Here is a 57,671-nt window from a genome sequence, read left to right as displayed (position 1 = left end):
CACCCTTCGGACTGAGCATCGCAGTGGTTCGGCGCGTAGCGCCGACGCGTAACCCGGGTGTCTTTTCCTTTGCCTACTTTTGTTTGGAGAAGCAAACGAAAGTGGGTCGCGCTGCAGCGCGAAACCGAAGGGACGCCGAACTCGTGAGTGCCGAAAGCCCGGCAACTCGAACCTTTTCGGGTTCTGAATCAATGGTCGAGTTGATCCGAAGCGAGTAAGTCTCGACCGAGAAGGCTCAGCCGCAAACCGACGCCGCGCCTGCTCTGCACTGATCGCCGTTTGCACGGCCCCAACAAAAAACGCCCCGGCAAAGCCGAGGCGTTTTCTCTTTCAGTTCCGGCGACGCGGACCTAGAACTTCACATTCACCCCGGCAATCACGCTACGCCCTGGCTGGGCGACACGCAGAAACGAGGTGCTGCGGATGATCTCGTCGTCGAGCAGGTTGTCGCCCCGCAGATAGACCATGGTTTCGGTGTCGTCGTAGCCGGCCAGGCGATAGCCCACGAAGGCGGTGAGGTCGGTATAGCCGGCGGTTTCATCTTCGAGTGGACCGGGGTGGTCCTGATGCGATGCACGCAGGGCTTCGATCGTGCCCAGCCAGGTCTTGCTGTCGTAGTCCAGGCCCACGCCGTAACGCCCGGGCGTGATCCGCGGCAGGTTGGTGTCGTCGTCGAGCTCGGCGCGGACGTAGTCGCCAAGTACGCGGGCGGTCAGGCGGTGCGCGCCTTCGATCAGGTCGTAGCCGATCTCGGCTTCGCCGCCATAGAAGGTGGCATCGGCGGCGGCGTAGTCGATGAGCAGGAATTCGCCATCGGGTTCGAACTCGCCTTCTTCGTTGACGCGGTCGGCAATGCCGTCGGAGGCAGGCGTGCCGGTGCCGTCGGCGTTGAGGCCGGCGTCGACCGAGCGCTGGTAGATGTAGTCGTCGTACTTGGTATAGAACAGGCTGGTATCGAAACGCAGTCGGCCGTTGATACGACGCAGGCCCAGATCGAAGCTGTTGGCGGCTTCTTCGCCGAAGCTGCCGTTACCGCGTTCGTAGGTGAGCGTGGCTTCGTGCGGGCCGAAGCTGTACAGCTCTTCGGTGGCGGGCGCGCGTTCGTAGCGGCCGGCGGTGGCGGTGAACACGTAGTGATCGCCAATGGTGCGCTTGGCACCCAGCGATACGCTGATCGGGGTGTGGTCGACATCCGAGCGACCTTCGCTGGTGTCCTGTTCCTGGTATTCGACACGCAGGCCGCCCTGAACCGTCCAGTTGTCGTCGAGCGGGCGCTGTTCCACCCAGAACGCCGCGATCGAGCGGGTCTCGGTGGCCGGCACGAACGACTCTTCCTCGCCGTAGGCCTTGAAGTCGCGGTCGAAGCCTTGCACGCCGAAGATGCCGGTAAAGCCGGCGACCGGCGCGTGTTCGGCAGCAATACGCAGTTCGGTTTCTTTGTTGTCGAAGAAGGCTTCCGGGGTTTCTTCGCCCTCGGTATGCAGATAGTCGGTATAGGCGCCGGAGAATTCGAGCCGCTTGAGGCCGGGGGCGACATCGTAGACCTCGCCCTTGAGATCGTAGCGATCCTGGGTCAGCCGAATCTGGGCCTCTTCACCGGGAATGCCGTACTGGCGCCCGAAGTGGCTGACCGCGCCGCCGACATAGCCCCAGTCGCCGGAATAGGAGGTACCCGCGCTGTAGGTGTCGGTATCGGTTTCACTGTTGTCGATGAGGCGGCTGTCGTCGGCCTTGTAGTCGTCGGTGAGGCGTTTCATGCCCTGCACGTTCAGGGCGAAATCGCCGATACCGCCGGTGACGTCCAGGCGCTGCAGGCGCTGGCCCAGGGTGCTGTCGCCACGCTCGAGGGTGGCCTCGCCAGTCACGCCGTCGGGCGCGGTCATGGGAATGCGATCGGTGACCACATTGACCACGCCGCCGATCGCGCCGGAGCCGTAGAGCAGAGTCGACGGGCCCTTGAGCACTTCCACCTGGCGTGCCGAGTAGGGGTCGATGCTCACAGCATGATCCTGGCTGAGCGTGGAGACATCGGCCGAGGACAACCCGTTTTCCTGTACGCGTACGCGCGCGCCGGATTGGCCACGGATGACCGGGCGGCCCACGCCCTGGCCGAAGTCGGCCGAACTGATGCCGGGCGTATCGGCGAGCGTCGCGCCCAGGCTCTGGCCGCGTTTGCGAACCAGTTCCGGGCCGGCGACCACGGTGGCGGCTTCGATGGCCTGGCTCGGGTCCTGATCGTCGAAAGCCAGGGCTTCCACCGAAATCGGCCCGAGCATCAGGCTGTCGCCGGGCGCGGTATCGGACTGGGCAAATAGGGGCTGGCCTGCGCCGAGCAGGCACACACCGGCCGCCGGCACGAGCAGGCGTGCAAAGTTTGAATAAGCCATGTAGAGGGTTTCCGTCTGATAAGCGAATACGGACTACGAATTCGCGAAAAATGCCGCCTTGGGCAGCGAAAAAAGCGCGTGTGATCAGACGAAAGACAAAGGCGGCGCGCGCGCCGTACGCCCGTTGGCGACGGGTGGCGTAGGGCCGGTGTTGATAGGCGGGGTGGCGAGATCGGTCGGCGCGTTGCCGAGCGTGATCGCAGCGGCGGCGCCCAGCGGCGCGCTGCCGGTGTGATCGTGCGCACACAGCACGCAGACATGATCGCCGTGACCGAGCGCGATGGGGTGTTCGAAGGCATGGGCGAACGCCAGCGCCTGGGCGCACAGTAGTACGACCAGCACGAGCGCGCAGCGTAGCTTGTGATTCCCCATGGCCTGTTCGAATCCAGGTATGCGCCGACCCCCGGCGCGCTAGCTATATTACGTTATAAAGTAACTTGTAGACAGTATTTTTTTGAACACCGATACGGCTTGCGAACACGCGCCGCGCGGGTGCATAACCCATCGCCCGGCACCCATCTAAAAAAAGCCCCGCCTGCGATACAGACGGGGCCATGCTGCGGGTCAGGCTGTTGCGCCGAGGATGTTCACTCGTCGGCTGCGACGACCCGGAAGATCGTGCCGCCGGCATCGTCGCTGATATACAGCGCGCCGTCGGGGCCCTGGGCGAGGCCGGCCGGGCGATGGTCGGCGCTGCCGGGCGAGGCCACGGTTTCGCCGCTGCCGGTAAAGCCGGGCGCGCCGGCGAAGTCTTCGTAGTCGGCGGTGGCCTGGTCGTTCTCGAACGGCTGATAGATCACCCGATAACCGGCCTGCGGACTGGGCGCGCGGTTCCAGGAGCCATGAAAGGCGATGAAGGCGCCGCCGTTGTAGTGCGTGCCCAGTTCGTCGCCGTCGTAGAACAGGATGTCCATGGGTGCCCAGTGTGCCGGATAGGCCGCCAGCGGCTGTTCGTAGTCGGCGCACTGGCCCAGCTTGTCGCCGTCGCCGCCGTATTCCGGGCCGAGGACTTTCTTGTCCTGTTTCGGATCGTAGTAGCAGAACGGCCAGCCGAAGTGATCGCCTTCATCAATGGCGAACAGTTCCTCGGCGGGCAGATGCGCGCTCTGCTGCTGCGTGAACGTCTGCGGCCAGTTCGAATGCAGCTGATCGCGTCCGTGCTGAACGCCGTAGAGCTGGCCGTCGTACCAGTCCAGCGCGAACATGTTGCGCAGGCCGGTGGCGTATTCGGTTTTCGGCTCAAAGGTCTGGCCGGTTTCGGTGGCCGAGAATTTCCAGATGCCGCCGTGGTTGTCGAGCAGCGGGCAGGGATCCTGGCCTTTGGAGCCGGGCTGGCGATCGTTTTCCTGACAGGCGTTCGAGGGCGCGCCGTTATTGACGAACAACTGCCCGTCGTCGCTGATGGCCAACCCGCGCGCGGCATGCGAGGACTGCTGCGGCAGGCCGGTGACGATATGTTCGGGCTCGCCCTGGGGCACCAGATTATCGTCGAGCTTGTAGCGGTAGATATCGGTGACGGTCGCGGCGTAGAGCCAGCCGTCATGAATCGCCAGGCCCGTACCGCCGCCTTCGCCGAAGGTTTCGCGCTCGTCGGCCACGCCGTCGTCATCGGTATCGCGGAGCGCCATCAGGCCGTGGCCGTCGACATTGTTGGCCAGATTCACATACACCGTGCCGTTATCGGCGACGGCCAGATGCCGCGGCTTGCCGGCGTCCTCGGCGAACCGGGTGGCACAGAAGCCGTCGGGCAGGTCGAGGCCGGCGGTGTCGCAGCCGGCGGCGGCGCTGGCGTTGCCGGCGGTCAAAAGACCCGTCGCGGCCAGTGCTGTCGCACAGAGCGTGGGTAACGTAAGCGTTCGCATCGTTTATCCGTTGGGCATTGTTATCGATGGGTCGGTTATATCAGTTACCGGTCGGCCCCGGCAAAATGCCAAAAAAACGATCAAATAACTATTGAAACGTTACCCGCTGCCCCTATCGTTGCTGATGTAACGACGCAGCCCCTTGATTCGGGGCGAAAAAACAGGAGGGTAGATTATGGCTATTCAGCGTTATCAGAACCGTTTCGAACCGAGCAGCCTGCTCGCGCAGTTCAACGACGAAATTAATCGCATGTTCGTACAGGACAGCAACGCCTTCCCGGCACTGGCCGGCGGGGCCTGGACGCCGAACGTGGATATCCGCGAAACCGACAACGCGTATCACATCGAGGCCGAAGTGCCCGGCGTGAACCCGGAGGATATCGAGGTCACCCTCGATAAGGGCGTGCTCACGCTGAAGGGCGAACGCAGCGAAGAAAAGACCGACGACAACGGTCAGGCCCGCTATCGTGAACGTCGCTTCGGTTCGTTCGTGCGACGCTTCTCGTTGCCCGAAACCGCGGACGAGGAAAACATCGAAGCACGGGCGGAACACGGGGTGCTGCGGCTGACCATCAACAAGAAAGCCACCAGCGAACCGCGGCGTATCACCGTGCGCAGCGGCGACACCGGCACCGCGACGGTGGACACGCAGGATCAGGCCAAAAGCGCCTGATCGCCCGCCGGCACAGCCGAAAACGGGGCCGTCTGGCCCCGTTTTTTTATGTGGCCGACTGGGAAAGTCGGCCGGCCAGTGCGCGCGTTTGGCTGATGGCCTGCGCTTTCGACGCCGCGAAACGATCATCGCCGAATTCCTGATATTCGATCCCGACATGATGGATTTCGTCGGCCCCGAGATAGCCCGATAGCGAACGCAGATGCGGCAACAGATGGCCGGCGTGTTCGTTGAATTCGCCTGGGCCGAAGCCGAACTCACCCGAGGCGGTCAGCGCCACCAGTTGCTTGCCGTCGAGGATCGGTTCCAGTGGGCGATCGCCGCGGGCGAGATCGAAGCTGAAGGTCCGCCCGATCCGCACAACCTGATCGACCCAGGCCTTGAGCGCAGCAGGTAGGCCGTAGTTGTACATGGGCGTCGCGATTACCAGTACATCGGCTTGTTCCAGTTCGTCGATCAGGGTATCGGACAGGGCTAGTACCGCGTTTTGTTTGGCGACGCGCTCGGCGGCCGGCGCGAAAGCCGCGGCGATCCAGTCTTCCGAGATGGCCGGCGGCGGCTGGGTGCCGACATCGCGGCGAATGATCGCGGCCTGTGGCTCGGCCTGCTGCCAGCGTTCGATAAACAGGTCGCCGAGCAGGCGCGAGAGCGAACGATTGACGCGGGCACTGGCGTCGATACGCAAGATGGTGGTCATGGCGGATTCTTCTGCAACGGTGCATGGATAAGTTCAGCGCAACTATCCGTCGCAACGAACGCCGTGACAAAGGCAAAGAAAGCACTTATACATGAGCAAAACTCATCTGCTATAGAGCCGCCGTGTCGTTTCCTTCTCTTTGCGCACTGCGGGCCTTCGAGGCGGCGGCCCGCCTGGGCAGCTTCAAGACCGCGGCCGAGGCGCTGCATTTGTCGCCCACCGCCGTGTCCCACCATATTCGCGGGCTCGAGGCACAGCTGGGCGTGTCGTTGTTCGTGCGTCGTACGCGCGCCATCACGCCCACCGAGGCCGGGTTGCAGCTGTCGCAGGCTGCCACGCACGCGTTTTCGGAACTCGAGGCGGCCGTGGCCGCGCTGCGCGATGACGAAAACCGCCTGACGATCTCCACCACGCCGGCGTTTGCCACGCTATGGCTGGCCCCGCGTATCGATGACTTCGAGCAGCGCCATCCCGATCTGCGCATACGACTGGTTTCGTCGACCGAGCCCGTCGATCTCGAGCGCGATCGCGAGGTGGATATCGCGATCCGCTATTCGGCTGCCGAATCCGATACCGACGACAGCCGGATTGTCGTGCGCGAGTCGATCGGGGCGTTTGCAAGCCCCGCGTATCTGGCGATTGGCGTGTCGATCGAGACGGCCGACCGACTGGCCACGCGCTGGCCGGATACGCGGCTGGCTCCGATCGACTGGTCGACCTGGCAGGCACAGGCCGGCGTCGGTCCGCTCGACGATGCGAAGCTACGTACCTTTGCGCACGAGCAGGAAGTGGTGCAGGCGGCATTGGCCGGTAAGGGCGTGGCGCTTGTGAGCGAACTGCTGGTGCGGGATATGGTGGCCCGCGGCTGGCTGGTGGCCTGGCGGCCGGAGATTCGCATGCCCGGGCATGCCTACCGGTTGATCAGCGGGCCGTTGAATCGCCACACGCGTCGCGTGCAGCGCTTTACGGACTGGCTGGAGGCCGCGCTCGCGCGCGATTGATACGGGTGCTTAGCGAAACAGCGTATCGATATGGTCGGCGCCGATGCCCACCCGGTCGTAGTGCTCACGGCACAGGGCGATATAGTCGTGCACATCGAAATAGCCCTTGGCCTCGCCCTGTTCGTCGAGCCATATCAGCGGGCCTTTCACCACGCATTTGAGGACTCGAACGCGAGCCGCGAGAGGTTATGCAGAGATTCCTAGACAAAGTCACCAGCGGTAGCCACCCAGTCGTGTTCCAGATAGCCCCATTTGCCGGAGATGGTGTAGGCGAACACTTCGTTGGGGTGGTAGTGGCGATTGACCAGGCCCGCGCCCTTGGCCATGAGCACATCGCACCAGCGGTTCGACGAGGGCGAAATCCATAGCGGCCGGGAGGACACGGTATCGCTGAGGGGCACGTAATAGCGCTCGTCTTCGGTGGGTGCGTTGGCGATATGCACTTCGGGCAGCGTATCCGGCTTGAAGCTGTTGGGGATCGGCGGGATATCGCGCCAGAATTCGGCGGCCGGGCTCTTGGTGGCCATGCTGTCTCCTCGATATTCTTGTTTGCAGGCTCCGAGTGTCCGGGTGCGGGCGATCGCGTGCAACGTCGCCCGCCGTTCTTAGTCGCTCGCACGCAGGCTGGCCCAGGCGGGCTGGCGCAACACCTCGCGCAGCGAGGCCAGCCCGGAGAGGGCGATCACGGCGGTGGCGATGCTGATCGCCATCAGCCACAGCGGCCAGCGCCAGGCGTAGCCGAGATCGAAGACCCACACCGCGAGCACGATGGCGGTGACCTGGGCGATCGCCGCTGCCAGCAGCGACGCACAAAGCCCAATGAGCAGGCACTCGCCGAAGGTAGCCTGACGCAGCCAGCTCGAGCGCGCGCCGAGCGCCCGCAGCAGTGCGGCTTCGCGCAGCCGTTCGGCGCGGCTGGCCTGCATGGCGGCCAGCAGTACCACCAGACCGGCGGCCAGGGTGAAGCCGAACACCAGCTCGATGGCCAGGCTCAGCCGGTCGATCAGCGTGGTCAGCTGTTCGAGGATGGCGGCGATATCGATCACGCTGATATTGGAGAACTCGCGCACCAGCGCGCCGATCACGCCGTGGGCGTCGTCGGGTACGTACAGACTGGTGATATAGGTCGCCGAGAACTCGTCCAGCACGCCCGGCGCGAACAGCACATAGAAGTTCGCCTGCAGGCTGGACCAGTCGATTTCACGAATGCTTTCGATGGTGGCGGTGACTGGCGTGCCGGTGATATCGAAGGTCAGGCTGTCGCCCACGCCCACATCCAGGCGTTCGGCCACCGAGGTATCGATGGACATGCGTGGCTTGCCGATATCGTCGGCATCGAACCACTGGCCGGCCACGATGCGGTTATCGTTTTTCAGATTGTCGATCCACGACAGGTTCAGCTCGCGCCGGGTGAGTTCGCCGGCCTGTTCGGCCAGTTCTGCATCGTCTTCGATCGCGGCGCCGTCGACCTTGGTCAGCCGCCCGCGCACCAGCGGGTAGAAGTCGGCGTCGAGCCCGGCTTGTTGCAGGCGTTCGGCGACCGCCGGCTGTTGTTCGCGGGTGATGTTGATCAGAAACCGGTTGGGCGCATCGGCGGCGATATCGGCCTGCCAGCCGGCGAGCAGGTCGCCGCGGACAATCACCAGCATGAACAGCATGGTCAGGCCGATACCAAAGGCCACGATCTGCAGTGCGCTGGCCTGACGCCGGCGGGCCAGCGCGGACAGCGCCAGTCGCAGGCCCGGCCCGCCCCGGTTGCCGATACGCGGGCGCAGCCAGTCGATACCGGCCAGCAGCCCTAGCGCCACGAGCCAGAGCACGGCGGTGCCGCCCAGGGTGGCGCCGACCACCCAGGCGGTGAGCGTGATATCGCGGGTGGCGGCCGCCGCCAGCAGGGCAACGCTCGCCAATGCCGCTGCATAAATCAGCCACATGCGCCCGCGCTGTTCGGACAGCGAGCGGGCCAGCACCCGGGCCGGCGGCGTGGCCCGCGCCTGGGCCAGTGCCGGCCAGGCGAAGCCGGCCAACAGCACCGCGCCGGTGGCCGCAGCCGGCCACAGGGCCAGCCATGAGGCAGCGGGCAGCTGAATTTCGAAGGCGCGGGCGATCAGCTGTGAAATACCCAGCTGGGCCAGCCAGGCAACCAGCAGCCCGAGGCCGATACCGATCGCGCCCACGAATACCAGCTGCCAGGCCATCAGCCGGGCGATCAAGCCACGCGCGGCCCCCAGGGTCTTGAGCAGGGCGATTTCATCCAGCCGCGACGATGCATGCTGGCGTGCAGTCAGTGCGATGGCGACGCCCGCGAGTACCACGGCCACGAGCGCGGCCAGGTCCAGAAACACATCGGCGCGATCCAGCGCACGCGCCAGGGCGCGATTGGATTCGGCTGGGGTGCGCAGTTTTTCGCCGGGCTGCAGGGTCGGTTCCAGACGTTCGCGCACCTGTTCGAGCGCGGCCGGTTCGCCGGCGATGCGTTCGTCGTAGTTCGCGCGGCTGCCCGGCCCGAGCAGGCCGGTGGCGGCCACGTCGGCATCGCGTATGAGCACCCGCGGCGCGATATTGGCAAAGCCCTGGCCGCGATCGGGTTCGATTACCAGCACGGCCGCAATCTTGAGTTTGGCATCGCCCAGCTGGAGCGTGTCGCCGACAGCCAGCTGCTGGGCATCGAGAATACGCTGGGCCACCCAGGCGGTGCCGGGCTCGGGGGCATGGGTGAGCGTTTCGGTCGGGCTGCCCGGGTCGCCGCGCCGCAGCGTGACTTCGCCGCGCAGCGGATAGCCCGCTTCTACCGCCTTGACCGAAACCAGCGTGATCTCATCGTCGTGGCTAACCACGCTGGGGAACACGGTCACGCCGTGATGGGCCACGCCGATATCGTCGAGAATGGCCGCCCGCTTTTCATCCAGCGGCGCCCGCAGTTCCAGTTCCAGGTCGCCGGCGAGCGTGGCCGCGCCCTGGCGCTCCATGCCGGCGCGTACGCGATCGGTCATCTGGCTGACCGCGCCCACGGCGGCCACGGCCACCACGAGCGCGATCAGCAGAATCCAGGCCGAGCCGTCGCGCCGGCTGCGCCCGATCTGGCGCCAGGCCAGTCGTACGGCCGAGGGGCGATCAGTGCTCATGCAGCTTTCCGTCGGCCAGCCGGGTCCGTCGGGCACAGCGGGCGGCCAGGTCCTCGTCGTGGGTGACCAGCACGAGCGTGGTGCCCTGTTCGGCGTTGAGTTCGAACAGCTGGTCGATCACTTCGGCCCCGGTTGCGCCGTCCAGGTTGCCGGTGGGTTCGTCAGCAAACAGGATCTTGGGCCGGCAGGCAAAGGCGCGGGCTAGGGCCACGCGCTGCTGTTCGCCGCCGGAGAGCTGGCGCGGCGTGTGCTTGATGCGATGCGCCAGGCCCACCTGTTCGAGCAACCGCTGCGCGGTTTCGCGTGCCTCGCCCAGATCGGCGCCGGTCAGTTCCAGCGGCAGGGTGACGTTATCCAGCGCCGACAGGCCGGAGAGCAGCTGGAACGATTGAAACACGAAGCCCACCTGGCCACTGCGCCAGGCCGCGCGTGCATCCTCGTCGAGATCCGACATTTCGCGTCCGAGCAGGGAGAGTTTGCCGCGGCTGGGCGTATCCAGCCCCGCGAGCAGGGCCAGAAGCGTCGATTTGCCCGAGCCGGACGTACCCACGATCGAGAGCGTATCGCCCGTGTTCAGCGATAGTTCGATACCGTCGAGGATGGTGAGCGCACGCTCACCGCTTTCGATCGTCTTGGACAGATCGACCGCTTCTAATGCAGGAGATGACATTGAGCCGAGTTTCTTGGTCCGAAAAAGAATGGGTGCGCCGCGTACTGGTTACGATGACCGCGGCGCTGCTGTTCGCGACATGCAGCTTCGCATACGCACAGCCGAGCGTGCTGGTTTTCGGCGACAGCCTGAGCGCCGGTTACGGCCTCGATCGCGGCGAAGGCTGGGTGGCGCTGCTGCGCGATCGACTTGCGGAAAACGATCGCGACGTCGAAGTGGTCAACGCCAGCGTTTCCGGCGAAACCACCGCCGGCGGACGTGGGCGGCTGGATGCCGCGCTGAAACGCCACGAGCCGGCGGTGGTCATTCTGGAGCTCGGCGGTAACGACGGCTTGCGCGCGCTGCCGGTTAAAACCATGAAGGACAACCTCGCCGCCATGATCGAGGCCAGCCGCGATTCGGGTGCGAAAGTGCTGCTGTTGGGCATGCGTATTCCCTCCAACTACGGTAAGCGCTATGCCGACCAGTTTCACCAGGCGTTCGTCGATCTGGCCGAGGCAACCGACGTGGCCTTTGTGCCGTTCTTTCTGAAAGACATCGCCACCGATCGCGGCAATTTCCAGAACGACGGCGTGCACCCCAACGCCAAGGCCCAGCCGGCCATGCTCGATGCCGTCTGGCCGGAGCTTGCGCCCCTGATCGATACGCAGACAAAGGCCGCCGCACAACCCTGAATTCTGCCGGTCGGTCGAGGTTGCTGGCCATTCGATTGCCGCCTCAGCACAGCCTGGCAACCCGGCAGTCAAACCGCGCGCACATGCTAATATGACCACATTGGTGGCTAAAGATATGGCATGCCCATGAATATCAACGACACCGACGACCGCTTCTTTCATCTCGCCGGCAACGAGGCGATCGAATCCCGGGCGATCGCACAGCGCCTGCATGTCAACAAAACCCAGCTTGCCGACGTGTTGGGGATTGGCGTTGACTCCCTGCGACGCAGCCATCGCGAGCGCGCCGCACGTGTGCAAACGCGCATGCGCGCCATGATCGAGATCATCAACCGGGCCCAGCCCTGGGCCGGTTCGGTCAACCAGGCGTTTGCCTGGTATCGCTCGCAGCCCCTGCCGTCGTTCGGCGATCAGACCGCCGAAGAACTGGTGAAGGAAGGGCGGGCGGATGCCGTGAAAGCCTATCTGTCGCGCATCAACGAAGGCGGCTATGCCTAAGGCCGGGCATGGCGGGCGACTATTTCAGCGGCACGGTCTATCGCGCGCATAACCCGCGCTGGTCGTTCGCGCCCGACTCCGGCGCCGGTGCGGCCAAGCACGGCGGGCGGTTCAACCGGCCCGGCGTGCCGGCGCTGTATACCAGCCGCAGCTACGAACTTGCCATCGCCGAAGCCCACCAGGGCCTGGCCTACAAGCTCCAACCGCTCACCATCGTGAGCTACGACAGCGTGCTCGACCTTTCCACCCCAGCGGCCTGCGACGTGGCCAACGTGGCATTCGAAGATCTGGGCTGCGCCTGGGAACTGATTGCCTACGAAGGCGCAATGCCGCCGAGTTGGGCACTGGCCGATCGCCTGATCGAGGCCGGCGTCGGTGCCATCATCGTGCCCTCGTTTGCGGTGGGCGCCAATCGCGGCGACCGCAATATCGTGTTCTGGCGCTGGCAGTCCACACCGCCGTGCCAGGTGGCCGTGAACGACGACCGGCATCGCCTGCCGCGCGATGATCGGTCCTGGCGCTGATGAATCAGGCGCTTTAGCTTTTCGCGTTTCAAAGCGCTTCTGGATTATCTATGAAACGCAATGGGCTGCGCTCAAGCAAGCCGGTTGTCCGCGAATGAACGCGAAGGCACGCGAATAAGGCGAAAGACAGAGCGCTCGAAGGCCGGGTGGGCTGGTGTTCATGCCGCATGCTGAAAGTGGACATAATCAAGCGCCCCGGCATGGCGGCTTAACCAAGCCTTGGCGCGAAGCGTTTCGATGGACTCTGCCGCCTTTTCTTATTCCGTATCTGCTACGCCGCGAAAGTACGCAACCGCATCTGCGGGCATCTGCGTTGATCTGCGGACTTTCTTATTTGCCAGAACAATGTCCGCAGACCGCAGACCGCAGACCGCAGACGTATGCCTTACGCCCGCGGTCCGGGACGCGACCAGATGTTGTTCGCTGCGATCGAGCGACCGATGCAGTCGCCTGATTAGCCGCTTTCCTTGGTCGCGTACGGACAGGCCGGTGCCTCGACGCCCGCGGCGGCCAGATGCTGGGCGAAGGCGATGGTGGTGCGGTCGTGGCCATAGTCGCCGACGATCTGCAGGCCCACGGGCAGGCCGTCGTCGGTGAGGCCCACGGGGGCGCTCGTGGCGGGCAGGCCGGCGACGGTGGCCGGGGCGATCCAACGGAACAGGTTGGTATAGCCGTGGCTTTTGCCGTCCACGTCGATCTTGCGCGAAAGTACGTTGCCGCCGTGATCGTGCGGGATGGCCGGCACGCAGACGCTGGGTAGCAGCAGCACGTCGTAGTCGGCGAACAGGCTGTGCCATTTCTCGCGCAACTTGTGGCGGGCTTCGTCGGCCTTGGCCCAGTCGCGATGGCTGGTGGTGGCGCGTTCGGCAAAGCCGCCGACGGTGCCCATGTCGTTTTTGCCCACCAAGCCCATGAATTTGGCACCGCGTTTGGCCTTGTTGTAGAGCTTGTCGGGAATGGAGGCGCCGACCAGGCCGTTGAGCAGGCGGTCGTAGGTTTCGTAGCTGGCTTCGAAACCGCCCGGCAGGTCGTCGAGCTTCGTGACCGTAGCCCCCGCGCGGCGGGCGGCTTCGAGTGCGTCTTCCAGGCGTGCTTTGACCGCCGTCGAGATCGGGCAGAAGTCGTGTTCGAACAGATAGCCGATCTTGAAATCGGCCAGCGTGGTCGGTTTCGGCGCCGGCAGATGGATTTGCCAGGCGCTGGCCTCGATGGTATCCGCGCCGGCCAGTACGTCGAGCGCGAGCGCCAGATCGGCCGGATGGCGGGCGAGCGGACCGGCCACGCACAGGTCGGGTTCGCTGCGGGTGCCGGGCGGGCCGGGAATATGTCCGCGCAGCGGAATCACCCCGTAGGAGACCTTGTGCCCGTACACGCCGCACCAGCTCGACGGCGTACGAATCGAGCCAGCCAGATCGGAGCCCAGCTCCAGAGGCGTGAAGCCGGCGGCGAGCCCCGCGGCCGCGCCGCCGGAGGAGCCGCCCGAGGTGCGCTCGGTGTTCCAGGGGTTGTTGGTGGTGCCGTAGATCGGGTTGAAGGTCTGTACGTCCTGGGCCAGGCGTGGCGTGTTGGACTTGCCGAAGATTACCGCGCCGGCGGCGCGTAGCCGGGCCACGGCCACGGCATCGTCGCTGCTGCGATAGTCCTTGAGCTTGGGCTCGCCCACTACGGTGGGCAGGCCGGCGACTTCATAGGTGTCCTTGATCGTCATCGGCACGCCGTGCAGCGGACCCCAGTTCTGGCCGGCCGCGATCGCGGCGTCGGCCTCATCGGCGCGCTGGCGGGCGGCTTCGATATCCATGGCCACGACGGCGTTGATCGGTTCGCCCAGCGTTTCGATACGTTCCAGATAGTGGTCGAGCGCTACGCGGCTGGAGATGTCGCCACGGGCGATGGCGCCGGCCAGTTCGCCGGCGCTGAGTTGATGGATATCGGTCATCGGGTCGTTGTCCTTGTCGTTCTCGAACTTGATATGCGTTATTCGCTGTCGCTTTCACTGCGCGGCGTTTTCAGCGCGTCGAACAGCGCCTGCTTGAACAGCTCGGGCGATTCGATCGGCGGCAGGTGGCCGATGCCTTCGAACGTCACCAGCTCGGCGTTGGGCATGCGGGCGACGGCTTCACGCCCCAGGGCGGGGTAATCGCCGAGCTCGGCGGCAAGTTCGTCGGAGACGAGATCGCTGCCGAGTGCTGTGCGATCGCGGGTGCCGATCATGAGGGTGGTGGGCACGTCGATCTGCTCGAATTCGTAGAACACGGGCTGGGTATAGACCATGTCGTAGGTCGCGGCCTGGGCCCAGGCGACCTTGGACTTGTCTGCCTCGCTGCCGGTGTACATGCCGGCGAGCATTTTCGCCCATTCGGCGTAGTCGTCGTTCCATTCGCCGTCGTAATAGCTTTTCACCTGATAGGACTTGATGGCGGCATAGTCCTTTTTCATCTCGCGGGCATACCAGGCGTTCATGCCGCGATAGGGCACGCCCTTGGCCTTCCAGTCTTCCAGGCCGATCGGGTCGACCAGCACGAGCTGTTCGATGGTGTCGGGGTACATCAGCGCATAGCGCATGGCCAGCATGCCGCCCATGGAATGGCCGATGATGGTGGCGTTGTCGATATCCAGCGATGCCAGCAGTGCCTGCGTGTTCGCAGCCAGGTGATGGAAGCTGTAGCTGTAGGCGGCCGGCTTGTCGGACTTACAGAAGCCGATCTGGTCCGGCACGATCACGCGATAGCCGTTGTCGGCCAGGGCCTGGGCCGTATCCTGCCAGTAGGCGCCGCAGAAGTTCTTGCCGTGCAGCAGGACCGCCACCGGCGCATTGCGGATGTCATCGGTGGGGGCGATATCCATATAGGCCATGGATACCTTGCCCTGGGGTTCATCGATCTCGAAGTGCGAAACCGGCCAGGGGTAGTCGTAATTTTCCAGATTGGGGCCGAGATCGGCAGCCTGGGCGTTGTTGCTGGCATCTTGCGCGTGGGCGGCGGCGAAGGCCGTGCTGCAGACGGCGAAGGTCAGCGCACAGGCAATGGCGCGTGGATTCATGGCGGTCGAGCGTTGAAGAGTCGATGGCGGCCAGCATACCCACAGTCGTCGATCGACCACCAGCGTGTGGAACCGAATGCGTCCAGGGGTGTTCCATAGGAGTAGCGGGTGGTTGAGACGCATTTTTTGGGCGGGCAGTCGCCAACAACAGGCCCGACAGCCGAAGGGGGCAGGGTGAGCGATCGCATACAGGCGCCGCGCAGCGCAGCGCAGAATCAATTCCTGCGCTGGCTGCTGGCAGCGTTCATGGGTTTGACCAGCGCGGTGCTGGCCGCGGCCGAGCCGGCGGTGGTGGATACGGTGCGCGTGGACGAGCGCCGCTGGTAGCAGACGGTGCCGCTCTACGGCACGCTGACCTCGCCCCGGGATGCCGACGTAACGCCGCGTATCGCCGGTCTGGTCGAAACGGTGGCCGTGGATGCCGGCGACCGGGTCAAGGCCGGCGATACCCTCATCGAACTCGACCGGGCGCTTTCCAGGCTGGAACTGGACACGCTCCAGGCCTCGGCCGACGAAGCGGCCGCCCAGCTTGAAGAAGCACGACGACTGCTACGCGAAGCCGATCGGCTGGCCGGGCGCGGCGCGGTGTCGCAAAGCGAACTGGAAGCCCGGCGTTCGCAGGTGGCGGTACGCGCGGCGGCGGTGCAACGCCTGCGCGCCGAAGTGGCCGCCCAGCGCGAACGCCTGGCACGACATACGCTGATCGCGCCCTTCGATGGCGTGGTACGCGCACGCCGCGTCGACCCCGGCGAATACGTGGCCCAGACCACGCCGGCGGTATCGCTGGTGGCCACGGATACGTTGCGCCTGGACGTATCCGCGCCGCAGCGGTATTTCGGGCTCATCGAGCCGGGCATGGGCGTGCGGGTGGAGCCGGAAACGCCGATCGACGCGCCGATTAATGCCAAGGTGGACGTGATCGTGGGTGCCAGCGATGCCACGGCCCGCAGTTTTCTGGTGCGCATGTTCGTGGACAACCGTGACGGCGCACTCACCCCCGGCATGTCGGCCAAGGCAATGCTGGAACTTGCAAGCGCCGAGGCCGTGGTGATCGCGCCCCGGGATGCGCTCGTGCGTGTGCCCGGCGGGGGCACACGCATGTGGCTGGTGCGCGAAGACGACGACGGCACCCTGCGCGCGGTCAAGCGCCAGGTTTCGCTCGGGCGCAGCGCGAACAACGAGGTGGAAGTGCTCGACGGTCTCGAGGCCGGCGATCGCGTGGTGGTACGCGGCAACGAAAGCCTGGAAGCCGGGCAGCCGGTGCACATACGCGACGAGCGCTCCGCCTCGGCTGGGCCATCGGCCGACCCGCCGGGCAACGATGGCCGAAGCCTGCGGCTTTCGCAGCCCGGGGGCTGATCGATGTTCGAAGCGCTGATCAAGCGCGGCACGCTGATGACCATCGTCGTGCTGCTGATCTGTCTGTTCGGCGTGCTCGCGGCGATGCGCATTCCCGTCCAGATGATTCCCGATCTGGCGGTGCGCACGATCACCGTGACCACCAGCTGGCCCGGGGCCACGCCGCAGGACGTGGAAAACGAAATCCTCATCGAGCAGGAGGAATATCTCGCCAATATCATCGGCTTGCAGCGCATGAGCGCCGAGGCCAAGACCGGCGAGGCCGAGATCGAGCTGGAGTTTCCCTTCTCCACCGACGTCAACGAAGCGCTCATTCGTGTGACCAACGCGCTCATGCAGGTGCCCAGCTACCCCGAGGACGTGAACGAGCCGGAGGTGGTCGCGGCCTCGTTCTCCCAGAATTCCTTCATGTATCTGAGCGTGGCGGCCGAGGCCGGCAATCCGGCGGGGCTGGACATGGCGTTCATGCGCGATTTCGTCGACGACGAGGTGCGCCGACGCATGGAGCGCGTCGAGGGCGTGGCGGACGTACAGGTCGGCGGCGGCGCCGAACGCCAGGTACAGATCCATATCGACCCGTCGAAACTGGCCGCCCGCAACATCTCGATGACCGACGTGCGCGATGCGATTCGTGCCCGCAACCAGGATATTTCCGGCGGCGATATGGATGCCGGCAAGCGTCGTTATCTGGTACGTACGGTCGGTCGTTTCGACGACGTGTCGGGCCTGGCCGGGGTGGTGCTTTCACGGCGCGGCGACTCGGTGACCACGCTCGGCGACGTGGCAGAAATTCAGCTCGACCATGCCGAAGTCCGCGAGCTGGGGTTCTACAACGACCAGCCGGTGGTCAACCTGCAGGTGCGCCGTCAGCCCGGCTCCAACGTGATCGATATCAAGCGCGACATGCTCGCGCTGCTGCCCGAGCTCAATGCCAGCGTGCTCGAGCCGGCGGGCATGCGCATGCGCCTGACCTCGGACGACGTGCGCTATGTGAGCGCCTCCATTGCCAGCGTCTATCGCAATCTGGCGATCGGCGCCGTGCTCGCCGCGATCGTGATGTTCGTGTTCCTGCGCTCGGTCTACGCCACGCTGATTGCGATTCTGGGTATTCCCATCTGCGCGATCGCAGCGTTCATTGGCCTGGCGGCGTTCGGTCGCACCATCAACGTGATCTCGCTGGCCGGCATCGCCTTTGCCATCGGCATGACGCTGGACAACAGCATCGTCGTGCTCGAAAACATCGCCCGCAAGCGCAGCGAAGGCGCACGCCGCTGGCAGGCAGCCATCGACGGCGTACGCGAAGTCTGGCCGGCGGTGCTGGCCTCCACGCTGACCACGGTGATGGTGTTCGCGCCGGTGTTGTTCATCACCCAGAAGGCCGGCCAGCTGTTCTCGGATATCTCGATCGCCATTTCGGCGGCGATTCTGGTATCGATGCTGGTGGCGATCATGGTGGTGCCGACCGCGGCGGCCCGTATTCTGCCGCGCAATTCCGGCGCGGCCGATACCGCGAGCGGGCCGGTCTCGCGTGGCGTGCTTGCCCTGTGTGCGTGGATTATCGCCGTGCGCTCCAGGCGTTATCTGACCATGGCATCCATTGCCGTCTCGCTGGGTGTGGGCGTTTTCGTGCTGACGCCGCCGGCAGAATATCTGCCCGACGGCGAAGAGGCGAAGACGTTTTCTTCCATGCTGCCGCCGGCCGGCTACAACCTCACCGAACTGGGCGATATTGCCGAGGAACTGCGCGAGCGCTTCATGCGCTATGTGCCGGATGAAAACGGCGATATCGAAGCCGACGACGGCGCCCTGCCGGCGATCGCCTATCTGAACATGAGCGTGACCACCAATCAGCTGCGCGTGATCGCCGAGCCGGTCAACGACCGCGAGATCGGCGCGCTCATGAACGCTTTCAATGAAAGCTTCGAGGCCTATCCCGGCATGCGGGCCTTCTCCACCAAGGGTTCGATCATCTCGTCGAACGACGGCGGCACGCGGGCGATCAATATCGACATATCAGGCGCGGACCTGGCCACGATCTATGCCGCGGCCGAGGCGATCTATGCCCGTGCCAACGCGGTGTTCGACAACCCGCAGGTGCTGGCCGAGCCGTCCACGCTCACGCTTGGCCAGCCGCTGCTGCGTATCGAGCCCGACCATGCGCGTATCGCCGAGCTGGGTCTGGATGCGGCCGATATGGGCTATACGATCGCCGCGCTCACCGACGGCGCCTATGTCGATGAGTATTTCTTCGCCGACGACAAGGTCGATATCTATCTCTACGACGCCGCCGGCAAGCCCGACAGCGTGGATGCGATATCGCGCCTACCCATCGCCACGAGCGCGGGCGTGCTGCCGGTCGTCGCACTCGCCGATGTCGTACCCACGGTGGATACCGACGTGATCCGACGCCTGGATAGCCGGCGTACGGTCACCATTCGGGTCATCCCGCCGTCCAGCGTACCGCTGGAAGCCGGGGTGGATCGGGTCAACCGCGAGGTGATCGACCATCTGCGCGAACAGGGCGCGATCGATGCCTCGCTGGCGCTGGATATCTCCGGGGCCAGCGACGAGCTGGAAGTCACCCGCGATGCGCTCATGGGCAACTATATGGTCGCCATCGGGGTGTGCTATCTGCTGCTGGTGGCGATCTTCTCCCACTGGGGGTATCCGCTGCTCATTCTCACCAGCGTGCCGCTGGGGATCGCTGGCGGTGTGGTCGGGCTTGCCATGCTCAACGGTGTCGGCGCGCTATTGCCGCTGGTCGGCCTCACGGCGCTGTCGCAGCCGTTCGACCTGATCACCATGCTCGGCTTTCTCATTCTCGTGGGCACGGTGGTCAACAACCCGATTCTCATCGTCGAGCGGGCCCGGGCCAACGTGGCCGCTGGCATGGCCGCGATCGAGGCGGTCCAGGATGCCGTGGCCGTGCGACTGCGCCCGATTCTGATGACCACCATCACCACCACCTTCGGCCTGGCGCCGCTGGTGTTTCTGCCGGGGGCCGGCACCGAACTCTATCGCGGCCTGGGGGCGATCGTGATGTTCGGATTGCTGTTTACCATGGCCACGACCGTGACCTTTTTGCCGGCCATGCTCACGGGCGTTTTGCAATATCGCGAACGCGTACAGCGGCCGGGGGCTTGATCGGGATCGACGCTGGTATATCGATTGCATACGCTTTGCGCGGTTTTCGATCGGTATAATTGCAGAATGAAACGTTTTTCCTGGCTTACGCGGTTCTTGCCCGACCGCTTCATCGTGGCGCTGCTCGGCGCGATTACGCTGGCGAGTTTCCTGCCGATTCATGGCACGGCCGCGGTGTATTACGACTACCTCACGAACGCCGCGATCGCGTTGCTGTTCTTTTTGCACGGCGCCAAGCTTTCGCGCGATGCGATCTATGCCGGGGCCACGAACTGGCGGCTGCATATCTGTGTGCTGGCGTCCACGTTCGTACTGTTTCCGCTGATCGGCCTGGCCGCACAGCCGTTGCTGGGCGCCTGGCTTACGCCCGAGTTGCTCGCAGGCGTGCTGTTTTTGTGTCTGCTGCCGTCGACCGTGCAGTCGTCGATTGCGTTCACCTCCGTGGCGCGCGGCAATATTCCCGGCGCGGTCTGTAGTGCGAGTCTGTCGAATCTGCTCGGGGTGTTCATTACGCCGCTGCTGGCGGGCGTTTTGATCAGCTCGCAATCGATCAGCGGCGGCGGCTCGCTCAATGCCGTGGTCGATATTCTGCTCAAGATTCTGTTGCCGTTCGTGGTCGGCCAGATCGCGCGCCGCTGGGTGGGCGAATGGATTTCCGCGCATCCGAAGGTGGTCAAATTCGTCGATCAGGGCTCGATCGTGCTGGTGGTCTATGGCGCCTTCAGTGCCTCGGTCGTGGAAGGCATGTGGCAGCGCATGCTGTTATCGGCACTGGCGGTCATCGCCCTGGTCTGCGTGGTGTTGCTGGCGATCGTCATGGCGGTCACCTTTGCCGTGGGCCGGCGCTTTTTCGCACGCGAGGATGAAATCGTGCTGCTGTTCTGTGGGTCCAAGAAGTCGTTGGCCAGCGGTATTCCCATGGCCAAGGTGCTGTTTGCCGGTAGCGCGCTGGGCAGCGCGGTGCTGCCATTGATGTTGTTCCACCAGCTGCAGCTGATCGTGTGTGCGTTCATCGCGGCCCGCTACGGGCGGGCTGCCGATGCCGTGGAGGCCCGGAACGCGCAGGCGGCGGCGAGCCGCTGAATTTGAGCGCGCCGCTACCAGGCCCGCGGGCGGCCACCGGCTGGGGTATTGCCGGTATTGCCTTTCTGGGCGGTCTCGGTGGCGGAGTGGTGTTTCCGATCCTGCCGGTCATCGGCATGGATCTGGGGATTTCCGGATTCATGATCGGGCTGATTCTGTCGGCCAACCGCATCACGCGGCTGGGCTTCAACCCGGTCACCGGCAGCCTGCTGGATCGTTTTGGCGCGCGCTGGCCGGTCGCGATCGGGCTGGCGATCGAGGCCGTGGGTACGCTGGCGTTTTCCATTGGCCTGGGTGCCGATGCGCCGGGGCTGTGGTTTCTGGCCGGGCGGGTGATTTGGGGTGTCGGCTCGTCGTTGCTGCTCGTCGGTACGCTGGCCGCGGTCATGGCGATTGCGCCGCCGGCACGCCGCGGCGGCATGACCGCGCGGGTACGCACGGCGATCAGTCTGGGGCTGCCGGCCGGGCTGGTGGTCGGCGGGCTGATCGCGGATAGTGCTTCGGCCAATGCGGCGTTTCTGACCGCGACCGCCTTGAGCGTGGTCGCCGCGCTTTTGACCCTGTTCGTGCTGCCGCCGACGCAGGCGTCCCGGGTGGAATCGGAATCCACACAACGGCGTACGCGCACCGACACCACGCGCGAGCAATGGCGAGACCTGCTGGGTGTGAAAACCCTGCGCATTATCTGGGGCGCGAATGCGCTTTTGTTCTTCGCGGTGTCCGGGGTGCTGCTGGCCACCATCGCCGTGTTGGTCGATCAGCGTGGCCTGTTCGTATTCGGCCTGGGCGCCGAAGGCAGTGCGGGGTTGTTGATGGCGGTGCTGATGAGCGCGCGTGCTGGCGCTTCGCTGGCGGCAGGGCGGGTACTCGACCAGTCGACGTCGCGCACTCGGCTGTTGTTACCGGCCATGGGCCTGGTGGCGATCGGTTTTGTCGGGCTGGGCCTGGCCAGCAGCGCGTCGGCCGCGGCGATCGCATTGCTGGTGATCGGCGTGGGCTCGGGCGGGCTGACCATTCCGTTGCTGACCCTGCTCGGCGATGTCGCCCCCGCACATCTGCATGGCCGGGCCTTGTCGGTCTATCAGTGGTCGAGCGATTTCGGCGGCGCGCTCGGACCGGCGGCCGGCCTGGAACTGGGACGCCTGTTCGGCTACGGCCCGGCCTATGCTGGCGTGGGCGTATTGATGCTGGCGATGACGCTGCCCCTGTGCTGGCTGATTGCGCGCGAACGCTGATCGGTTCTGACGTACGTTTGCGAACCCGCGGCTGCGTTCAAGCGAGTATGTGGTCCGCGAATGAACGCGAATGAACGCAAATAAGTCAGAAGACAGATAGCTGGGAAGCAACGTCGTTTGCTGCGCTTTGTACGCAATGAACAACCCTTTGCTTCAAAGTGCGATCCTGCGTGTGCTTACAGCCGTCGGTTTACGCGTTGCTCATCCGGTCTATACCACTGACCCGCTGGCATTGGCTGTATTCGATCCGCCAAGGAGCGCAAAGGCGCAGGGAATGTTGGGTTCGCGAACGCCGACCGCGCTGTTTTGCCTTATTCGCGTTTATTCGCGTTTATTCGCGTTCATTTGCGGACAAATTTTTGTTTGTGGGATGGCGACTTGAGTCGCGTTCCTAGTCGTTAGTCGGGGTGCTACGCCCGAGCGGGCTGCGTCCGGTTTCATGGCCGTCGTTGTCCACGAACACGGTTTCGGCATGCACCGTGTCGTTCTCGACGGTCAGCGCAATATGGTGGCGTTTTTCGCCGTTATCTTCGATACGCGGCACTCGCGCGGCGTTGAGATAGAGGGTGTGTTCGTCCTGCGCCCAGGTATCGCGCCACGCGCCGGTGTGCTTGCTGCGGTGGTGCATATGCCCCGCCAGCACCGCGCGCACGTGCCGGCCGGTGGCATGGGCATGGTCGATGGCTGCCCGTAGGTCCGGGTCGCCAAAGTCGCCGTGGTCTGGATCGAAGTCGCAGCCGAAAGGCGTGCCCGGCGTATCGCCCAGCCCGGCCGGGCCGTTGTGGGCGAGTACGATGAGATTGGCCGGGGCCGCGTCGACCAGTGCGCACAATTTGCGGCTACTGGCCTGGAAGTCGGCTACGCCGAAGGCCGATTTCAGATAGTGGCGATAGTAGAACCGGTTCGGGCCCATGGCATGGGGCCGGGCCACGAGCAGGCCGAGCTCGTGATCCAGCGGGGCCAGGGTATAGCCGCCCAGCTGCACGCCGCCCAGGGTTTCGTCGAGCCCGCGCACGCGCTGTGCCATGCCGAGCGCGCCCAGGCGAGCGGCCAGTGGGCGATTCTTCACCTCGGCGAGCAGTTGCCAGAGCCCGACGGCGTCGTGGTTGCCCGGAATCGCCCAGGCGGGTTTGGTGAGTGCCGCGAGCTGGCGCGCCACGGGCAGGCTGTTGGCCACGCGCGCGAAATCGCCCACGAACAACAGCATGTCGTAGTTGCTGGCATTGAAGAACGCGGTATCGCGTTCGTCCCAGAAGCCGTGAATATCGCCGATGACACCGAATTTCATGGCGAACGTTTTAGGCTGCCACGGCGGCTGCGTCAAACATACGCCGTCATGGCCAGCGGTAAACCGCTAGAACGCGATCTCGCCGCGCAGGGTGGCAACCTTGGCGTCGTCCAGTCCCATGCCGCCGGGATTGACGATGTATTGGAAATCCGGCTTGAGCGCCATCCACGGTGCGACCTGGATGGCATGGAAGATTTCGATGGCCGTTTCGTGGTCCTTGGTAAAATCCGCGCCCGGCGCATCGGAAAAATCCACTCGGCTGACCATCAGCCCGCTGATATCCTCGGGTCGGTCGGCGAGCAGGCCGGTAATCTGCACGCCCGCGCCGATATGCCGGGCCAGTTCGCTGACGGCGTCGTTGGCATGCACGTACTGGGCAAAGCCGTCGACCGCGAAGGACGAGCCCGGATCGTCGTAGAACGACTGATCCCAGACCAGGTACACGCCGTCGCTGGCATCCTCGACGCCGCCGTCGAAACGGTCGAACTCGCCGTCGTGGCGCCAGTAGCCCACGCCCAGACGGCCGTCGAGATCGGCCACGCGATAGTTGATTCCGGTTTCAGCGATACCAAAGCGGTCGCTGTCGTCGGTGAGAAAATCGTCCGGTCCGTGCGTGCCGGTGCGCCGGCCGTTCAGTGTGGAGCCGTCGTAAATACCGGCGCGGGCATAGACGCCGGCCGGCAGTTCAGCGAACAGCACCAAGCCGGTGGCCGGATCGGGGTAGGAAGGAAACGCCAGCACCGTGGGCGAAAAACCGGGTGAGGAATTCAGGAACTGCTCGCCGTTTTCCACGTAGGCGAAGTCTTCATTGGCGTCCATCTTGCCGAGCTTGACGGACAGGCGCTCGTCGAACAGATCCTGACGATACCACAGCGAATACAGTGCATCGAACGGTGTTTCGTCGATATTCGAATAGATCTGGATATCGCCGCTGTCGAGATTGCCGTTATCGCCATGAAAGCCCACATAGGCCACACGCAGCGTACCGCCGGGCCAGCGGAAAGCAGCGTCGGTATCCAGCTCGAGGCCGGCCTCGAACAGATAACGCGCCGCAGTCGCACGCGGGTCGGCACCGCCATCCAGCACGATCGAGTAATCGCCGACGACGACCGCGTTAATACTCAGTCCACGGGCCTCGGCGGCCGACCGCAGCCCGCCGATGTCGCCGAGCAGGGTATCGCGCAGCATGATGCCTGGCGCTTCGTTCGCGCCGGTGTAATCGGTCGGTTCGGCCGCGTACAAAGCGGGCGCGACCCATGCGGCAAACGCCAGCAATATAGACGCCCTGCGAACAGCGGCGATCAGGCGGCGATCGGTGTCTCGTCGGTTCATGCAATCTCCCCCGATTTTTCTAGTTCTGGCGACATGACAGGCGACATTGGTGTCGGCGTTCGACGCCTCGCCATGTACCAGCCGTTATTGTTAATCCGGCTTTGGCACCCACGGTGCGGGTTTCAGACTCGAGCCGTGGGTCGGCCTATTTCTGCCGATATCGGCGTGCTGTGGGGGAGCTTGAGCGGGCATGACGGCGTGCCTGTCGGGGCAGCGCGGGCCGGGGCGCAAGGCCCCGGCTTATCGGCTCACCGGCCTGACTGGTGCGATTGCAACGGCCCCGCCGCGGCTTATCAGCTGGCGGCGGGCGTCCCGCGTCGCTATTGAGCCGACGCGGGACCGCTTGCGTGGGTCAGTCGCTGTCGGGGGCTGTCGGCATATACCGACCGTCGCGATAATAATGCTCGCCGGTCAGCTGGCCGTTGTTGCCGTAGTAGGCTGCACGTCCGTCGCGTTTACCGTCGCTGTAGGTCTGCAGGCCGATCCGGACGCCGTTTTCGGCAAAGTCGTACCAGCGGCCATCGCGACGGCCCTGGTCGTCGTACTGCCCGGCGGCACGCACATAGCCGTTTTCGTCGACGGCCTCCCAGCGGCCGATCTGAACGCCCTCGCGATAGCGGCCTTTCCACACCTGCTGGTGTTGGTACGTGGTCCATTCGCCGTGGCGCTTGCCGTTCTTGTAGTTACCCTGGGCGACCAGGCGGCGGTCGTAGGCCCGGTATTCGACATAGTCGCCGACCTGAACACCGTGTTGGTAATGCGCGCGTGAAAGCAGCTCGCCGTTGTCGTCGGTGGTCGTGACGGTGCCGTCGAGTTTGCCCTGGTGGTCGTAGTGGCTGTCGGTGCGCTGGCCGCTGTAGCCGTATTCCACAGCCTCGCCAATCTGGGTGCCGTGGCGAAAGTGTGCATATTCGCGCAGTTCGAAATCGCGATAGCTGCGCTGTTCGCCGTGGCGTTTGCCGTTGGCGTCGTAGTGTTCGATTTCGTAGGTCCCGGCATCGGTACCGCGGGCCTGGTACTGCCGGCCCACCGGGTGGCCGTTGCGTTCGACCGTGTGCCGGCGCAGGCGTCCATTGCCGTAGAACGAGCGGTTCTCCTTATAGCCGGTTTCGGGGTTTTCGATACGCTTCGAGGTCACGTAGCCGTTCTTGTCGTGCCAGCGCGTGATCTTGAGTGTTTCGCCGTTGTGCTCGACGTGATGCATGAATATGCTGGGCTCGCCGTCCCGGTAGCTCTTAGATGCAATCACATCGCCGCTGCCATCCTCGGCATAGCTGCGCGAGCGTTTGGGCTGGCCCTTGTTATCGAACCAGCGATGGGTGCCCACCGGCTGGCCGGCCCGAAAATGCTTGACGCTTCTGAGCTGGCCATCGCTGAACCAGCTGCGTTGTTCACCGTCTTTCTCGCCGGCTGCGTAGTGCCAGTGCCTGACCAGCCGACCTTCGTCGTTCCAGGCGCGATAGTCACCGTCGAGCTTGTCGTTGCGATAATGGCTGCGCCGCGTCAGGTGTTTGCCGCCGTTGCCATAGCTTTCGGCCCAGCCGTTGCGTTCGTCGTTTTCGTACTGTTCGAGACGGTAGAGCGTACCCGCCGAGTAGGTTTGCTTGATGCCTTCGATCTTGCCGTCGACATACGGCGTACGACAGCGCAGCAGACCAGTGACGGGGTTGTAGCAGCGCACCTCGCCGTCCACCACGCCATGTTTGACCGGTTTTTCGAACCCCACCTTGCCGTCGTCGGTGAAACCCACCACCAGACCGTTGAAGCGGCCCTCGGCGTCGTGGATCCCGACCTGTTGCAGCGCGCCGCTTTCCGGGTCGTGACTTTCGTAATAACCGACCCAGTGGCTGGCGTCGGCGTTCATGTCCGGGTCGGACAGGTAGCTGCGATAACGCAGCCGATCGCTGTCGATCGTGCGCACTTCCGTGAGCCAGCCGAGGCCGTCGCGCTCATCGGCGACGGTGGCCTTGTAGACGGCCTGTGCCTTGGTTACCGGGTCGAAATCGTCATTGAGCCAGAAGGTGCCCTGGGCGAATGCTGCGCTATGCGCACAGGCCAGGCTGAGTGCGATTGCGCTATGCCGGATCCAATTCATGGCAGCGCCTTGAGCTCGTCATGCCAGCTGTATGCGCGCGGTTCGCCGTCGAGTTGCATGACCATCACGTGATCCGCCGCGCCCCAGAGCCGGATGACTCCATCGTCGTACATGTAATCGCCCAGCGCGTGCTCGCTGGCTTCTGTTTGCCAGTCGTCCAGGCGTTGATCCGGTGCGGCGTCCTTGCGCATCGGACGTAGCGCATGGCCGTCGGCGTCGTAAAACCGAACGCTGTCGAAAACGGCCGCGGCGGAGCGCTGCGGTTCCGGCGTACGGCCGGTTACGGCTTTCAGGTCGATCAGCCAGGGCTTGTCGGAGTCGATCGCGACGCGCTGCCAGCGCGGCGTACCGGGGCAGGCGAGGGTGGTTTGCACTTCGATGCCGTAGAAATAGGTCCGCACGCCGTCGTCGGTGGCCAGCTCCCAGGTTTGCTCGCCCGGCGCGTCTTCGTCGTCTGCGCGCCTGCCGTAACGACTGGCGCTGGGCCGCGGTTGCCAGACCAGCGCATGGCCAGCCTGCGCGGGGCGTCGGCGGTCAGTTCGCAGGCGCCGGCCAGCCCTTCGGGCAGGACCAGGCGCAGGCGGTTCTTGTCGGCATCCTCGGTGTGGATGTCGTCGAATGCGATCGGCCCTTCGCTCGGCGTGTCAGTCTGTGCCGCAGTGCCCAGAGTCTTCTTCTCGGGCGGCGCCAGATCGCGGTTGTGATAGCGCGCGGCGAAATCCCGGAATGACACGCGATAGGATTGGCTTTCGGTGCTGGTCTTTGCATGGCGCAGCGCAAGCTCGGCGGGCGTGTGATCGGATTGCACCTTGAAGTGCTGTATCCAGGTCAGCGGCTGATCGACACGCGCCAGTGCGATTTCTTCGGTGGTGCTGAGCCAGCTGTCATGGGCTGTGCCCAGCGTTCGTGCATTCAGACCGGGCTGGGGCGTGGTCGAATCGGGCCAGTAATACGCGGTGCCCGAGGTATACAGATCCACCCACCAGCTGTTGTCTTCATTGGCGACCGGGTTTGCGGTCACCTTGACGCGGTTTTCGCCCACTTGCGTGGGTTGTTCGCCGAGCTTGAGCGTTGTCTTCTCGCCCGCGTCGGTCGGCGTGTATTCGAGCTGCGCCTCGACGCGGGCCACGCGATCGAGCGCGGGCGTGTTCCAGCCCAGGCTGCGGAGTCTGAATATCTGCAGGGCACCGGGGTTGTTCGGCCGGCTGTCGTAGTCGAGTGCGTCGAATACCAGCGGGATATCCAGCGGTTGGTCCTGGTTGTCGTAGAGCGTGATATCGGTGAGTGCGAGCGAGCCGAAGGGGATTTCGTCAAAGGCGTCGACTTCAAAAGCCAGTTCCAGCTCGTGGCCGTCGGCCATGAATACCGGGTTGCGCGCGTCGAGATCGAGCTCGGTGGGCGCGGCGGGCGACTCATCCTGGGCCTGTGCCTGGGTTTGCGGTATGGGGTACTCGCGGTCTTCGTCGAACGACGGGCCGGTGATCAGGTTCGACAGGCCATCGGCATACAAGCCAGTGGCCAGGTTCTGGCGGTGTAGGGCATAGACCAGGCTGCGCACGGCCGCCGAATGCTCGCCGACGCGTATATTCATATGCGAAACGGCGGCCATCGACTCGAGCCAGCCGCTGGCACGATCCAGGCGGACGCGTGCTTCAAGACGTACGTCGGAGATACGTGCGTCCAGGGCCAGGCCGGCCAGATGTCGGCTAATCGGGTTGTCGTTGTCGAGGGTGTCGGCACGGCCGGTGATTTGCAGCGAGACCGAGTCGTCGGTTACCCGCGTGACCGTGACGGCAACGTCGTGCAGGCCGCGATAGGCATCCAGGCGGACTTCGGCGCCTTCGCGTGCCGGCAGCGATGCGGCGATCGTCGGATCGACGATCTGGGTCTGAAAGGCATCGCCGGTCAGCCCGGGGGACTCGATGTCGAGTGCGTCGATCTTGTCCTGATCGACCAGGGCGATATCGCTCCTGCCGTCGGCATCGATGGTGAGATCGAAGCCGTCGCGCAGCATATCGGCGACCTCGCCGGCGTTGCCGTGCTCGGCCTCGCTACTGGAGAACAGCGTTTGATAATCGCGTCTGATCTCGAGCAGTTCGGGGGTCACACGCAGCCGCGTGCTTTCGCCGACATGATCCACGCGATAGCGCAGCACGCCGGTACTGCTTGTTTCATTGGCGCGCGATGCATCCTCGGGGATGATTTCCACCCGGCTGGCCACGGCATAGTCGCGCACCTCGCCTTCGGTGGGCGTGAAGCTCACGTAACGGGCATTGCTCGTCGAATACAGCGTATAGGCGGCAATCGCGAAGCCGCCGATGATGACTACTAAGGCGATCCAGAGAATTTTTCTGTTCAAAACAGGCCTATCGGGACAGTGCAACGCGCGCCTGCGTAGCGGGGCGCGCTGCTATGGGTTTAAGGGCGAGGCATTAAAGCGGGCAAACGGGCGTTTGAAGAATAGGTCAGTGGGTATCGCGCAGGCCGTTGCAGTATTCCAGCCGTGTCTGGCCGGCGTTGGGGTCGTAGGGCGGCGTGTCGACGCGCTCGCCGTTGCGATACAGCTCACAGCTGTCGAGTTCGCCGTCGTGGCGGTAGTGCAGCCATAGACCGCTGCGCTGGCCGGCTTCGAAATTGCCTTCGGTAAGCGGATACCCCTGGGCGTTGACGGCCTGCCAGCGGCCGATCTTCTGGCCTTTGCGATAGCGGCCGTGCCAGGTCGGCCCGCCGCTGGCCGATGTCTCGATCCAGGCCCCGTGCCGGACGCCGTCGACATAGTGGCCCCGCTCCACCGGTTTGTCGTCGTCGGCGTAGCGATCGTAACGCTCGTACAGGCCGTCTTTGCGGCCCTCGTCGTAGTGGGCGATTTCGATGAGTTGCTGGTCGCTGTCGACCACGCGGTATTCGCCATCGAGCTTGCTGTCGACATACTGGCCCTCGGTGCGCTGGCCGCTATAGGCGCGCTCGAAGAACGGGCCGTTGCGTTGGCCATCGGCCCAAGTGGTCATCTTCACGATTTTACCGTGGCGGATTTCGACCTGTTGGCCCTGGCGTTTGCCGTTGTCGTCGTAGTGGGTCCGCAGGGTGTGATTGGGCTCGAGCGTTTCGATATAGAGCCCCACTCTGTGATGATCGCGTAGCTCACGGCGGTAGGTGAGTTGCCCGTCGGCGGCAAAACGCAGCTCTATTTCGTGGGCCTGCTCAGGGAAGGTGATGCGGCGGACTTCGACATAGCCGTAGCGGTCGAAATACTCGTGAATTTCCTTCGGCGTATCGGCGTCGCGGACATGACGCACCCGGGTTTTCGGCTGCCCGCTGGCGGTGTTGTAACGGGTCGTGACCAGTAACCGCCCGTCGCGATCGAGCACGGTTTGCGCGGTGACCTGGTCGTTTACGTTGTAGCGATTGACGACGTCATGACTGACTTGGTCGCCGTCGCGGAAATGCACGATCTCGCTGAGCAGGTTTTTTTCCTGATCGTGCCATTGGCGTTGTGGGCCGTCCTTGCGTCCGTTGACGAAACGGGTTTCGGCGACGGTTTTGCCGGCCTCGTATTCGCGTGCCCTGCCATCGGGTTGGCCGTCGCGGTATTCGACGCGGCTGACCAGCCAGGCCCGATCGCCCGTGCTGTATTGCTCGGTGACGCCGTCGAGGCGATCGTGATGATATTCCTCGATACGAAACAGCGCGCCCTGAACATACTGGGCATGGACGCCCTCGCGCTCGCCGTTTTCGTAATCGGTGACACTGTAAAGTTTGCCGTCGACATACTGGCGGGTCTTGCCTTCGAGTTCGCCGTCGCGATAGAGCGCGGCGCGTTTGAGCCGGCCCTGGGCATCGAAGGTGGTCATCAGGCCCTGATAGCGCGCCTGGGCATCGGCCGTTCCGACCTCGGCGAGGCGATGTTCGCCGTTCATGCGATACAGCGCGTAATGGCCGATCCAGGTGACATCGGTATCGTCTGGCTCGGGCTTGGCGACATAGCCGCGCATGCGCAGGGCATCGTCTTCGATACGGCGCAGTTCGGCCGGCCAGCCGATCCCGTCACGTTGGCTCTGCACGCTCACGCGATAGGTCGCCGCGGCCGCATTGTCGACGGGGTTGAGTTCGGCGTCGTACCAGAAGCGGGTCGGGTCCTGGGCATGGACAGCGCCGGCCGCGACGAGCAGGCCGGCGGCCAGGGCATGGCGGGTGCGGGCGGTCATGCAAAAGCCTCTCGTGGTGGCACGGCGTGTCAGTCGGCGGTGGCCGACGCGCTGTCCTGGCTGTCGTCCACCGGCTCGCCGTGGTTCATCGTCCACTGGCGCACCGGCTCGCCGTTGCGATAATCGGCCTGTTCGCCGTGCAGGCGCCCCTGGTCGTCGTAGCGACGCCATTCATACTGGCCGTCGAAGGTCTGTTCGACCTGCAGGCCGCTCGGCTTGCCGTCGACGACTTCCTTGCGATAGATGACCTGGCCGTCTTCGCTGTAGTGCGTCTTGATGTAGTGCGGCGCGTCGCGAAAGCTGATGTGGCGCGTAAGCAGATGGCCGGTGTTGGAGAAGGTCTCGTCGACCCGCCGGCGGCGTCCCTGTGCGTCGGTTTCGAGACGATCCTCGGCCTTGCGCGGACTGCCGGCGATCGGCCAGAACTGGGTGCGGCGTAGCCGCTGTCCGTCGTCGCCGAGCATGCGCTCTTCGTCGAGACGGCCACCACTGTAGTACTGCTGAAGCCCGCGTAGCTGGCCGTCGTCATAGCGGTAGACGGAGGCCAGTTGCCCGGCTGCCTGGTTGAGCCAGTTGCGCTGGATACCGTTCTTGCGACCGTTCACATAGTGGGTTTCCTGCAACAGTGCGCCTTCGAGCGACCAGACGCGCTCCCAACCATCGAGCCGGCCGTTGCGATAGTGGCTGCGCTGGGTGAGTACCTGCGGTGAATGCAGGCTGCCGTACTGTTCGACCACGCCGTCGATCTTGTTGTTGTGCACCTCGGTGAGCTTGCGAATGCGCCCGTCGTAGTAGCTGGTTTCAAAGCCCTCGCGCTTGCCGTCGACCAGCGGCGTGAGATAGCGCAGTTCGCCGCCGACATAGCGGCGCCCCATGCCCTGCATGACCCCGTTTACATACGGTGTTTCGTAGCTGAGATCGCCATCCCGGTCAAAGCCCACCGATAGCCCGTTGAGTTCGCCGGCCATATTGCGGGTACCCACTTCCACGAGCCTGTAATCGCCGGCGAAGCGGTAGAGTTGATAGGCGCCGACCCATTTCTGATCGGGATCAGCCAGATCCGGCGTCGAGCTGTAGCCGCGAAAATTGAGCTGGTCGTAGCGGATACGACGAATTTCCACCGGCCAGCCCGGCCCGTCGCGTTCGTCGGCGACCGTGGCCTTGCGGCTGGCCTGGGCCTTGGCGACGACGTCGAAGTCATCGTTGAGCCAGAAGGTGCCCTGTGCCCAGGCGCTGCCGGTCTGCACGAGCAGATAGACTGCGACCACGGCGAATCCTGGGCGCAATCGGGTCGAACGGCTCATTGCAGGTCCTTCAGATGGTTGCGCCATTGTTTTTCGATCGGCGCGCCGGAGAAGGTCAGCGATTTGATTGCGGCAACATCGCCCCAGAAACGGATACGCCCCTCGTCGTCGAGATAGTCGGACACGCGGTGGCTCATGCCTTCGTTACGCCAGTCGTCGAGGCGGGTATCCGCGGTCATGTGCTTGAGCATGGGCCGTAGCGGCTTGCCGCGCGCGTCAAGAAAACGGTGGCTGTCGAAAAAGCGGGCCGCCTGTATGTCGCGGTCGATCTCGCCGTCGACCACCGTGTCGATATCCACCAGCCAGGGTTTGTCGCGATCGCCGTCGAGTTCGACGGTCTGCCAGGCCGGCGTGCCGGGGCAGCGCAGCGTGGTGGTGACATCGATGCCATAGAAATAGACACGTATTCCGTCGTCGGTCATCAATAGCCAGCGGTCGGTATCGGGGTGTTCGCCGGTGCGCGGCTCGCCGATGCCGAAACCGGGGGCACGCTGCGCTTCGGGCCGCCAGACCAGGGCATGGCCTTCTTGCGCCGGCGCGTCGGCGGCGAGTTCGCAGGCCGAGCCCATGCCGATCGGCAGGCGCAGGCTCAGCCGATTCTGGTCGGCACCTTGCGGGGCGGTGTCAAGCGCCAGCGACGGCTTCTCCGGCACCGGGGTGACCACGAGATTGCGTGTTGTTGGCGGCGACAATTCGCGGTTGCTGTAGTGCTGTTCGATGCTGGTGAACTGAAGCTCGTGCGAACTGGGCGCGGACGGGCTGGTGTAGAGCGCCAGCGGGAACCGATCGCTGTCGCCGGTCACCAGTATCTGCTGGATCCAGGCGCCCGGCTTATCCACCCGGGCGAGCTGGGTGAGATCAGCCGGTGTCAGACCGTCATAGGCTTTGTCGCTCAGGCGTGCCGACAGGTCGCCGTAGACCGCGCTCGGATCGTAGGTATAGAACGTCTGCTCGCTCACATTCAGCACTAGCCGCCAGCCGTCGTCGGTGGGGGTTGCCTGGATGTGCGCGCCGGGGTCCTGGCGTTCGGTCGGGGTATCGGCCAGCGGCAGCTCGATGGATTCCGGCTGGAGCGGGTCGCGGTAGTCGAGACGCGCCTCGACGCGGGCGATGCGATCGAGCCGGGCGTCCTGCCAGCCCATTGGCAGCAGGCGCACGCGGGTATTGAGTTCGCCCTGGGAAAAATCAGGGCCGATGGATTCCAGCACCAACGGGATATCGAGTGCCTTGCCGTCGGCGTCGCGCAGGGTCAGTTGCTTGAGTGCTGACAGGCCCAGATGCGCGTCGGGGGCGATGTCCTGGATCACGGTGAGTACCAGGGCGTGGTCCTTGTCGTCGATGGAAAAACGCGCATCGGCATCGGCGAACGGCTGGGGGGCGGGTTTGTTCGCCCGCAAGGCTTCGGTTTCGGCCTTGCTGTGCGCCAGCGGCAGTTTCACCCCGTCCTCACGCACACCCGTCGTCGCGCGATTGCCGAGCTGGTCGAGCCCGTCTTCGACCGAGCCCAGCGCCGGATTGTCGACGTGACGCATGGTCATCGTCATATGGATGTGCCCGCTTTTGTCCTGGCTTTTGACGTCCTGTTCGCTGATCAGGGCGAGTGATTCGATCCAGCCGCCGTCACGGGACAGGCGCATGCGCCCGTGTACGGCGGTCACCCGGGTGCGCACGGCGTCGTAGCCGCTACCGAGGGTGGTATAGGTCGTGGGCGTATCGTCGGTTCGTTCGAGGGCGACGCTCACGCTGTCATCGCCGACGCGATCGACGGTGAGCGTGAGTGCCGGCATGCCCTGAAAGGCATCGATACTGACCTGCGCGCCCACACGGGCCGGGATGCGGTTGGTGACCGCCGGCGTGCCCAGCTGCTGTTCGAACTGCTGGGCCTGGGTGTGGCCGATATGGTCTTTGAACGCATTCCAGGCGTCGCGGTTGACCGCGCTCAGGCGCGTGTGACCGCTGTCGCGATCCATGACCAGCGCGAAGCCGTCCTTCATCAGCGCGGGCACGGGCGTGTCGTCGAGCTTGGCGGCCTGGGTGCTGGAAAACAGCGTGTAGCCGTCCTTGTCCTGGACCTGGACGAAACGCGGCAGCACACGGAGTTTGAGCGTCGGCCCGGCCGCGTCTACGCGATAGCGCATCACGCTCTGCATGACCAGCGACTCCTGGCTGGACGTGCTGGATGTGTCATCGCCTTCGCGCATCTGCGCCATCACCCCGATGCGATAATCGCGGGTGTCGCCCTTCGCCGGGTCGAAGGTGATATCCGACGGTTTGGACAACACCACCGCGGCGGCGCCGATGCCGATCAGCGCCAGCACGCCGATCAGGGCCAGAACCAGTTTTTTACTCGACACGTGTTACTCCGGTCTTCGTGTGGCCGGCGGCGCGCTAGCGCTGCGGTGCTCGCGTGAAGGTCAATGTGTGGGTGCTGGCGGGCGTCTCGTCGTCGTAAAGCGCCAGGGCGAATGTGTCGATATCGCCCTTGAGCGTGATCTGCTGGATCCACAATGCGTGCGTATCCACGCCCTCGACGAGCATGCGATCGGCCGGCGTCAGGCCGTGGCGGCGCCGATTGCTCGTCACCGCCGAGCGGCCCTTGAAGGCCGTGGTGTTATCCGCCAGGTACAAGTGGGTATAGCGACCGGTCAATGTAACCAGCCAGCCACCGTCGATGGGCTCGGCCACGGCCTTGGCCGGCACGTCCTCAAGATGGGTGGGCCCGTCGCGCAGCGGCAGGTCGACATAGGTGGGCCCGTCCACCGGCTGATAGCGGAATGTGGCCTCGACTTCGGCGAGATCGCTCAGATCGGCACGGCCCCAGCCCAGCGGCAGCAGGCGCACGGCGCTGCTGTCTTGATCGCCGTAATCACGGCCGATCGAGTCGAGCACGAAGCCCTGATCGAGGGGTTCGCCGTCGGCATCGCGCAGGGTGAGCTTTGTCAGCGTCATCTGGTCGAGGTCGAGATTCTCCTTGTCCCGATGGGCAATGGTGAGCACCAGCGCGCCGTCTTCATCGTCCACATGAAAACCGGTTTGGGCGTGGGCGAGCGGCTGTTGCGGCACATCCAGGGCCTCGCGCTCCGTCGCCTCGTCCGCGCGGGTCGGCAGGGACAGGTCGTAGTCGGGCGAGGCCGCCTCCAGGGTGTTGATCCGCAAGCGCCGCAGGCCGTCGCCCATGCCGCCGACCGCCGGGTTGTCCACGGCCTGCATGGTCATCACGACATGCTGCGTTTCGATGTGCTGGCTGTGCTGATCGCTGATCAGCGTCATCGCCCGGATCCAGCCGCTGTCGCGATCGATGAGCAGGCGCCCGCGCACATTGGTGAACCGTGGGTCGGCGCGTTCATCGGTCTGGGCCAGGGTCGCGGTCACGGTGTCGGCATCGACATCGGTCACGGTCAGGCGCAGTGTCGGCATGCCCTGAAAGCCGGCGATATCGACCTCGGCGCCCTTGCGCGCCGGTATCGGCTGCGCAAGCGCTGGAATGAGCAGCTGGCGCACGATCGCCGCCAGCGGTGTACGGTTGTCGTCGACCGCGGCCCGCCAGGCATCGTTGTTGCTGGCTTTTACCTGCGAGGCGGCGTCGTCGGCGTCAATCGCTACATCGAAGCCGGCCTGCATCAGTGTCGGTAGCGGGCTGTCGGAAAGCGTGGCCGGCTGGGCGCTGGAGAACACGACTTTGTCTTCGTTCTCGACGCGCATGAAGCGCGGCGTTACATGCAGTTCGCGCGTGGGTTTGGCCGCGCTCACGCGATAGCGCAACAGGCTTTGGGCGACCTGCCAATCGCGGTATGCGCCTTTGCCTTCGCTTAGCACACGCACACCGATGCGATACGTTTGCTGATCGCCCTTGGCGGGCTCGAACGCCACGGTATCCGTGCTGGCAGACGCCATGCTTGCCTGGGTGGCGGCCACAAGCGCGAACAGCGCGGTCAGCGCCAACATCATTGTTTGCTTCGACACGTTAACTCCCTGAATGCTGTTGGAACGTCGTTTCGGCGCCGCGCGATCAGGGCGATTCGCGGCGTTCGAAGGTCACCCGGTAGGTGCGGGGTTCGGCAAAATCGGTGCGTTCCAGCGGATAATCGAGCGGGCTTTGCTGGCTATCCACGCGCAGGTATCGAACGTCGGCCTGGGCGTTGTCGACCTGGGTCAGCAGTCGGGCCGCGCCGGCGCCGTACCATGGCTTTTCGGGCGCAATGTCGGCCATGACCGTTGCCCCGGGCAGCGCCCTGGCATAACTGGCGGCGTAGTGCACCGTCGCACTGTCCTGCAACCGCAGCCACCAGCGGTCGGGCTGCTGCGGGTCCGGCCAGGCTGCTACTTTGGCCTTGCCGTGCTGGCGCTCGTGGGCCTCGCCGTCGAGCGGCAGGGTGAGATATTGCGACTGCGATGGGCGGTAGGTCACCGTCGCCTCGGCATGGTCGATTTGATCGAATACGGACGGATCGTCACCGAGCGCCAGATAGGAATACATGCGCCCGTCGTCGAAGTCCTGGGTGTCGTAGGCGGGCAACATGGTTTGGAATACGATCGGCGGGTCGATCGCATGGCCGGCGGCATCGTAGAAGGTGATATCGCGCAGCGCGATCGTGAACAGCGGCACGCGCTGTTCGCTGTCGAGACCCAGATGCAGATTGAGCTGGCCGAACTCCACGCTCAGTGCGGTCCTGGCCTTGTCCAGCTGGGGGTCGTCAACGGCCGGCGCGGGCTGAGCGGAATCGCGGTCGCTTTCCGGCAGCTCGATCTCGCGGCCCGATTCGTCGCCGATGCCCCGGAACGGGTCCAGCAGCCCCCGCGCATCGGCCCGGGTGAGGTCGGCCCGACGCTGCGCGTGGGTGATGCGGTCGATCGCGAGCGTGCGGCCGTCTCGTTCGACCACGTCGCGGCGCACCAGGGTGAGCGATTCCAGCCAGCCGTCGTGACGGTTCACGCGCATGCGACCGACAAAACGCAGCTCGGCCGGCTGTTGGTCCATATCCAGGGCCCGGGTGTCGGCCGTGGGTTCGATACGCAGGAGGATGTTGTCGTCGTCGACGTGTGTCACGCGCAGGCGCATCGCACTCAGGCCGCGATAGGCCGCCAGTTCGAGTGTGGCGCCCACACGTGCGTCGATGGCCGTCGGCAAGGTCGGGACCACGACCTGATCGACCCACGGGTTGCCGGCCGCGGCATCGATTTTTTCACCCAGCGTTGAAAACGTACGACCGAATTCCGGGCCGCGTTGCGGGCGATTGTTTTCGAATGGCAGGTCCAGGCCACCGTGCATGACGGTCGAGAAATCCGGGCTCGGCGCGGCGTCGACGAGGTCGGTGGTTAGCAACAGTTCGTCCTCGTTGCGGGCATGCACCAGCAACGGCTCGACGTGCAGTTGGCGCTTGTCGCCGAAGTCTTCGAAGCGGTAGCGCATGACCCCGTAGGTCTGCACCCAGCGCTCGGGCGTGGCGGCACCGAGCGGGCGGGCCGTGACGCGCTGACCAACGACATAATCGGTACTCGCACCCGCTTCGGGTGCGAAGCCGGCGCTGTTCGGCCCCGCCCGGTCGACGAACTTGGTCAAGGCAAATGCGCTGCCCCCGATTGCCACCAGAGCGCCGGTGATGAGGATCGCGCGTTTCATGGCGTTTTCTCCGGGTCGTCGTGCGCGCTGGCCGCGTTGTGGCCGGGCCGGTGGGGCCAGTTTTTTTCGATCGCGGGCGGCTCGAAGGCGAGGGTGAGCACGCTCGCCACGTCGCCCCAGATTCGAATATGGCCATCCTCGTAGATGTAGTCGCGCAGCCCGTGCTGCGCGGCTTCATCGGCCCAGTCGGCGCCGCTGTATTCGCCGCTTCTGAGCATCGGCCGCAGCGGGCGGTCGTCGGCATCGAGAAACTGGACGGTGTCGAAATAGTCGCCTGCGGTGCCGGTGGATTGTGGCCAGCGTCCGGTCAGCTCGGGCAGGTCGATCAGCCAGGGGGTATCGCTGTCGACGGTCACACGTTTCCACGTCGGTGTGCCCGGGCAGCGCAGGACGGTATCCAGGGCCAGCTCGCTCACATCGGCATGGGCGCGATCCATGAGGGTCAGATGCCAGCGTTGTCGGCCCTGTTCGGCCACGGCGTCGGGGGTATCGGTCTTGCGCCACAGGCGCGCGGGCATATCGGCGCGCTTGACCCAGGCGCTGATGCCGCACTGCGGATCCAGGCCGACGGGCACATCCAGACGCAGCCCGCCGCGTCCGTCGTCTTCGGGCGCGATATCGGCCAGCGACAGATCGCGTTCTGACAACAGCGGGATGTCGAGATGGCGAGTGGTGTCCGGCCGCTGGTTGCGCGCGTCGTACTGTGCGCCGACAAAACGCACGGTTTCGGTTTGTACGATCTGGCCGTTGTCGGCCGTCTGCAGGGGCAATTCCAGCGTGGGCAGCTCGGCTTCGATACGCAGCGTATGCCGCCAGGCACGCGGGTTGTCGTTGCGCGCCAGCATCATCTGCTCGGCGGCGTTCCAGCCGCTGGTCGGATCGGCGAGCAGGCCCTGTCCGGTCACGCCCTCGGGCAGTGCGCCCGGGTCCAGCCAGTAGAACGTATCGCCACCGCTGGACAGGGTGATCTGCCAGGCGTTGTCGGTGTCGGCGATGGGTTCGGCGACCGCCCGGGCGTCGCCGTTTTCGAGCACATGGCGCTGGTCGTCGAGCACGAGCGTGACTGGCTCGCCGGCTGACCGCTGCCGATAGCCGATCTCGGCACGAACCTCGGCAACGGCGCTCACGTCGTGTTCGTCCCAGCCCAGCGGCAGCAGATTGATCAGCCAGCCGCCGTCTTCCTCGCTGTGATACTGCATGGTATCGAAGGCAAGAAAGTCGGGCAGGCGCTCGCCGTGGGCGTCGTAGAGCGCCACGTCTTGCACTTCGATACTGCCATAGGGCAGTTCGCGGGCATTGCCGCCATCCAGATAGAGCATGACCCCGCCCGGATAGGCGCTGAGCTCCTGCGCGGCCTCGGGCGGATCGAAGCGATCCGGCGGGGTATACATGGGCGGCGGCAAGAAGGCGCTGCTGTACTGCGCCAGCATCAGCTCGCTGCCTTCGGTAAAGGCATGGGGCAGACGGGCAAAACCGTCCAGCGATGCTGTCACCGAGCCGGCCGTGAGGTTGTCACGGCGATGCGCATAGGTGATCGAGCGCATGGTCGCGGCCTTGTCGTTCGCGGCCATGCGCAGGCGTGTGACCAGGGTCATGTCCTCGATCCAGCCGTGTTTGCGTTCCACGGTCATGCGCGCGGATACGTGCACATCGGACACGTCGATCGGTGTGTCGGGCGGCGCCAGACGCTGAATGAGCGATGCGTCGGCGGCCAGGGTATCGATCTGGCCTTCCACACGCAGCCAGGCGTGCGCGTCGTCGAGCGCGTCGACGGTGAGCGTGAGCCCTTCGAAGCCCTGGAAGTTGTCGAGCGTGGTCGTGGCACCTTGCCGCGCAACCACGCCCGGCGGCACTGCGGGGCCGAGCATGGCCTGGGCCAGGGGATTCTCGGCCACCTTTTCGAATTGTTCGGACAGGCGTTCGAAGGCGGCCGCGTTGACCGGCTGCATGTGCAACTGGCCATTGTCGGCCAGCGTCACGTCGAAGCCGTCGCGCAGTGCCTCGGCGACCTCGCGATCGCGCCCGCCGAGATCGGCGCTGGCCAGCACCGGTTGGTCGTTAACGGTCAGATCGAGCAGGTCGATTCCGGCATGCAGGTGCAGCGGGCTGCGCTCGGTCACGCGATAGGTCACGATCCCGTGGCTTTGCACTGTGTGGTCGAGTTCGCGCCCGTCGATATCGACGACCACCCGGTTGCCGACACGATAATGATGCGATTCGCCCGGCGCCGGGTCGAAAACGAGACGCGGTTCACGCGGCGCCATCACGATATAGACCGTGGCACCGGCTGCGACGACGCCAAGCGCGCCTGCAATCCATCGACGTATGTTCATCACGCGCTATAACGTTCAAATCGAGAGCGGCGCCATGCAAGGCGACAGGCGTTCGACGGTTTTCGTGTATCGCTCGTACCACGCAAACTGGCGAGCATCGCCGGCGTGCCACGATTGGATGCGCAGTGGCGCTAACAGCATGACTACGCCGCTTGGCCGACTGCGATTAGATGTATGATCTATGACGAAAAATGATAGCAAGGCCGGGTAAATTGTTGTATGAAAACGCAATTGAATAAATGCGCAATTAGATTGCGCGCAATATGAATCGCTGGATCGAGCCCACCACGCTCAAGGGTGAGCGAGTGGTGCTGGAGCCGCTCACGCACGCGCATGCGCCCGCGCTGGCCGAAGCGGTCGCCGACGGCGAGCTGTGGAAGCTGTGGTACACCTTCGTGCCGACGCCGGACGCGGTTGCCGACTATATAGAGGCGGCGCACGCCGAGCAGGCCGCCGGCGGGCTGGCTTTTGCGGTACGCGATCGTGCCAGCGATACGGTGATCGGTTCCACGCGTTTGTGCCATGTGGACGCCAGCAACCGGCGGGCGGAGATCGGCTATACCTGGTATGCCCGACGTTTTCAGCGCACCGCGATCAATACCGAATGCAAGCGGCTCATGCTCGCCCATGCCTTCGAAACCCTGGATGCAATCGCGATCGAGTTCCGGACCCATTGGCACAATCGCGCCTCGCGGGCGGCGATCGCGCGCCTGGGCGCCAAGCAGGATGGCGTGCTACGCAATCATCAGATCAGCGCCGACGGCAGTCTGCGAGACACCGTCGTGTTTTCGATTCTGGCGCATGAGTGGCCGGCGGTCCGGCAGAACCTGGATTTCCAGCTCGAACGCTACGGCTGAAGCCGGCCCGCTGTGCCGCGGGCCGGCGTGTATTGCTTGCTACCAGCGATAGGTCAGGCTGCCGACCACGCTGCGCGGTACGCCGTAGTTGCAGAATGACGTTGCCTGTGCGCCGTCGCAGTAGAGTTTGACCTCGTCGAAGATATTGCGACCCGACAGCTGCAACGTGACGTCGTCGAACTGATACCGGATCGCTGCATCCACCAGCGTAGCTGACGGATAGCGGCTCTCGTTGGCGGCATCGGCGTATGACGAGCTGGTGTAGCGCAGGCCGGCGCCGACGCCCAGCCCGTCGAGCGTGGGCTGCTGGAAACTGTAGTCCAGCCACAGCTTGGCCAGATGATCCGGTCGGTCGGGCACGCGATTGCCGTTGGTGGTCTGACTGCCGCCGGCTTCGACCACCTCGACCTCGTTGTAGGTGTAGCTGGCGATCGCCTTGAGCCCGGCGCTCAGGTCCAGCTGTGCCGAGGCTTCTGCGCCGCGTGAGCGTGTCTCGCCGATCTGGCTCTGGATGGTCGGGTTGCTGGGCAGTGCCACCGTTTCGTTCTGGCGCGTGATCTCGAATGCGGCGAGTTCGAAGGAGGCATTCCAGCCGTCGGGGCGATAGCGAATACCGGCTTCGTATTGTTCGCCGCTGATGGGGTCGAGGCTTTCACCGGTGACCTCGTTGACGCCGTACTGGGGCACGAAGGACTCGCTGTAGCTGACATACGGGGCCAGCCCGTTATCGGCGAGATAGACCAGGCCCGCGCGCCAGGTCAATTCATCTTGATCATTCTTGTCGGCGCCCAGCGAGCGCTCGTCGACCCAGTCCTGACGGGCGCCGACGGTCAGTGCCCAGCGCTCGGCGAACTTCATGTGATCCTGCACATAAAGCCCGTACTGGTTGGCGTCGGTGGCGTTGCGGTTGGTGGCCTCGGGAATGGCAAACGATTGCGTGTAATCCGGATCGTAGAGATCGAGGTCCGGCACCGGTGCCTGGTTGCTCAGGCGCAGAAAGCCGGAGGTGCGGCTGTCGTAATCCAGGCTCTTGTAATCGAAGCCGACCAGCAGGCTGTGGTCGATACCGCCGAGTTCGACGTCGGCCAGCAGGCGTTGATCGGCGGTGAGCGTGTCGGCATCGTCGTAGCGCACGCGAATATCGCGCTCAAGCGTGGTGAGATCGGCGTTGAACGGATCGGCGGTGAAATAGTTGCGGAACACGTCGACCACGTCGTAATCGATCTGGCGATACCGCACGTTCTGCTCGAAGCTGAGATGGTCGTTGATCAGATGCTCGAACAGATAGCCGACTTCCCAGATTTCCGAATCGTAGCCGCCCAGTCCCGGTTCGCCGATATAGCGATCGCGGGGAATGCGCTCTCCGGTCGTGGGATTGGGCCGCTTGGTGCCGGCCAGCGGAAAGCCTGTCCAGTAATAGTCCGACTCGCTCTTCTGGTAACGCGCCAGCAGGGTGAGTTCGGTACCCGCGCTCGGCGTCCACGACAGCGCGGGCGCGAGATAGACCCGATCGTCGTCGATATAGTCGATGGGCGTACCCGAATCCTGCACCAGGCCGGTAAGCCGGTAGCGCCAGCGCCCGGCGTCGTCGAGGGCTTCGCTGACGTCGCCCTTGAGCTGCTTGTGGTGGAAGGTGCCCATTTCCAGGCCGATTTCGTGCAGGGGCGTATCGGTGGGGCGCTTGGTGACCAGATTGATGATGCCGCCGGGCTGGCCCTGGCCATAGAGCACCGAGGCCGGGCCGCGCAGCACCTCGATACGTTCCACGCCATAGGCCTCGATCGGCGCATCGTAGGGCAGACCGGCGAACAGCCGGGTGCCATCGCGATACGTCGCATCGGCGGCAGAAAACCCACGGATACGGATGCCGTTACTGTCGATTACGTCGTTGTTGACGCTGTCGTCGGTATCCACGCCCGGCGCGTATTCGACCGCTTCGGTGAGCGTATCCGCACCGCGGTCCTCGATCTGCTCGCGGCCGATGACGCTGACCGACTGCGGGGACTCGATGAGCGGAATATCGGTCTTGGTCGCCGTGGCGCTGCGCTCGGCCACATAGCCTTCGACGGGGGCATAGGCGCTTTCCACGCCGGCGCCCTGGATATCGATAGGCGCCAGCGGCACGGGCTGGCTGTCATCAGCGAGCGCGCCGGTCGCCGCGAATACCAGTGAAAGCGCGCCGGTCAGGCGTCGATTGATCCGTCGTCGATGTGGGCCGGCGAGTCGGTCGGTCATGCGTCCCCCTTTTTTGAATGATGGCGATGCGGGTTCGGGTCGCGGTGGGTCAGTAGACATCCATGCGGATACGCCCGGCCTCGTTGAGCCGTTCGACGGTTTCGGCACCGAGGATCGCGGTAAGCGTTTCGGTTACGCCCGTGGCCATGCCGTCGTGACTGCCGCACACGAAGATGAACGCACCGTTGTCGACCCAGTCGCGCAGGCGTTCGGCGTGTTCGGCCAGGGCCTGCTGGACATAGCGGCCGTCGTCGGCGTCGCGCGAAAACACGGCGTCGAGATGGGCGATATCGCCGTTGTCGTGCCAGGCGCGGATATCGCCGCCGTAATAGAAATCCACCGCGCGCTGGCGTTCGCCGAACAGCAGCCAGTTGGCACGCTGACCGTCGCTGATACGGGCGAGCAGATGGCTGCGCAGTCCGGCCATGCCGGTGCCGTTGCCGATGAAGATCGCCGCGCGCTGGCGGCTCGTCTCGTCGCCGCGAAAACCGGGGTTGGCGCGTAGCCGCAGCTCGACGATATCGCCGATTTCGGCGCGTTCGATCAGCCAGCCCGAGGCCAGACCGGTGCCGTTTTCGTGGCGGGCCAGACGCACCAGCAGTTCGATACGGTCGTCGCCGATATTGGCGATCGAATAATCGCGTGCAGCCAGGGGCGCGAGCGCATCGAACCAGTCCTGGATGGCTGTCGAGGCCGGCACGCCGTCGTCGGGCAGGCGGCGGTCGGTCAGCGCCTGGCGTAGTGGTTGCGAATGCCCACCGCGCAGCACGGCCGTCTCGCCGTCGATTCCGTGATCCTGCAACCAGGCATCGACGATGGATTGCGGCTGGCGCGGTCGAATTTCGACGATATCGCCGGCCTGCCAGCCGGCGGTGCCCGGTTCGAGCGCTTCCAGACGCAGGCAGGCAGTGGGCGCGCCGAGGCTGTGCGGATTGACGATCGTGCGTGCGCTCAAGCGCCAGCGATCGAAGACCGGTTCGTGGTCTGTATTGGTGGTGCCGAACAGCCCGGCCAGCGCGGCATGCCAGTCGGCCAGGGCCGCCGCGTCGGCCTTGTCGACTTCGATGGGCGCGATCAGCGTACGCGCGCCGCGTTCGCGCAGGGCGCGATCGAGCCGTCGACCGAACGCACAGTAGCTGTCGCCGTAGTCGGTATCGCCCAGTGAGAGCAAGGCATAGTCGAGTGTTTCCAGCGCCGGTTCGCTGGCGCCGCAGAAGTGCCGGTCGAAGCTGCGCGCGGCTACCGGGGCATCGCCTTCGCCATGCGTGCTGACCACGAACAGCGCCTGGCGATGCTCGCACAGAGCCAGCGGCTGGATTTCGTTGAGGCCGGACATGCGCACGGCGCGGCCGGTGGCCTGCAGCGCGGCCGCTGTCTGACTGGCGATACGCTGGGCGAGCCCGCTCTGGCTGGCATAGGCTACCAGCAGCGTGTTCGCGCCGGCCGGCGCATTGGCCTGGATGGATGGCGTGGCCGCGACCTGGCGCTTCATCCGGCGCCGGCGCAAATACAGCAACAGCCCGGTGATGAAGAACACCGGCATGGCGAAGCTGGCCAGCATCATCAGGATGACGCCCGGCGTGCCGAAGAACGCGCCCATATGCAGGGCATAGAGGCTGGCCAGCAGTTGATCGCCCCAGGCCTCGTCGGAAAACCGCTGCTCGCCGACAATGGCTCCGCTGGTCGGATGCACGAACAGTTCGTCGTCGGCATAGCGATGAAATGCATCGCCCGGCACGTAGTGCACTTCGAGCGGCGCGCGAGCCTCGTCCGGCCAGCGGATGAACACCGATTTGGCATCGGTGAGCTGCGGCGCGATCGAGGCCCACACGCGCTCGATATCCACGCCGTCGACAGGCGCGGCGAGTTCGACCGCGGTCGCGCTATCGCTGGCGAACAGCGCCTTGGCAACATCCCGATACCAGTCGAACGACCACCACAGGCCGGTCAGCGAGGCGATCAGATAGGCCAGCAATGCCCACAGCCCCAGCACCGCATGCCATTCGCCGGCCAGCTTGCCGCCCAGCGCGCGCGGCCAGATCCAGCGCCAGGCCTGACGCGGACGGCGCTTCCAGCGAATCCACAGGCCGGTGATCGACAGCCCCACCAGGGCGATGGTGGAGATGCCCACAATCAGCTTGCCGGTCGCACCCGCGGCCAGGCGCTGATGCAGCTGGCGGATCAGGCCGAAGGTCCATTGCCCGCGCAGCATGCCGATCGGTTCGGCCGTGGTCGGGTCGAGCATGGCGCGTTCGCCGCGCCGGCCGGTGGTTTCCGGCGTGCGATAACCCACGAACGCCGGATAGGCGCGGTCCTGGCGCCAGAACAGGCTGCTGACGGCATGGGTCGGGTGTTCGGCCTGATAGCGCGCGACCAGGGCCGGCGGGCTCAGGCGGGCCTCGTTTTCGAAATGCGCGACCTGATCGGCATTCAGCCATTCCAGAATATCCTCCTGAAACGACATCAGGCCGCCGGTCACGCCGATGAGCATGAGTACTGCGCCGGCGGTAATACCCACCAGCCAGTGCAGTTGGAAGATGGGGTCGAGCGCGCGAATCCGTTCGAGCATGGGTGTCAGAGCGTTGGTTATGACAGGGCGAGGCGGTGCGCGTCGTGTTCGGCGTTACGCCGAGCGCGGGCATGCGTGGCGCCGCAGCTTGGAACGGCGGCCGGAAGGGCGTGCGAGCGGTTCATGATGGCCTCCCCCGGGGCGAATATCGGTTGCGCGTGGCGATACCGATGCGTGTTCATCTGGGCAGCAATAAAAGAGCGCGGCCCGGGTTCGGGCCGCGCAATCCACCGAGATGAAGGTTTCCCTTCGTTGCATTGCAACCGCTAGGTGCAAATGCGAACGATTCTTATTCTATATAAATAATCAATCGGCGCAACGATCGTGAGCAGGCGATTAGGTTGTGCACAAACAAAAACGGCCCCCATGCGGGGGCCGTTGGGTCTGCCGGGCGGTTGCCCGCTATTGCCAGCGATAGCTCACCGTGGCGGTGGTTTCGCGACCGTAGCCGTAGTAGCAGAAGTTCGGATTGATACAGGACGAGACGTACTTCTTGTTAAACACGTTCTGCATGTTCAGACCGACCCGCCAGCCGTCGTATTTCGGGTTCAGGCCACCCAGTTCGTAGTGCAGGCTGGCATCGGCGACGGTGTAATCCGGTACTTGGCGTTCATTGGCATTGCTGACCTGCTGTTCACCTACATAACGAACGCCTACGCCGCCGCCGGCGCCTTTCCATTCACCGCTCGGCTGCGTGTAGTCGAGCCACATCGAGGCGGTGTAATCAGGCGTCATCGGATATTCGTTGCCTTGATTGCCGGTTTCGTCGCGGGTGATTTCCGAATCCAGATAGGTGACCGCGGCGGACAGGTCGAGCCCGCTGGCCAGGCTGGCCTTGGCTTCCACTTCCGCGCCCTGAACTTCGACTTCGCCTGTCTGGCTGCGGCTACCGTCAGGCTGGGTCGGCCCGGCGACATTGGTCTGGGTGAGCTGAAACACCGAGGTCGTGATCAAGGCATTCGTGCCCTTGGGCTGGAACTTGATGCCAGCTTCGTACTGTTCGCCTTCGGTGGGATCGAGAATCGTGGCACTCACGCTATCGGTACTGGGTGCCTGGAAGGACTCCGTGTACGCGACATAGGGCGCAAGTCCATTGTCGAAGTTGTAGATCGCGCCCACCCGGCCGCTGAATGCGCGGTCCTTGCGGGTTTCGCGGTTGGCGCCGAATTCGGTCTGGCTGGTCTGGATGGTGTCGTAGCGTCCGCCGCCGATGAGGGTGAGCTGGCCCAGCTTGACCTGATCCTGAAGATAGAAACCCAGCTGATCTTGGTCGAAATCGTAGAAGGTGCGCGCCGGGTCGTCGATTGGCGTGCTGTAATCGGGATTGGCCAGGGACAGGTTACCCGCGCCGCCGAAGCCGCTGGCGCGATCGCCATCGAGGTTCTGATAATCGGTACCAGCCAGGATCGTGTGCTTGAGCACGCCGGTTTCGGCGTGGGCAAGCAACTGGTTGTCGATGGACAGGGTATTCACCGACTCGCGTGAGGCGGCCGTGCCGCGTGCCAGTTCGGTGCCGCCGTTGGTCAGTCCTCGACCGTAGACGCTGCGGTAATCCACCTCAACGTCGGCAAAGCGCAGGTTCTGTCGAAACTGAAGGTTGTCGTTGAACCAGTGCGACAGCTCGTAGCCAAGCAGCGCCTGCTTGCGATCGAAGCTTTCGAAGTTCGTATCGCCGTCGTAGAAGTCGCGATCGAGCTTGCCGCCGTTGGGCAGCGGGACCACCGTACCTTCATAGGGCAGCGCGCCATAGGAGCCGCTTTCGGGGTCCGCGCGATAGCTGGCCAGGAGCGTGAGTTCGGTGGCGTCGGAAATGTCGATGGTCACCGATGGCGCGATCGAGAAATTCTCGCTTTCCACCGTTTCCTGCGGGCCGTTACGCCGGTTGCCGGTCGCAACCACGCGATAGCGCACGTCATCCTGTTCGTCGAGCTTGCCGCCGATATCGAAGCCCAGCCCGACGCGGCTGTCGTTACCGACCTGTACATAGGCTTCGTTGTGCGCTTCTTCGGTCGGGCGCTTGGTGACCAGATTGATTACGCCGCCGGGCGGGGTCTGACCGTAGAGCACCGAGGCCGGGCCCTTGATCACTTCGACGCGTTCGAGCAGGTAAGGATCGATCTGCGGGATAGTGTAGTAGTAGCCGCTGAGCTTGAGCCCGTCGAGATATTGATCGGGCTGGTAGCCGCGCAACCGGATCTGATCGTAGCGGCTGGCGACATTACCGCGGACTTCCGGGACCACACCGCCAACATAGCGCAGCACCGAGCGAATATCGCGTGCCTGTTGCGCTTCGATCTGATCGGCCGAAATCACCGACACCGACTGTGGCGTTTCGACCAGCGGGGTATCGGTTTTGGTCGCGCCCGCGCTGCGTTCGGCGACATAACCCTCGATCGGGGACGTGGGGGACTGAACCGTGCGACTACCTTCGATGCTGATCGTCGACAACGTCTCCGTCTGCGTGCCGGTCGTGTTGTCCTGTGCGAAGGCGATACCGCCGCACAGCAGGCTCGCACCCAAGCCCGGCAGAAAGACACAGTGAATGAGGCGCATGCTACGCGTCGATGAATATCGCAAGACGAATCCCCCGGGAAGTAAGAACATGGACTGTTATTGAGAACGATTCGCAATAATAATCTTCGGCGTGTCTGCTGTATAGCGTTGCGCTGACGCTCGCGCGCGAAACCGCTACCATCAGCGCCAACGTTTGAGGGAAATCGTGGTGCAGAAAATGCCGAGCTTGTTGTCCGTACGTCCCCGTCGGGGTTGTTATGCCGGGTTTGCCATGGCGGCCGTGGTGGCCCTGATCGTGAGCGGCTGTGGCAGCGACGACGAGAGCACGAATGCGCCCGACGACACGACCTCCAACGCCGAGGCCTCTTCGGGGTTTGTCGATGCCGATACCATTCGTGAGCGCGTGATCGGCAATACCGTGACCGGCACGATGTCGCCCGATAGCGCCTATACCGAATTCTATGCCCCCGACGGCACCATTCACGGGCCGAGCTACGAGGCCCGCTGGACGATCAAGGACGATCAGCTGTGCTTCGACTATGACGAAGCTCTGCAGATCGATTGCTACCGGGTGAAAATCGATGGGCGGTCGCTGGAATGGCATCGTCAGGGCGAGGTCCAGGGCAAGGGCACGCTCGTCGAGGGCAACCCGAACAACTTTTAGCGGCGCCGCCGACAGCCGGCGGCACGCGTGCGCCCGATGGCGCCGACAAGGTCAAATATGACGGATATGGATAGCGCGCCCGAGGCGCACACCGGCGGGCCGCGGCGCGTGGTCATGCGCGGCGAACACAAATACACGCTGCTGGGCACCGCTCACGTCTCGCGTGCCAGCGCCGAAGAGGTGCAGCACGAAATCGAGTCCGGCGCTTACGACACGGTGGCGATCGAGCTGTGCGATGCCCGCCATGCCGCGCTCACGCGCGCGGGCGAACTCGAACAGATGGACCTGTTCCAGGTGCTGCGCCAAGGCAAGGCCGGCATGGTCGCCGCCAATCTGGCGCTGGGCGCCTACCAGCAACGTCTGGCCGATCAGTTCGGTATCGAACCGGGGGCCGAGATGCGCGCGGCGATCAACAGCTGCGCGGCCGCCGATCTGCCGCTGGAGCTGGTCGATCGCAATATCGGCGTCACCCTCAAGCGGGTGTATCGGCGTATTCCCTGGTGGCAGCGCATGAGCACGCTCGGGGCGTTGTTCGCCAGCCTGTTGTCTCGCGAAAAGATCGAGGAATCGGATATCGAGCGCCTCAAGGAAGGCGACATGCTGGAGTCGACCTTCAACGAGTTCGCCGCCGAATCCGCCACCATGCACGAAACGCTCATCGACGAGCGCGACCGCTACATGGCGGCGCAACTGCTCAAGCAAACCCCCACACAACATACGCTGGTGGTGGTCGGTGCCGGCCATCTGAAAGGTCTGGCCCGCTATCTGGAAGCCGGCATGGACGATCCGGGCGCCACCGTGGCGGAACTCGATCGCGTACCGCCCGGCGCGCGCTGGGTGAAGTGGATTCCGTGGGTCGTGGTCGCCCTGGTCTTCATCGGTTTTGCGATCGGGTTTTCGCGCAGCGCAGGGCTCGGCCAGCAGATGGTCATCGAATGGGTCGTGATCAATGGCGCGCTGTCGGCCGTGGGGGCGGCGCTGGCGCTTGCGCATCCATTGACCGTGGTCACGGCATTCATCGCCGCACCGCTGACCTCGCTCAACCCGACCATCGGGGCCGGCATGGTCACCGCCGCGGCCGAGTTGTGGCTGCGTAAACCGCGGGTGGGGGATTTCTCCACGCTGAAAAGCGATGTCACCAAGGCCACCGGCTGGTGGAAGAACCGCGTATCGCGCACTTTGCTGGTATTCGTGTTCTCCACCATCGGCTCTGCCGCCGGCACCTATATCGCCGGTTTTCGGATCGTCGGGCAGCTGTTCGGCGGCGGTTGAACCGGCTACGGGGCTGCGGCGCTTGGCCCGGGCCGCCGGGCGCAGGTTGGCTTAGGCCGAAGGCCGTAAGCCAACAAGAGCTGCCGAGGGGGGCGCAGCCGCAGGGCGCGGCGCGGCTTGTTGGGTGCCGTGTTCCATGTTGGATTACGCTTCGCTAATCCGACCTACGCTCGGTATTCGCCGTTGGGCGGATGATCGAATGACAAGCCATCATTTGCGCTTCTCGCGTTCATGGGCGGCCTTGAAAGCAAACCTGCGCGTTCAATAGACAATACGCATCGGTAGATCTTCGCTGTCGTACTCGGGTGCGTCGGGCAGGGTCACGGCTTCTTCGTTGGCGATACGCTCGGCGGTGAACAGGCAGGCGAAGGCATCGGCGATATCGTCGTCGTCGACCTGCTGGCGGGAAACGAGCGTGCGTGCATTGGCAAAGGCGTCGCGCCCGAAATGAGCCGCGATGAGCTCGCGCCGCCGGGCATGGCCGGTGGCACTGCGCTTGGGATCGGCCAGTGCTTCGCCGGCGTTCATCGCCGCGAAGCTGACTTCGGGATGGGTTTCGTAGAGTCGCGCCTGCCAATAGGCCGAGCGGCGTAGCAGGTCGTCGAGTTCGCGAATCTTGGGCAGCAGGTTGTAGGTCTGGGCCGATAGCCGTTTGCCGCAATACTGGGCATTGATAGCGCTGGCTTCGCTATGATCGCGCCCGAGCAGGGCCGCCCGTACCGGCGTGGGAAACACGCTGTTGGCGCGCCGGCCGGCCAGCAGTTCGCGGGCCGCATGGTCGCAGGCACGCGTCTGTTGTTCGTCCGCCAGGCCGATGGGCATGTCGATAGCGACCACTGCCGGGGCGAGGCGGTTGAGCAGCGTCGACAGATCGCGATCGACAAAGGCACCTTCGTGCGAAACCGCGACCCAGCCGCCGGGACAGCCATCGATGCCGATACATTCGCGCAGCCGGCGTTGGTTGCGCCGGTAATCGGCCAGCGGGGTGGCGAACGACAGGGTATAGCCGTCCGGATCGCGGATATGAAAATAGCGTTCGTCCCAGGGCGCGTCCGCGGGGGCGAAATCGGGCGTCAGGCCGGCTGCGAGCGCGCGGGCATGCTGGGCATCGACATCGTCGACATGGAAGATGGTGAGCCCGCCGCCCGGACGTGCCTTTTCGCCCGCGCTGAGGTTGAGGAAACTCTCGCCGGCAAAGAAGCTGGAAAAACCGGCGTCCTCGCCGCCGAATTTCAGCTCGAACCCCAGGCCTTTGTAAAACGCGCAGCTGCGTGCCATGTCCGTCACGAAAAGCGTGACGGCACTGATGTGACGTATCGACATGGCGCGATCTTGCGACGGTGTTTCGCTGGAGGCAAGCACTGCGTGCTCGTTGGGCCCAGGCGCGCGTAATCGACGGCCGGTGGTATCGTCTGTCACGTTCAGCCAAACCACAGGAGTTGGGTGTTATGGCGCAAATGAAAGTGGCCCAGATCAACAGCGCGGGCGGCGATTTCGAACTGGTCGATCGGCATATTCCCGAGCCGGGGCCGGATCAGGTTCGGGTCAAGGTCGAAGCCTGCGGCATCTGCCATTCCGATGCCTTCGTCAAGGACGGCGGCTTTCCCGGGCTCGACTATCCACGCGTGCCCGGCCATGAGGTCGCCGGGGTGATCGATGCGGTCGGCGACGATGTCGATCACTGGCAGGCGGGCCAGCGCGTGGGTGTGGGCTGGCACGGCGGGCATTGCTTTGCCTGCGATTCGTGCCGGCGCGGCGATTTCGTGACCTGTGCCAATCAGCAGATTTGTGGCATTTCCTACGACGGCGGCTACGGCGAATACATGCTCGCGCCGGCCGAAGCGCTAGTGGCCATTCCCGACGAGTTAACGTCGGTCGCGGCCGCGCCGCTTTTGTGTGCCGGTGTCACCACCTACAACGCGTTGCGTAATTCCGGTGCGCAGCCGGGCGATGTGGTGGCCGTGCTGGGTGTCGGCGGGCTGGGCCATCTGGCCGTGCAGTATGCGTACGCGATGGGCTTTCATACCGTGGCCCTATCGCGCGGTACCGACAAGAAGGAACTGGCGCTGGATCTCGGCGCCGATACCTATATCGATACCGAAGCCCAGGACGCCGCCGAGGCGTTACAGGCGCTTGGCGGCGCGCGGGTGATCCTGGCCACCGCGCCGAACCCCAAGCTGATGAGTTCGGTCATCGACGGCCTCGGTGTGAACGGCCAGTTGCTGGTCGTCGGTGCGTCGCCGGAGCCGATCGAGGTATCTCCGTTTCAACTGCTCATGGCGCGGCGCAGTGTAGCCGGGCATCCGAGCGGCGCGCCGCAGGATTCCCAGGACACGCTGGGTTTCTCGGCGCTGCGCGATATCGAAACCCGGATCGAGACCTATCCGCTGGCCGACGTCAACGAAGCCTATGCCCGCATGATCAACAACGAAGCCCGCTTTCGCGTGGTGTTGACGATGAACTGAATGGACCCAGTTCGGGGCGCGGTATAGCGGCCGTGTCCCGAATATCAGCTGCGCGCGATTGCGATGGACGGTCTGGCGACGCGGCGCTTCGGCATGTATTCAACGAAGCAGGCTGTTCTTAAACAAGCAGGTCGTCCGCAAATGAACGCGAAGACACGCGAATAAGACAGATAACGGGTCGCTCGAAGGCCGGGTGACTTGGTGTGCACACCGCACGCTAGAGGCAGTCCCCAAATACAGCACGATGTATGCGGAGCTCGATAAACGACCGTGTTGGCTTCGTTCCTCAAGCGGAACCGCAGATTTCGCAGATTGCGCAGATGAAGAAGCGCGTGGCACAGGCGCTAGACGACAGCGAACGACTGCGGCTTCCTGTCTTTGATCTGCCTGATCTGCCTGATCTGCCTGATCTGCGTCGATCTGCGGACCTTTGCTTGCCGCTAATCTCACCAAAGCCGCGGCTCAAATGAAGCCGGTTGCCCGCTACGGCCAAATCAATGTATCGGCGTAATCGGCGTAATTTGCGGATAAAAAGCGGAGGTCGTTCTCGAGCAAGCAGGTTGTCCGCAAATGAACGCTAAGGCACGCGAATAAGGCAAGACACCGGTCGCTCGAAGCCCGGGCTGATGTCCGCGCCGCGTGCTGAAACTTTTACAGAATCAAGACGCGGCTTGCTCGCGCAGTTCGATCTTGCGGCCATCGGGATCGCGCACGATATAAATCCGTGTGCCGTCGAATTCGCGTGTGGTGGTTTGCGGTGCCTGCGCTAGCGATTGCGGTATGTGTTTTACCCCAAAGCCCAGGCGGGTGTTATCGACTGCTTCGTTTGCCGAGGCGGGATAGAGTTCGAAAACGAAACCGTCTTGCACCGCCGCGTAATGCATCGGCCCGGTGCCGTGTTTTTCGGCGACGAAGCGAAAGCCCAGGCTTTCGTAGAACTGACGGCTCGGTTCCAGTTGCTGGCAGCGCAATACCAATAGGTCGAGCTTCACGGGGCGCGTACGACTAGAACAGCGACTGCTGTGGATCGGGCCGGCGTGCGCCAAAGCGCCCGAATTGTTTGCAGGCACGCGCCAGATGATTGGCGATGCTCGACAGGGCCGTGATATCGGCGAAATCGAGATCGGCGATCAGGCTGCGTACCCGTTCGCGCTCGTTATCGGAGGCTGCCTGAAGCAGGGTGGTGAGCAGGGCCTGATCGACAGGCTCGAAGCGCTCCGGATATTTCCAGGCAACGAGTTCGGCCGGTCGATCGAGCTGCGCGGCAAACGCCTGATCGTGCAGCAGATGCGCCGCGGTTTGCAGATCCGCACCGTGGCCGGCGACATGCTGGCGCCGGGCGAACTCGTGACAGGCCTCGGCATCCACGCTTGCCATGCCGGCCAGCAGGGTATTCATCGGGGTGTCGTCGCTATAGGCCATGGGCACGCCGGCTGTGAATGAGAGCGCGCATCATCCGGACACGGGCGCGCCAGTGCAAGACCCGGGCGACGCCTCGGCGCGTCCGACGCTTGAAAATCGGCCTTACGGGCCACACTCAAGGCTATCAAGGCGATAGTTTGTCGGGTCATCGCCGCCCAACAACCGTTTCACAACCACCGAATACCGCCATGAGCGAAAACCAGAACACCGAAACCCGTGGCTTTCAGGCCGAGGTCAAGCAGCTGCTGCAGCTGATGATCCATTCGATGTATTCGAACAAGGAGGTCTTTGCCCGCGAGCTGATCTCCAACGCCTCGGACGCGCTGGATACGCTGCGCTTCGAGGGCCTGAAAAACGATGCCCTGTTCGAAGACGATCCCGAACTCAAGATCTGGATCGACTACGACAAGGATGCGCGCACCGTGACCATCGGCGATAGCGGCATCGGCATGACCCGCGAGCAGGTCATCGACCGGATCGGCACCATCGCCAAGTCCGGTACGCGGGCCTTTCTCGATTCGCTGTCCGGCGACGAGAAGAAGGATGCCCATCTGATCGGCCAGTTCGGTGTCGGTTTCTATTCCGCGTTCATCGTTGCCGACAAGGTGGTGGTGGATACGCGCCACGGCGGAGAGTCCGAAGGCGTGCGTTGGACGTCGGACGGCGGCGGCGAATACACCCTGGAAACCGTCGCCAAGGAAAAACGCGGTACCGAAGTGACGCTGCATCTGCGCGAAGGCGAGGACGAATTCCTCGACGACTGGCGCCTGCGCCATCTCGTGCGCACCTATTCGGACCATATCGCCTTCCCGATCATGATGCGCGAGCAGCTGTCCGAGGAAGACGAGAAGGAAGGCAAGCAAGCCGGCTGGGAACAGGTCAACCGCGGTGCGCCGCTGTGGACCCAGCCCAAGTCCGAGATCTCGGCCGAGGACTATGCCGAGTTCTACAAGCACACCTGCCACGACTACGAAGACCCGCTGACCTGGACCCACAACAAGGTCGAAGGTAGCCAGGAATATACGAACCTGCTGTATATCCCGAAGCGCGCGCCCTATGACCTGTTCGACCCGAACGGCAAGGCCCACGGCGTGAAGCTGTACGTGCAGCGCGTGTTCATCATGGACGATGCCGAGAAACTCATGCCGCGCTACATGCGCTTCGTGAAGGGCATCATCGATTCCAACGACCTGCCGCTCAACGTCTCGCGCGAAATCCTGCAGTCCAACAAGCTGCTGGACAAAATCCGCGCCGGCTCGGTCAAGAAGGTGCTCGGCCTGCTCGAGTCCATGGCCAAGGACGACGAGGAACCCGAGAAGTACAAGACCTTCTGGAACGAATTCGGCCAGGTGCTCAAGGAAGGCATCGTCGAAGACCACGAAAACCAGGCCAAGATCGCCAAGCTGCTGCGCTTCAAGACCACCAAGGACGAAAGCGCGGACCCGGGCGTATCCCTGGACGACTACATCGCCCGCATGGCCGAAGGCCAGGACAAGATCTACTACATCACCGCGGACACGCTGGCCGAGGCCAAGCACAGCCCGCATCTCGAAATCTTCAAGAAGAAGGATATCGAGGTGCTGCTGCTCACCGACCGCGTCGATGAATGGGTCATGGCCCATATGACCGAATACGAAGGCAAGACCTTCCAGTCGGTCGCCAAGGGCGCGCTCGATCTCGGCGATGCCGAAACCGAGGAAGAAAAGGCCGAGCAGGCCAAGCTCGAAGAGGAATCCAAGGATCTCGTCGAGCGCGTCAAGAAAGCCCTTGGCGAGCGGGTTAACGAAGTCCGTGTGACCCATCGGCTGACCGATTCGCCGGCCTGCCTCGTGGCCGACGAGCACGGTATTTCCGCGCATCTGGAACGCATCCTCAAGGAGGCCGGTCAGGAGATGCCGAATACCGCACCGCACCTGGAGATCAACCCCACGCATCCGCTGGTCGAAAAGCTTGCCGGCGAGCAGGGCGAAGACGAGTTCGAAGCCTTCTCGCAACTGTTGTTCGAACAGGCTGTGCTCGCCGAAGGCGGCGAACTGGATGATCCGGCCACCTTCGTGCGCCGCATGAACCAGATGTTGCTGGCGGTTTCCAAGGGCGCGGCCGCGTAGTCGCGACCCGGGCGCGTCGCGGGCGTTTCACGCGCGCCGCGGCGCGCGATCGTCAACTTTCGTCGAGGCCCGCCCTGTGCGGGCCTCGCTCGTTGCGCCGGTTGCAGGCATAGTGACTGTCAGATGCACGCGGTGGGGGCGGGCAACGACGAGGTCAAACATGAAACGACATTCCTGGACTTATGCAGCACTCGGCCTGTGGGCCCTGTGCATCGCCCCCTTGGCTGCGGCGCAGAGCGTGGCCATCGGCGGTACCACCCTCGAACTGGGCGCCTCGCGTGCGGATACGCTCGCTATCGCCAATGCGCATTTCAATATCGTGCCGGCCCAGGTCGACGGTCAGTACATGCTCTTTCCCAAACAGGGCCCGGTGATCGTCGGCCGCGATACCTACGGCAAACCCGTGGGTACGCTCACCATTCGCGACAACCGACTCACCCGTATCAGCCGTAACCTCGGCTCGTTTCGTAGTGAAGACGGCGAACAGGCCATCGAACGTCTGATCGCAGCCTTTTCGCGTGCGCCCAATGGCGGCGATACGCCCGCGGTACGTACGGACACCGGCGTCAGCGGCGATGCCAGCACCTCGCGCGTGTATTTCAGTTATCCGGACCGCGCCATTCAGATCGTACTGTTTCGTCCGAACAACCGTCCCGGGCTGGCCACAATCGATATCACCGAGCAATATGCGCTACGCCCCGGCCCGAGTGGCAATACCGACAAGCAGCGCTAGCGCCGGCGCTCGTCAGCGCCCTGCCGAATGGCCGAGCGCGGCCCGGCCCAACAGAACACGGAGCATGCATGTCGCGAACTGACACGGGACACAATCAATGATGGTCTGGCTCGTCGCATTCGCGGTTGTGCTGGTCGTCGCGCTGGCCGCCTATGCCGGCTGGCTGTGGTGGCGCGTGCTCAACCAGAAAAAAGAGCGCGAAACCCACAATGCCGCCGTCCTCGCCGAAACCGAGGCCGATCTGGAACACAGCATGGCCATCATTGCCGATAGCCTGCTCACCGGCGAACTCAACCTTTCGGAAGGCGCCATCCGGCTCAAGGTGTTGCTCGATCACTACCATGCGCCGGGTGGTGCCCAGGCCGACTACCCGGCGATCTACAGCCTGTTCCTGTCGACCTGCACCATGCCGCGCGGTGCCGAACGCGATGCTTGGCCGCGCGCCGAAATCCGGCGTCTGGATCGGGAACGGGAAATGCTCGAAGTCGCCGCCAAGGACGCGGTGCTCGACGAAGCCGCGTTGCTGCGTGAACGCTTCGGTGTGCCCAGCGGCCGCGAAGGGCTGGCTTCGGCACGGCCGATGGATGCTGCTTGACGCGTTGCCTTGCAGCCGAGCAAGGACGTAGATACCGTCTGGACGATCAAGCATTTTGAGCAGCCAGGGCCGGGTCATAGGGTGTTTTA

General features: G+C 64.3%; 42 protein-coding genes and 1 pseudogene. 17 read left to right on the top strand and 26 right to left on the bottom strand.

What is annotated here, in order from left to right; all coding sequences use genetic code 11:
* Positions 1-350: 350 nt before the first annotated feature.
* The 3 genes from S4A8_RS05360 to S4A8_RS05350 form a co-directional block, all read right to left on the bottom strand.
* A complete protein-coding gene (locus tag S4A8_RS05360; RefSeq protein ID WP_353219344.1) occupies positions 351-2,387 on the bottom strand; it encodes a TonB-dependent receptor in 2,037 nt (678 codons plus the stop codon).
* An 84-nt stretch (positions 2,388-2,471) separates the two neighbouring features.
* Entirely contained in the window at positions 2,472-2,759 is a 288-nt protein-coding gene (locus S4A8_RS05355; RefSeq protein WP_353219343.1) for a hypothetical protein, read from the bottom strand.
* Between the two features lie 215 nt (positions 2,760-2,974).
* Entirely contained in the window at positions 2,975-4,249 is a 1,275-nt protein-coding gene (locus tag S4A8_RS05350) for a PQQ-dependent sugar dehydrogenase (protein WP_353219342.1), read from the bottom strand.
* Positions 4,250-4,424: 175 nt separating this feature from the next.
* Here S4A8_RS05350 and S4A8_RS05345 point away from each other — a divergent pair, with 175 nt between their 5' ends.
* A complete protein-coding gene (locus tag S4A8_RS05345; RefSeq protein WP_353219341.1) occupies positions 4,425-4,922 on the top strand; it encodes an Hsp20/alpha crystallin family protein in 498 nt (165 codons plus the stop codon).
* Between the two features lie 46 nt (positions 4,923-4,968).
* Here S4A8_RS05345 and S4A8_RS05340 read toward each other — a convergent pair whose 3' ends face one another.
* On the bottom strand, positions 4,969-5,619 hold the full coding sequence (locus tag S4A8_RS05340) for an FMN-dependent NADH-azoreductase (protein ID WP_353219340.1): 651 nt from the start codon (positions 5,617-5,619) through the stop codon (positions 4,969-4,971).
* Between the two features lie 122 nt (positions 5,620-5,741).
* Here S4A8_RS05340 and S4A8_RS05335 point away from each other — a divergent pair, with 122 nt between their 5' ends.
* Positions 5,742-6,620 (top strand): LysR substrate-binding domain-containing protein, encoded by an 879-nt coding sequence (locus S4A8_RS05335; protein ID WP_353219339.1) that lies wholly within the window; start codon positions 5,742-5,744, stop codon positions 6,618-6,620.
* A gap of 9 nt (positions 6,621-6,629) precedes the next feature.
* Here the strand turns inward: S4A8_RS05335 and S4A8_RS05330 are convergent.
* The 3 genes and pseudogenes from S4A8_RS05330 to S4A8_RS05320 form a co-directional block, all read right to left on the bottom strand.
* Positions 6,630-7,147, bottom strand: a pseudogene (locus S4A8_RS05330) (2,4'-dihydroxyacetophenone dioxygenase family protein).
* Positions 7,148-7,225: 78 nt separating this feature from the next.
* Positions 7,226-9,745 carry an ABC transporter permease gene (locus S4A8_RS05325; protein ID WP_353219338.1) on the bottom strand — a complete coding sequence of 840 codons (2,520 nt, stop codon included), beginning with the start codon at positions 9,743-9,745 and terminating at the stop codon, positions 7,226-7,228.
* On the bottom strand, positions 9,735-10,415 hold the full coding sequence (locus S4A8_RS05320; RefSeq protein ID WP_353219337.1) for an ABC transporter ATP-binding protein: 681 nt from the start codon (positions 10,413-10,415) through the stop codon (positions 9,735-9,737). The genes S4A8_RS05325 and S4A8_RS05320 overlap by 11 nt, the downstream gene beginning before the upstream one ends.
* On the opposite strand from S4A8_RS05320, the gene S4A8_RS05315 reads away from it, so the two are divergent.
* The 3 genes from S4A8_RS05315 (at position 10,415) to S4A8_RS05305 (ending at position 12,111) form a co-directional block, all read left to right on the top strand.
* Positions 10,415-11,089 carry an arylesterase gene (locus S4A8_RS05315; protein ID WP_353219336.1) on the top strand — a complete coding sequence of 225 codons (675 nt, stop codon included), beginning with the start codon at positions 10,415-10,417 and terminating at the stop codon, positions 11,087-11,089. The two genes, S4A8_RS05320 and S4A8_RS05315, sit on opposite strands and share 1 nt — an antisense overlap.
* A 126-nt stretch (positions 11,090-11,215) precedes the next feature.
* Positions 11,216-11,587: an antitoxin Xre/MbcA/ParS toxin-binding domain-containing protein gene (locus tag S4A8_RS05310; protein WP_353219335.1), complete on the top strand. Its 372-nt coding sequence runs from the start codon at positions 11,216-11,218 to the stop codon at positions 11,585-11,587.
* Between the two features lie 8 nt (positions 11,588-11,595).
* On the top strand, positions 11,596-12,111 hold the full coding sequence (locus tag S4A8_RS05305) for an RES family NAD+ phosphorylase (RefSeq protein ID WP_353219334.1): 516 nt from the start codon (positions 11,596-11,598) through the stop codon (positions 12,109-12,111).
* Between the two features lie 454 nt (positions 12,112-12,565).
* Here S4A8_RS05305 and S4A8_RS05300 read toward each other — a convergent pair whose 3' ends face one another.
* Positions 12,566-14,047, bottom strand: a complete 1,482-nt coding sequence (locus S4A8_RS05300; RefSeq protein WP_353219333.1) for an amidase — start codon at positions 14,045-14,047, stop codon at positions 12,566-12,568.
* A gap of 38 nt (positions 14,048-14,085) precedes the next feature.
* The gene (locus S4A8_RS05295; RefSeq protein ID WP_353219332.1) at positions 14,086-15,150 is read right to left on the bottom strand and encodes an alpha/beta fold hydrolase; all 1,065 of its coding nucleotides are present in this window, start codon (positions 15,148-15,150) and stop codon (positions 14,086-14,088) included.
* A gap of 174 nt (positions 15,151-15,324) precedes the next feature.
* On the opposite strand from S4A8_RS05295, the gene S4A8_RS05290 reads away from it, so the two are divergent.
* The 5 genes from S4A8_RS05290 (at position 15,325) to S4A8_RS05270 (ending at position 21,971) form a co-directional block, all read left to right on the top strand.
* Complete coding sequence (locus tag S4A8_RS05290; protein WP_353219331.1) at positions 15,325-15,477, top strand: hypothetical protein; 153 nt, start codon at positions 15,325-15,327, stop codon at positions 15,475-15,477.
* A gap of 6 nt (positions 15,478-15,483) precedes the next feature.
* Positions 15,484-16,509, top strand: coding sequence for an efflux RND transporter periplasmic adaptor subunit (locus S4A8_RS05285; protein WP_353219330.1), 1,026 nt, complete (start codon positions 15,484-15,486; stop codon positions 16,507-16,509).
* 3 nt (positions 16,510-16,512) lie between these two features.
* Positions 16,513-19,653 (top strand): efflux RND transporter permease subunit, encoded by a 3,141-nt coding sequence (locus tag S4A8_RS05280; protein ID WP_353219329.1) that lies wholly within the window; start codon positions 16,513-16,515, stop codon positions 19,651-19,653.
* Positions 19,654-19,719: 66 nt separating this feature from the next.
* Positions 19,720-20,736 (top strand): bile acid:sodium symporter family protein, encoded by a 1,017-nt coding sequence (locus tag S4A8_RS05275; RefSeq protein ID WP_353219328.1) that lies wholly within the window; start codon positions 19,720-19,722, stop codon positions 20,734-20,736.
* Positions 20,737-20,738: 2 nt separating this feature from the next.
* Positions 20,739-21,971, top strand: a complete 1,233-nt coding sequence (locus tag S4A8_RS05270) for an MFS transporter (RefSeq protein WP_353219327.1) — start codon at positions 20,739-20,741, stop codon at positions 21,969-21,971.
* A 391-nt stretch (positions 21,972-22,362) separates the two neighbouring features.
* On the opposite strand, the gene S4A8_RS05265 is transcribed toward S4A8_RS05270, so the two are convergent.
* The 11 genes from S4A8_RS05265 to S4A8_RS05215 form a co-directional block, all read right to left on the bottom strand.
* The gene (locus S4A8_RS05265; protein ID WP_353219326.1) at positions 22,363-23,259 is read right to left on the bottom strand and encodes a metallophosphoesterase; all 897 of its coding nucleotides are present in this window, start codon (positions 23,257-23,259) and stop codon (positions 22,363-22,365) included.
* A gap of 66 nt (positions 23,260-23,325) precedes the next feature.
* The gene (locus S4A8_RS05260; RefSeq protein ID WP_353219325.1) at positions 23,326-24,591 is read right to left on the bottom strand and encodes a carbohydrate porin; all 1,266 of its coding nucleotides are present in this window, start codon (positions 24,589-24,591) and stop codon (positions 23,326-23,328) included.
* Positions 24,592-24,943: 352 nt separating this feature from the next.
* Positions 24,944-26,686: a toxin-antitoxin system YwqK family antitoxin gene (locus S4A8_RS05255; protein ID WP_353219324.1), complete on the bottom strand. Its 1,743-nt coding sequence runs from the start codon at positions 26,684-26,686 to the stop codon at positions 24,944-24,946.
* A complete protein-coding gene (locus S4A8_RS05250; RefSeq protein ID WP_353219323.1) occupies positions 26,683-27,060 on the bottom strand; it encodes a hypothetical protein in 378 nt (125 codons plus the stop codon). The genes S4A8_RS05255 and S4A8_RS05250 overlap by 4 nt, the downstream gene beginning before the upstream one ends.
* The gene (locus S4A8_RS05245; RefSeq protein ID WP_353219322.1) at positions 26,985-29,045 is read right to left on the bottom strand and encodes a hypothetical protein; all 2,061 of its coding nucleotides are present in this window, start codon (positions 29,043-29,045) and stop codon (positions 26,985-26,987) included. Before S4A8_RS05245 ends, S4A8_RS05250 begins: the two co-directional genes overlap by 76 nt.
* A 106-nt stretch (positions 29,046-29,151) precedes the next feature.
* Positions 29,152-30,891 (bottom strand): toxin-antitoxin system YwqK family antitoxin, encoded by a 1,740-nt coding sequence (locus tag S4A8_RS05240; protein WP_353219321.1) that lies wholly within the window; start codon positions 30,889-30,891, stop codon positions 29,152-29,154.
* A 29-nt stretch (positions 30,892-30,920) separates the two neighbouring features.
* Complete coding sequence (locus tag S4A8_RS05235; RefSeq protein ID WP_353219320.1) at positions 30,921-32,195, bottom strand: toxin-antitoxin system YwqK family antitoxin; 1,275 nt, start codon at positions 32,193-32,195, stop codon at positions 30,921-30,923.
* Positions 32,192-34,549 (bottom strand): hypothetical protein, encoded by a 2,358-nt coding sequence (locus tag S4A8_RS05230; RefSeq protein WP_353219319.1) that lies wholly within the window; start codon positions 34,547-34,549, stop codon positions 32,192-32,194. Before S4A8_RS05230 ends, S4A8_RS05235 begins: the two co-directional genes overlap by 4 nt.
* 34 nt (positions 34,550-34,583) lie before the next feature.
* Positions 34,584-36,158 carry a hypothetical protein gene (locus S4A8_RS05225; protein ID WP_353219318.1) on the bottom strand — a complete coding sequence of 525 codons (1,575 nt, stop codon included), beginning with the start codon at positions 36,156-36,158 and terminating at the stop codon, positions 34,584-34,586.
* Between the two features lie 46 nt (positions 36,159-36,204).
* Positions 36,205-37,815, bottom strand: a complete 1,611-nt coding sequence (locus tag S4A8_RS05220; protein WP_353219317.1) for a hypothetical protein — start codon at positions 37,813-37,815, stop codon at positions 36,205-36,207.
* Complete coding sequence (locus S4A8_RS05215; protein ID WP_353219316.1) at positions 37,812-40,148, bottom strand: hypothetical protein; 2,337 nt, start codon at positions 40,146-40,148, stop codon at positions 37,812-37,814. The genes S4A8_RS05220 and S4A8_RS05215 overlap by 4 nt, the downstream gene beginning before the upstream one ends.
* Positions 40,149-40,411: 263 nt before the next feature.
* Between S4A8_RS05215 and S4A8_RS05210 the strand changes: the two genes are divergently transcribed.
* Positions 40,412-41,005 carry a GNAT family N-acetyltransferase gene (locus S4A8_RS05210; RefSeq protein WP_353219315.1) on the top strand — a complete coding sequence of 198 codons (594 nt, stop codon included), beginning with the start codon at positions 40,412-40,414 and terminating at the stop codon, positions 41,003-41,005.
* 39 nt (positions 41,006-41,044) lie between these two features.
* Here S4A8_RS05210 and S4A8_RS05205 read toward each other — a convergent pair whose 3' ends face one another.
* The 3 genes from S4A8_RS05205 to S4A8_RS05195 form a co-directional block, all read right to left on the bottom strand.
* Positions 41,045-43,240: a TonB-dependent siderophore receptor gene (locus S4A8_RS05205; RefSeq protein WP_353219314.1), complete on the bottom strand. Its 2,196-nt coding sequence runs from the start codon at positions 43,238-43,240 to the stop codon at positions 41,045-41,047.
* Between the two features lie 49 nt (positions 43,241-43,289).
* Positions 43,290-45,809 (bottom strand): PepSY domain-containing protein, encoded by a 2,520-nt coding sequence (locus tag S4A8_RS05200; protein WP_353219313.1) that lies wholly within the window; start codon positions 45,807-45,809, stop codon positions 43,290-43,292.
* A gap of 402 nt (positions 45,810-46,211) precedes the next feature.
* Positions 46,212-48,362, bottom strand: coding sequence for a TonB-dependent siderophore receptor (locus tag S4A8_RS05195; protein ID WP_353219312.1), 2,151 nt, complete (start codon positions 48,360-48,362; stop codon positions 46,212-46,214).
* A gap of 166 nt (positions 48,363-48,528) precedes the next feature.
* Between S4A8_RS05195 and S4A8_RS05190 the strand changes: the two genes are divergently transcribed.
* On the top strand, positions 48,529-48,987 hold the full coding sequence (locus S4A8_RS05190; RefSeq protein WP_353219311.1) for a hypothetical protein: 459 nt from the start codon (positions 48,529-48,531) through the stop codon (positions 48,985-48,987).
* 57 nt (positions 48,988-49,044) lie between these two features.
* Entirely contained in the window at positions 49,045-50,259 is a 1,215-nt protein-coding gene (locus S4A8_RS05185; protein WP_353219310.1) for a TraB/GumN family protein, read from the top strand.
* 261 nt (positions 50,260-50,520) lie between these two features.
* Here S4A8_RS05185 and S4A8_RS05180 read toward each other — a convergent pair whose 3' ends face one another.
* The gene (locus S4A8_RS05180) at positions 50,521-51,582 is read right to left on the bottom strand and encodes a DUF429 domain-containing protein (RefSeq protein ID WP_353219309.1); all 1,062 of its coding nucleotides are present in this window, start codon (positions 51,580-51,582) and stop codon (positions 50,521-50,523) included.
* Between the two features lie 125 nt (positions 51,583-51,707).
* Between S4A8_RS05180 and S4A8_RS05175 the strand changes: the two genes are divergently transcribed.
* Positions 51,708-52,724 (top strand): alcohol dehydrogenase, encoded by a 1,017-nt coding sequence (locus S4A8_RS05175; protein ID WP_353176268.1) that lies wholly within the window; start codon positions 51,708-51,710, stop codon positions 52,722-52,724.
* 659 nt (positions 52,725-53,383) lie between these two features.
* Here the strand turns inward: S4A8_RS05175 and S4A8_RS05170 are convergent.
* Positions 53,384-53,716 carry a VOC family protein gene (locus S4A8_RS05170; RefSeq protein ID WP_353219308.1) on the bottom strand — a complete coding sequence of 111 codons (333 nt, stop codon included), beginning with the start codon at positions 53,714-53,716 and terminating at the stop codon, positions 53,384-53,386.
* A 13-nt stretch (positions 53,717-53,729) separates the two neighbouring features.
* Positions 53,730-54,146 carry a hypothetical protein gene (locus tag S4A8_RS05165; protein WP_353219307.1) on the bottom strand — a complete coding sequence of 139 codons (417 nt, stop codon included), beginning with the start codon at positions 54,144-54,146 and terminating at the stop codon, positions 53,730-53,732.
* Positions 54,147-54,334: 188 nt separating this feature from the next.
* Here S4A8_RS05165 and htpG point away from each other — a divergent pair, with 188 nt between their 5' ends.
* The 3 genes from htpG (at position 54,335) to S4A8_RS05150 (ending at position 57,582) form a co-directional block, all read left to right on the top strand.
* Entirely contained in the window at positions 54,335-56,254 is a 1,920-nt protein-coding gene (htpG, locus tag S4A8_RS05160; protein ID WP_353219306.1) for a molecular chaperone HtpG, read from the top strand.
* Between the two features lie 160 nt (positions 56,255-56,414).
* Positions 56,415-56,987, top strand: a complete 573-nt coding sequence (locus tag S4A8_RS05155; RefSeq protein ID WP_353176275.1) for a hypothetical protein — start codon at positions 56,415-56,417, stop codon at positions 56,985-56,987.
* A 97-nt stretch (positions 56,988-57,084) separates the two neighbouring features.
* Entirely contained in the window at positions 57,085-57,582 is a 498-nt protein-coding gene (locus S4A8_RS05150) for a DUF2489 domain-containing protein (protein WP_353219305.1), read from the top strand.
* The last annotated feature ends 89 nt before the right edge of the window (positions 57,583-57,671 follow it).

The organism is Salinisphaera sp. S4-8 (genome assembly GCF_040361235.1).
Classification (GTDB): Bacteria; Pseudomonadota; Gammaproteobacteria; order Nevskiales; family Salinisphaeraceae; genus Salinisphaera.
The sequence above is the reverse complement of the archived record's forward strand: the minus strand, read 5'-3'. Positions and strand labels throughout refer to the sequence as shown.

Excerpts from the sequence above, each read along its gene's own strand:
- S4A8_RS05305 (WP_353219334.1), top strand. The coding sequence starts at position 11,596 with ATGGCGGGCGACTATTTCAGCGGCACGGTCTATCGCGCGCATAACCCG.
- S4A8_RS05205 (WP_353219314.1), bottom strand. The coding sequence starts at position 43,240 with ATGACCGACCGACTCGCCGGCCCACATCGACGACGGATCAATCGACGC.
- S4A8_RS05360 (WP_353219344.1), bottom strand. The coding sequence starts at position 2,387 with ATGGCTTATTCAAACTTTGCACGCCTGCTCGTGCCGGCGGCCGGTGTG.
- S4A8_RS05300 (WP_353219333.1), bottom strand. The coding sequence starts at position 14,047 with ATGACCGATATCCATCAACTCAGCGCCGGCGAACTGGCCGGCGCCATC.
- S4A8_RS05310 (WP_353219335.1), top strand. The coding sequence starts at position 11,216 with ATGAATATCAACGACACCGACGACCGCTTCTTTCATCTCGCCGGCAAC.
- S4A8_RS05165 (WP_353219307.1), bottom strand. The coding sequence starts at position 54,146 with ATGGCCTATAGCGACGACACCCCGATGAATACCCTGCTGGCCGGCATG.
- S4A8_RS05210 (WP_353219315.1), top strand. The coding sequence starts at position 40,412 with ATGAATCGCTGGATCGAGCCCACCACGCTCAAGGGTGAGCGAGTGGTG.
- S4A8_RS05355 (WP_353219343.1), bottom strand. The coding sequence starts at position 2,759 with ATGGGGAATCACAAGCTACGCTGCGCGCTCGTGCTGGTCGTACTACTG.
- S4A8_RS05350 (WP_353219342.1), bottom strand. The coding sequence starts at position 4,249 with ATGCGAACGCTTACGTTACCCACGCTCTGTGCGACAGCACTGGCCGCG.
- S4A8_RS05260 (WP_353219325.1), bottom strand. The coding sequence starts at position 24,591 with ATGAACCGACGAGACACCGATCGCCGCCTGATCGCCGCTGTTCGCAGG.
- S4A8_RS05325 (WP_353219338.1), bottom strand. The coding sequence starts at position 9,745 with ATGAGCACTGATCGCCCCTCGGCCGTACGACTGGCCTGGCGCCAGATC.
- S4A8_RS05200 (WP_353219313.1), bottom strand. The coding sequence starts at position 45,809 with ATGCTCGAACGGATTCGCGCGCTCGACCCCATCTTCCAACTGCACTGG.
- S4A8_RS05180 (WP_353219309.1), bottom strand. The coding sequence starts at position 51,582 with ATGTCGATACGTCACATCAGTGCCGTCACGCTTTTCGTGACGGACATG.
- S4A8_RS05185 (WP_353219310.1), top strand. The coding sequence starts at position 49,045 with ATGACGGATATGGATAGCGCGCCCGAGGCGCACACCGGCGGGCCGCGG.
- S4A8_RS05320 (WP_353219337.1), bottom strand. The coding sequence starts at position 10,415 with ATGTCATCTCCTGCATTAGAAGCGGTCGATCTGTCCAAGACGATCGAA.
- S4A8_RS05295 (WP_353219332.1), bottom strand. The coding sequence starts at position 15,150 with ATGAATCCACGCGCCATTGCCTGTGCGCTGACCTTCGCCGTCTGCAGC.
- S4A8_RS05155 (WP_353176275.1), top strand. The coding sequence starts at position 56,415 with ATGAAACGACATTCCTGGACTTATGCAGCACTCGGCCTGTGGGCCCTG.
- S4A8_RS05235 (WP_353219320.1), bottom strand. The coding sequence starts at position 32,195 with ATGAGCCGTTCGACCCGATTGCGCCCAGGATTCGCCGTGGTCGCAGTC.
- S4A8_RS05150 (WP_353219305.1), top strand. The coding sequence starts at position 57,085 with ATGATGGTCTGGCTCGTCGCATTCGCGGTTGTGCTGGTCGTCGCGCTG.
- S4A8_RS05240 (WP_353219321.1), bottom strand. The coding sequence starts at position 30,891 with ATGACCGCCCGCACCCGCCATGCCCTGGCCGCCGGCCTGCTCGTCGCG.
- S4A8_RS05220 (WP_353219317.1), bottom strand. The coding sequence starts at position 37,815 with ATGAAACGCGCGATCCTCATCACCGGCGCTCTGGTGGCAATCGGGGGC.
- htpG (WP_353219306.1), top strand. The coding sequence starts at position 54,335 with ATGAGCGAAAACCAGAACACCGAAACCCGTGGCTTTCAGGCCGAGGTC.
- S4A8_RS05175 (WP_353176268.1), top strand. The coding sequence starts at position 51,708 with ATGGCGCAAATGAAAGTGGCCCAGATCAACAGCGCGGGCGGCGATTTC.
- S4A8_RS05345 (WP_353219341.1), top strand. The coding sequence starts at position 4,425 with ATGGCTATTCAGCGTTATCAGAACCGTTTCGAACCGAGCAGCCTGCTC.
- S4A8_RS05265 (WP_353219326.1), bottom strand. The coding sequence starts at position 23,259 with ATGAAATTCGGTGTCATCGGCGATATTCACGGCTTCTGGGACGAACGC.
- S4A8_RS05195 (WP_353219312.1), bottom strand. The coding sequence starts at position 48,362 with ATGCGCCTCATTCACTGTGTCTTTCTGCCGGGCTTGGGTGCGAGCCTG.
- S4A8_RS05280 (WP_353219329.1), top strand. The coding sequence starts at position 16,513 with ATGTTCGAAGCGCTGATCAAGCGCGGCACGCTGATGACCATCGTCGTG.
- S4A8_RS05255 (WP_353219324.1), bottom strand. The coding sequence starts at position 26,686 with ATGAATTGGATCCGGCATAGCGCAATCGCACTCAGCCTGGCCTGTGCG.
- S4A8_RS05275 (WP_353219328.1), top strand. The coding sequence starts at position 19,720 with ATGAAACGTTTTTCCTGGCTTACGCGGTTCTTGCCCGACCGCTTCATC.
- S4A8_RS05215 (WP_353219316.1), bottom strand. The coding sequence starts at position 40,148 with ATGAACATACGTCGATGGATTGCAGGCGCGCTTGGCGTCGTCGCAGCC.
- S4A8_RS05340 (WP_353219340.1), bottom strand. The coding sequence starts at position 5,619 with ATGACCACCATCTTGCGTATCGACGCCAGTGCCCGCGTCAATCGTTCG.